The organism is Streptomyces sp. NPDC096048, assembly GCF_044763415.1.
Lineage (GTDB): Bacteria > Actinomycetota > Actinomycetes > Streptomycetales > Streptomycetaceae > Streptomyces.
Map to the genome: position 1 here is coordinate 111083 of NZ_JBIWGG010000014.1, position 55982 is coordinate 167064.

At 73.1% G+C, this 55982-nt stretch carries 52 protein-coding genes and 1 pseudogene (1 of these 53 cut by a window edge); 30 read left to right on the top strand and 23 right to left on the bottom strand.

What is annotated here, in order from left to right:
* Window positions 1-34, bottom strand: partial view of a nitric oxide-sensing transcriptional repressor NsrR gene (gene nsrR / locus ACIQ6R_RS32670; protein ID WP_404182659.1) — the 5' portion only. The gene continues 413 nt to the left of window position 1, outside the view; the window shows 34 of its 447 coding nt (coding positions 1-34); it begins with the start codon at window positions 32-34; its stop codon lies beyond the left edge, outside the window.
* A 102-nt stretch (window positions 35-136) separates the two neighbouring features.
* Here nsrR and ACIQ6R_RS32675 point away from each other — a divergent pair, with 102 nt between their 5' ends.
* From ACIQ6R_RS32675 to ACIQ6R_RS32720, 10 genes are all read left to right on the top strand, one after another.
* Entirely contained in the window at window positions 137-568 is a 432-nt protein-coding gene (locus ACIQ6R_RS32675) for a hypothetical protein (protein WP_404225311.1), read from the top strand.
* 539 nt (window positions 569-1107) lie between these two features.
* A complete protein-coding gene (locus tag ACIQ6R_RS32680; RefSeq protein WP_404225314.1) occupies window positions 1108-1800 on the top strand; it encodes an ANTAR domain-containing protein in 693 nt (230 codons plus the stop codon).
* Between the two features lie 87 nt (window positions 1801-1887).
* Window positions 1888-3201: a cation:proton antiporter gene (locus ACIQ6R_RS32685; RefSeq protein ID WP_404225316.1), complete on the top strand. Its 1314-nt coding sequence runs from the start codon at window positions 1888-1890 to the stop codon at window positions 3199-3201.
* Window positions 3202-3377: 176 nt separating this feature from the next.
* Complete coding sequence (locus tag ACIQ6R_RS32690; RefSeq protein WP_404225318.1) at window positions 3378-5114, top strand: ATP-binding protein; 1737 nt, start codon at window positions 3378-3380, stop codon at window positions 5112-5114.
* A complete protein-coding gene (locus tag ACIQ6R_RS32695) occupies window positions 5111-5518 on the top strand; it encodes a roadblock/LC7 domain-containing protein (RefSeq protein ID WP_404225320.1) in 408 nt (135 codons plus the stop codon). Before ACIQ6R_RS32690 ends, ACIQ6R_RS32695 begins: the two co-directional genes overlap by 4 nt.
* Window positions 5515-5862, top strand: a complete 348-nt coding sequence (locus ACIQ6R_RS32700; protein WP_404182677.1) for a DUF742 domain-containing protein — start codon at window positions 5515-5517, stop codon at window positions 5860-5862. Before ACIQ6R_RS32695 ends, ACIQ6R_RS32700 begins: the two co-directional genes overlap by 4 nt.
* The gene (locus ACIQ6R_RS32705; protein ID WP_404182680.1) at window positions 5843-6463 is read left to right on the top strand and encodes a GTP-binding protein; all 621 of its coding nucleotides are present in this window, start codon (window positions 5843-5845) and stop codon (window positions 6461-6463) included. Before ACIQ6R_RS32700 ends, ACIQ6R_RS32705 begins: the two co-directional genes overlap by 20 nt.
* On the top strand, window positions 6460-7692 hold the full coding sequence (locus ACIQ6R_RS32710; protein WP_404182683.1) for a cytochrome P450: 1233 nt from the start codon (window positions 6460-6462) through the stop codon (window positions 7690-7692). Before ACIQ6R_RS32705 ends, ACIQ6R_RS32710 begins: the two co-directional genes overlap by 4 nt.
* Window positions 7689-8912 (top strand): cytochrome P450, encoded by a 1224-nt coding sequence (locus ACIQ6R_RS32715; protein ID WP_404225322.1) that lies wholly within the window; start codon window positions 7689-7691, stop codon window positions 8910-8912. Before ACIQ6R_RS32710 ends, ACIQ6R_RS32715 begins: the two co-directional genes overlap by 4 nt.
* Window positions 8913-9020: 108 nt before the next feature.
* On the top strand, window positions 9021-9422 hold the full coding sequence (locus ACIQ6R_RS32720; RefSeq protein ID WP_404225324.1) for a hypothetical protein: 402 nt from the start codon (window positions 9021-9023) through the stop codon (window positions 9420-9422).
* A gap of 146 nt (window positions 9423-9568) precedes the next feature.
* Here the strand turns inward: ACIQ6R_RS32720 and ACIQ6R_RS32725 are convergent, their stop codons facing one another.
* Together ACIQ6R_RS32725 and ACIQ6R_RS32730 are read right to left on the bottom strand one after the other, a co-directional pair.
* Window positions 9569-10723, bottom strand: coding sequence for an enolase C-terminal domain-like protein (locus ACIQ6R_RS32725; RefSeq protein WP_404225325.1), 1155 nt, complete (start codon window positions 10721-10723; stop codon window positions 9569-9571).
* A gap of 39 nt (window positions 10724-10762) precedes the next feature.
* Window positions 10763-11824, bottom strand: coding sequence for a glucose 1-dehydrogenase (locus ACIQ6R_RS32730; RefSeq protein WP_404225327.1), 1062 nt, complete (start codon window positions 11822-11824; stop codon window positions 10763-10765).
* 179 nt (window positions 11825-12003) lie between these two features.
* Between ACIQ6R_RS32730 and ACIQ6R_RS32735 the strand changes: the two genes are divergently transcribed.
* Window positions 12004-12804: a ribonuclease BN gene (locus ACIQ6R_RS32735; protein ID WP_404225328.1), complete on the top strand. Its 801-nt coding sequence runs from the start codon at window positions 12004-12006 to the stop codon at window positions 12802-12804.
* Between the two features lie 278 nt (window positions 12805-13082).
* Here ACIQ6R_RS32735 and ACIQ6R_RS32740 read toward each other — a convergent pair whose 3' ends face one another.
* Both ACIQ6R_RS32740 and ACIQ6R_RS32745 read right to left on the bottom strand, forming a co-directional pair.
* A complete protein-coding gene (locus ACIQ6R_RS32740) occupies window positions 13083-14186 on the bottom strand; it encodes an SDR family oxidoreductase (RefSeq protein ID WP_404225329.1) in 1104 nt (367 codons plus the stop codon).
* On the bottom strand, window positions 14183-15985 hold the full coding sequence (locus ACIQ6R_RS32745) for a thiamine pyrophosphate-requiring protein (protein ID WP_404182702.1): 1803 nt from the start codon (window positions 15983-15985) through the stop codon (window positions 14183-14185). The genes ACIQ6R_RS32740 and ACIQ6R_RS32745 overlap by 4 nt, the downstream gene beginning before the upstream one ends.
* Window positions 15986-16741: 756 nt before the next feature.
* Here ACIQ6R_RS32745 and ACIQ6R_RS32750 point away from each other — a divergent pair.
* Both ACIQ6R_RS32750 and ACIQ6R_RS32755 read left to right on the top strand, forming a co-directional pair.
* Window positions 16742-18799, top strand: coding sequence for an RICIN domain-containing protein (locus ACIQ6R_RS32750; protein ID WP_404225330.1), 2058 nt, complete (start codon window positions 16742-16744; stop codon window positions 18797-18799).
* Window positions 18800-19082: 283 nt separating this feature from the next.
* Window positions 19083-19874 carry an SAM-dependent methyltransferase gene (locus tag ACIQ6R_RS32755; protein WP_404225332.1) on the top strand — a complete coding sequence of 264 codons (792 nt, stop codon included), beginning with the start codon at window positions 19083-19085 and terminating at the stop codon, window positions 19872-19874.
* A gap of 25 nt (window positions 19875-19899) precedes the next feature.
* Here ACIQ6R_RS32755 and ACIQ6R_RS32760 read toward each other — a convergent pair whose 3' ends face one another.
* Window positions 19900-20076, bottom strand: coding sequence for a hypothetical protein (locus ACIQ6R_RS32760; protein WP_310875043.1), 177 nt, complete (start codon window positions 20074-20076; stop codon window positions 19900-19902).
* Between the two features lie 178 nt (window positions 20077-20254).
* On the opposite strand from ACIQ6R_RS32760, the gene ACIQ6R_RS32765 reads away from it, so the two are divergent.
* The 7 genes from ACIQ6R_RS32765 to proP all read left to right on the top strand — a co-directional run bounded on the left by ACIQ6R_RS32765 (window position 20255) and on the right by proP (window position 29473).
* A complete protein-coding gene (locus ACIQ6R_RS32765) occupies window positions 20255-21436 on the top strand; it encodes a spore photoproduct lyase family protein (RefSeq protein ID WP_404225334.1) in 1182 nt (393 codons plus the stop codon).
* A 135-nt stretch (window positions 21437-21571) separates the two neighbouring features.
* Complete coding sequence (locus ACIQ6R_RS32770; RefSeq protein WP_404225335.1) at window positions 21572-22135, top strand: MSMEG_1061 family FMN-dependent PPOX-type flavoprotein; 564 nt, start codon at window positions 21572-21574, stop codon at window positions 22133-22135.
* Between the two features lie 103 nt (window positions 22136-22238).
* A complete protein-coding gene (locus ACIQ6R_RS32775) occupies window positions 22239-23099 on the top strand; it encodes an ABC transporter ATP-binding protein (protein WP_404182716.1) in 861 nt (286 codons plus the stop codon).
* Window positions 23096-24079, top strand: a complete 984-nt coding sequence (locus ACIQ6R_RS32780; protein WP_404182719.1) for an ABC transporter substrate-binding protein — start codon at window positions 23096-23098, stop codon at window positions 24077-24079. The genes ACIQ6R_RS32775 and ACIQ6R_RS32780 overlap by 4 nt, the downstream gene beginning before the upstream one ends.
* Window positions 24080-24086: 7 nt before the next feature.
* Window positions 24087-26156, top strand: coding sequence for an iron ABC transporter permease (locus ACIQ6R_RS32785; RefSeq protein ID WP_404182722.1), 2070 nt, complete (start codon window positions 24087-24089; stop codon window positions 26154-26156).
* A gap of 277 nt (window positions 26157-26433) precedes the next feature.
* Window positions 26434-27771, top strand: coding sequence for a lipase family protein (locus ACIQ6R_RS32790; protein WP_404225337.1), 1338 nt, complete (start codon window positions 26434-26436; stop codon window positions 27769-27771).
* 214 nt (window positions 27772-27985) lie between these two features.
* Entirely contained in the window at window positions 27986-29473 is a 1488-nt protein-coding gene (gene proP / locus ACIQ6R_RS32795) for a glycine betaine/L-proline transporter ProP (RefSeq protein ID WP_404225339.1), read from the top strand.
* Here the strand turns inward: proP and ACIQ6R_RS32800 are convergent.
* The gene (locus ACIQ6R_RS32800) at window positions 29437-30378 is read right to left on the bottom strand and encodes a DMT family transporter (RefSeq protein ID WP_404182728.1); all 942 of its coding nucleotides are present in this window, start codon (window positions 30376-30378) and stop codon (window positions 29437-29439) included. The genes proP and ACIQ6R_RS32800 overlap by 37 nt on opposite strands.
* Before the next feature lie 215 nt (window positions 30379-30593).
* On the opposite strand from ACIQ6R_RS32800, the gene ACIQ6R_RS32805 reads away from it, so the two are divergent.
* Window positions 30594-31343 (top strand): hypothetical protein, encoded by a 750-nt coding sequence (locus ACIQ6R_RS32805; protein WP_404182731.1) that lies wholly within the window; start codon window positions 30594-30596, stop codon window positions 31341-31343.
* 1 nt (window position 31344) lies between these two features.
* On the opposite strand, the gene ACIQ6R_RS32810 is transcribed toward ACIQ6R_RS32805, so the two are convergent.
* From ACIQ6R_RS32810 to crtI, 4 genes are read right to left on the bottom strand one after another with little or no spacing between them, the layout of a single operon-like run.
* Complete coding sequence (locus ACIQ6R_RS32810) at window positions 31345-31836, bottom strand: MSMEG_6728 family protein (protein ID WP_404182734.1); 492 nt, start codon at window positions 31834-31836, stop codon at window positions 31345-31347.
* Between the two features lie 16 nt (window positions 31837-31852).
* Complete coding sequence (locus tag ACIQ6R_RS32815) at window positions 31853-32875, bottom strand: DUF5914 domain-containing protein (RefSeq protein WP_404225341.1); 1023 nt, start codon at window positions 32873-32875, stop codon at window positions 31853-31855.
* Window positions 32872-33879: a phytoene/squalene synthase family protein gene (locus ACIQ6R_RS32820; RefSeq protein WP_404182740.1), complete on the bottom strand. Its 1008-nt coding sequence runs from the start codon at window positions 33877-33879 to the stop codon at window positions 32872-32874. The genes ACIQ6R_RS32815 and ACIQ6R_RS32820 overlap by 4 nt, the downstream gene beginning before the upstream one ends.
* Window positions 33876-35393 carry a phytoene desaturase family protein gene (gene crtI / locus ACIQ6R_RS32825; RefSeq protein ID WP_404225343.1) on the bottom strand — a complete coding sequence of 506 codons (1518 nt, stop codon included), beginning with the start codon at window positions 35391-35393 and terminating at the stop codon, window positions 33876-33878. The genes ACIQ6R_RS32820 and crtI overlap by 4 nt, the downstream gene beginning before the upstream one ends.
* A 383-nt stretch (window positions 35394-35776) precedes the next feature.
* Here crtI and ACIQ6R_RS32830 point away from each other — a divergent pair.
* Window positions 35777-36690 (top strand): annotated as a pseudogene (locus ACIQ6R_RS32830) (lycopene cyclase family protein).
* A 57-nt stretch (window positions 36691-36747) separates the two neighbouring features.
* Here the strand turns inward: ACIQ6R_RS32830 and ACIQ6R_RS32835 are convergent.
* The 3 genes from ACIQ6R_RS32835 to ACIQ6R_RS32845 all read right to left on the bottom strand — a co-directional run bounded on the left by ACIQ6R_RS32835 (window position 36748) and on the right by ACIQ6R_RS32845 (window position 39971).
* The gene (locus ACIQ6R_RS32835; RefSeq protein WP_404182746.1) at window positions 36748-37629 is read right to left on the bottom strand and encodes an SDR family oxidoreductase; all 882 of its coding nucleotides are present in this window, start codon (window positions 37627-37629) and stop codon (window positions 36748-36750) included.
* A gap of 223 nt (window positions 37630-37852) precedes the next feature.
* A complete protein-coding gene (locus ACIQ6R_RS32840; RefSeq protein WP_404225345.1) occupies window positions 37853-39472 on the bottom strand; it encodes a phytoene desaturase family protein in 1620 nt (539 codons plus the stop codon).
* Window positions 39465-39971, bottom strand: a complete 507-nt coding sequence (locus tag ACIQ6R_RS32845; RefSeq protein WP_404225347.1) for an SRPBCC family protein — start codon at window positions 39969-39971, stop codon at window positions 39465-39467. Before ACIQ6R_RS32845 ends, ACIQ6R_RS32840 begins: the two co-directional genes overlap by 8 nt.
* 611 nt (window positions 39972-40582) lie before the next feature.
* Here ACIQ6R_RS32845 and ACIQ6R_RS32850 point away from each other — a divergent pair.
* Complete coding sequence (locus tag ACIQ6R_RS32850) at window positions 40583-41746, top strand: S1 family peptidase (protein ID WP_404225349.1); 1164 nt, start codon at window positions 40583-40585, stop codon at window positions 41744-41746.
* A gap of 97 nt (window positions 41747-41843) precedes the next feature.
* On the opposite strand, the gene ACIQ6R_RS32855 is transcribed toward ACIQ6R_RS32850, so the two are convergent.
* Entirely contained in the window at window positions 41844-42287 is a 444-nt protein-coding gene (locus ACIQ6R_RS32855; RefSeq protein WP_404225351.1) for a hypothetical protein, read from the bottom strand.
* An 870-nt stretch (window positions 42288-43157) separates the two neighbouring features.
* On the opposite strand from ACIQ6R_RS32855, the gene ACIQ6R_RS32860 reads away from it, so the two are divergent.
* The gene (locus tag ACIQ6R_RS32860; RefSeq protein ID WP_404225353.1) at window positions 43158-44078 is read left to right on the top strand and encodes a hypothetical protein; all 921 of its coding nucleotides are present in this window, start codon (window positions 43158-43160) and stop codon (window positions 44076-44078) included.
* Between the two features lie 22 nt (window positions 44079-44100).
* Here ACIQ6R_RS32860 and ACIQ6R_RS32865 read toward each other — a convergent pair whose 3' ends face one another.
* The gene (locus ACIQ6R_RS32865) at window positions 44101-44712 is read right to left on the bottom strand and encodes a CAP domain-containing protein (RefSeq protein ID WP_404225355.1); all 612 of its coding nucleotides are present in this window, start codon (window positions 44710-44712) and stop codon (window positions 44101-44103) included.
* 181 nt (window positions 44713-44893) lie between these two features.
* On the opposite strand from ACIQ6R_RS32865, the gene ACIQ6R_RS32870 reads away from it, so the two are divergent.
* Window positions 44894-45133, top strand: a complete 240-nt coding sequence (locus tag ACIQ6R_RS32870; RefSeq protein WP_404225358.1) for a hypothetical protein — start codon at window positions 44894-44896, stop codon at window positions 45131-45133.
* A 50-nt stretch (window positions 45134-45183) separates the two neighbouring features.
* Here ACIQ6R_RS32870 and ACIQ6R_RS32875 read toward each other — a convergent pair whose 3' ends face one another.
* The 3 genes from ACIQ6R_RS32875 to ACIQ6R_RS32885 all read right to left on the bottom strand — a co-directional run bounded on the left by ACIQ6R_RS32875 (window position 45184) and on the right by ACIQ6R_RS32885 (window position 47947).
* A complete protein-coding gene (locus tag ACIQ6R_RS32875; RefSeq protein WP_404225360.1) occupies window positions 45184-45948 on the bottom strand; it encodes an ABC transporter permease in 765 nt (254 codons plus the stop codon).
* Entirely contained in the window at window positions 45945-46820 is an 876-nt protein-coding gene (locus tag ACIQ6R_RS32880) for an ABC transporter ATP-binding protein (protein ID WP_404225363.1), read from the bottom strand. Before ACIQ6R_RS32880 ends, ACIQ6R_RS32875 begins: the two co-directional genes overlap by 4 nt.
* Window positions 46821-46903: 83 nt before the next feature.
* Window positions 46904-47947, bottom strand: coding sequence for a polyprenyl synthetase family protein (locus ACIQ6R_RS32885; RefSeq protein WP_404225366.1), 1044 nt, complete (start codon window positions 47945-47947; stop codon window positions 46904-46906).
* Between the two features lie 695 nt (window positions 47948-48642).
* On the opposite strand from ACIQ6R_RS32885, the gene ctaD reads away from it, so the two are divergent.
* The gene (gene ctaD, locus ACIQ6R_RS32890) at window positions 48643-50364 is read left to right on the top strand and encodes a cytochrome c oxidase subunit I (protein ID WP_404225368.1); all 1722 of its coding nucleotides are present in this window, start codon (window positions 48643-48645) and stop codon (window positions 50362-50364) included.
* Window positions 50365-50465: 101 nt separating this feature from the next.
* Here the strand turns inward: ctaD and ACIQ6R_RS32895 are convergent, their stop codons facing one another.
* Both ACIQ6R_RS32895 and ACIQ6R_RS32900 read right to left on the bottom strand, forming a co-directional pair.
* On the bottom strand, window positions 50466-51083 hold the full coding sequence (locus tag ACIQ6R_RS32895; protein WP_404225371.1) for a hypothetical protein: 618 nt from the start codon (window positions 51081-51083) through the stop codon (window positions 50466-50468).
* Window positions 51084-51185: 102 nt separating this feature from the next.
* Window positions 51186-51599, bottom strand: coding sequence for an SRPBCC family protein (locus ACIQ6R_RS32900; protein WP_404225373.1), 414 nt, complete (start codon window positions 51597-51599; stop codon window positions 51186-51188).
* Between the two features lie 168 nt (window positions 51600-51767).
* On the opposite strand from ACIQ6R_RS32900, the gene ACIQ6R_RS32905 reads away from it, so the two are divergent.
* The gene (locus tag ACIQ6R_RS32905; protein WP_404225374.1) at window positions 51768-52952 is read left to right on the top strand and encodes a PP2C family protein-serine/threonine phosphatase; all 1185 of its coding nucleotides are present in this window, start codon (window positions 51768-51770) and stop codon (window positions 52950-52952) included.
* A gap of 30 nt (window positions 52953-52982) precedes the next feature.
* On the opposite strand, the gene ACIQ6R_RS32910 is transcribed toward ACIQ6R_RS32905, so the two are convergent.
* Window positions 52983-53294 (bottom strand): hypothetical protein, encoded by a 312-nt coding sequence (locus tag ACIQ6R_RS32910; RefSeq protein WP_404182779.1) that lies wholly within the window; start codon window positions 53292-53294, stop codon window positions 52983-52985.
* Between the two features lie 237 nt (window positions 53295-53531).
* Here ACIQ6R_RS32910 and ACIQ6R_RS32915 point away from each other — a divergent pair, with 237 nt between their 5' ends.
* From ACIQ6R_RS32915 to ACIQ6R_RS32925, 3 genes are read left to right on the top strand one after another with little or no spacing between them, the layout of a single operon-like run.
* Window positions 53532-54230 (top strand): nucleotidyltransferase family protein, encoded by a 699-nt coding sequence (locus ACIQ6R_RS32915; RefSeq protein WP_404182781.1) that lies wholly within the window; start codon window positions 53532-53534, stop codon window positions 54228-54230.
* Window positions 54227-54523 carry a BON domain-containing protein gene (locus ACIQ6R_RS32920; protein WP_404182784.1) on the top strand — a complete coding sequence of 99 codons (297 nt, stop codon included), beginning with the start codon at window positions 54227-54229 and terminating at the stop codon, window positions 54521-54523. Before ACIQ6R_RS32915 ends, ACIQ6R_RS32920 begins: the two co-directional genes overlap by 4 nt.
* On the top strand, window positions 54523-55248 hold the full coding sequence (locus ACIQ6R_RS32925) for a metallophosphoesterase (RefSeq protein ID WP_404182787.1): 726 nt from the start codon (window positions 54523-54525) through the stop codon (window positions 55246-55248). Before ACIQ6R_RS32920 ends, ACIQ6R_RS32925 begins: the two co-directional genes overlap by 1 nt.
* Before the next feature lie 15 nt (window positions 55249-55263).
* Here the strand turns inward: ACIQ6R_RS32925 and ACIQ6R_RS32930 are convergent, their stop codons facing one another.
* A complete protein-coding gene (locus tag ACIQ6R_RS32930) occupies window positions 55264-55902 on the bottom strand; it encodes a GNAT family N-acetyltransferase (RefSeq protein WP_404225375.1) in 639 nt (212 codons plus the stop codon).
* Between the last annotated feature and the right edge of the window lie 80 nt (window positions 55903-55982).

A 55982-nucleotide genomic window follows, 5' to 3' on the forward strand; every position in this document is an offset into this window, starting at 1 on the left:
GCAGCGCCAGGTCGGTGAACTTCGTCAGCCGCACAGCCGGGACGCTATCAAATGCGCATAATGGATTCGTGTTTACTTACGGCATTGGCTCTGTGGAGTGCGTCACCGGACTCCGTACGACGGACGGTGGCACCTGATGGCGGCGGAAGACAGCGACTCACCCCTCTCGGCGGCCGAACCTCCCCTCCCCCGGGCCCTGTGCGACATCGCGGAGCTCCTGCCCTCCGGCGGGGACACATCGGCCGGCGCCCTGTGGAAGCTCGCGGAACCGGGGCGGCAGCTCGACGCCAACGTCGTCCGCGTCCCCGCGGCGGGGCGGATCGAGACGCACACCGAACCGGACCTCGACGTCCTGCTGCTCGTCCTCGACGGTGAGGCGGCCCTCGTCCGCACCGACGGCGAACGCCGGCTGCGCGCGGGCGTCCTGACCTGGCTGCCGCACGGTTCGACCCGTGGCCTCGTCGCCGGCCCGGACGGGGTGACGTACCTGACCGTGCACCGGCGGCGTCCCGGCATGCGGATCCAGCCGCCTGACGCCGCCGACCGGCTCCGGCCCGGCGAAGCCTGAACCTGCGGACGCGCGGTCCGCGCGCCGGTGCGGGGAGTGCCAGGCGTCCCTCGTGGACCTCGGTGACACGGTCGGCCGCGGCCGGATGGGCGTGGTCGCGGGTGACCAGCACGGTGGCGGTGCCCCGCTCCCGGGCGAGGCGGGTGATCAGGTCGATGACGGTGGTGCCCCGCTCACGGTCGGGGGCGCCGGCGGGTTCGTCGGCGGGCGGCACACCGGGGTCGGTCATCAGGGCGCGGGCGATGTTGACACGCCGGCGCCGGCGCCGGAGAGCCGACTGGGCCGGCAGTCGGCCCGGACGGCGCGAACGGCCCGATCGGCCCCGACGGCCATCCCGGCCGCGTCGAGGAGGCCCGGTCAAGCCCCACCCGGCCCATGTCTGCCCCGAGCCGGGCGTGGGCCCCCGCACCGCGGCGGTCGCCGCCGCTCTCGGTCTCATCCGGCGCTGAACCGAACGCCGGACCGCGTGGGGTTCCGGATGTCCCTGTTGCATCCGGCCGCCCGAGGGGCACTCCTCCAGGGAGCGAGGAGGAAACGGTATGGAGGACTGGCGTGGCTTCGCACAGCAGATGGCTTCGTTGGCACGCGATCTGCTGGCCCAGGAGTCGGTGAACGACACGCTGAAACGGATCACCGGTTCGGCCAAGCAGCTGGTGGAAGGCTGCGACGCCGCCGGCATCCTCATCCTGCGCGGCAGGCAGGTGCAGTCGCTCGCCCCCACCGACCAGGTGGTGGTCGACAGTGACGAACTTCAGGGACGTGTCGGGGAAGGGCCGTGTTTCGACGCCGCTCGCACCTCCGAGGGGCAGCGGCAGTTCCGGATCGCGGATTTCACGGACGAGGCACGGCGCTGGCCCAAGTACCTGCCCGAGGCGCGCAAGCTGGGCCTGGGCAGCATGATGGGCTTCCTGCTGTTCACCGAGGACGAGGACCTCGGGGCGCTGAACATCTACTCGTATCGGCCCGGCGCGTTCACCGAGGCCAGCGAGACGGCCGGCTGGCTGCTGGCCTCCCACGCCGCGGTCGCCTTCTCCAGCGCCCGTACGCACGCCCAGCTGCAGGAGGCCATCGGCACCCGGCACACGATCGGCGAGGCCATGGGCATCCTCATGGGCAGGCATCGCATGACCGAGGACCAGGCCTTCGCCGCGCTGCGCAGGTACTCGCAGGACCGCAACGTGAAACTCCGTGACGTCGCCCGCCGGGTCTGCGAGCAGGGCGACCTTCCCTGAGTCCCTGGGCGCGAAGTCGTCCGGGCTTCAACCGGGCAACCGGCGTACGCCGGCGTACGCCGACGCGGCAGCGGGCACACGTCAGCGGTGACCTTGGCTGACTTCCTCTTCACCCTGCTCGGGGCGGGTGCCCTCGCGGCCGCCGTCCTCCCCCGAATGGTGGCCGGACGGCCGCTGTCCATGCCGCTCGTCTTCCTCGCCTGCGGGGTCGCGTTGCAGCTGCTGCCCACGCCGCTGCCCGAGATCGACCTGGTGCGCGACCGGGTGTGGGTGGAGCACCTCACGGAGATCTGCGTCGTCATCTCGCTGATGGGCGCCGGTCTCGCGCTGAACCGCCCCCTCGGCCTGCGCCGCTGGCGAGCCCCCTGGCGGCTGATCGGCATCACGATGCCCCTCACCATCGCGGCCACGGGGCTCCTCGCCTGGTGGCTGCTGGACTGGCCGCCGGCCGCCGCGCTGCTGCTGGCGGCCGTGCTCGCGCCCACCGACCCGGTGCTCGCCTCCGGCGTGCGGGTGGGCGCGCCCACCGATTCCGAGCACGACGAGGACGAGGTGCGCTTCGCGCTCACCAGCGAGGCCGGCCTCAACGACGGACTCGCCTTCCCCGTCGTCATGGCGGCGATCGCCCTGACCGCGGCGGCGGGCACGGGCCTGTCCGGCGGCTGGGTCGGGCACTGGCTCCTGGTCGACGTGCTGTACGCGTGCGTGATCGCGGTACTGGCCGGTCTCGCCGTCGGCAAGCTGCTCGGCTGGCTCTTCTTCCGCGCCGGCCGGGCATCGGTGCGACTGTCCGAGCACCGGGAGGGCTTCGTCGCCCTGGGCGCCACGTTCCTCTCCTACGGCGTCACCGAACTCGCCCACGGCTACGGGTTCCTGGCCGTCTTCGTCACCGCCTGCCGCATCCGCGCCGCCGAACGCGACCACGGCTACCACGCCGTGCTCCACGACTTCGTCGAGCAGGTCGAACGACTGCTCACCGCCGGGCTCCTCTTTCTCCTGGGCGTCTGCGTCGCGCAGGGCGCTCTGGAAGACCTGACCTGGCGGGGCGCTGCCGTCGGTCTACTCCTGCTGCTCGTCGCCCGGCCGCTGACCGGCTGGGTCGCGCAGTTCGGCACGGCCGCGGGACCTCGGGAGCGCCTGGTGACCGCCTTCTTCGGCATCCGCGGCATCGGCTCGCTGTTCTACCTCGCCCATGCGCTCGGCAAGGAGGGCTTTCACGTCCCGGCCGGGGAGCTCTGGGCCGTGGTGGCCTTCACCGTCCTCGCCTCCGTCGTCCTGCACGGGGTGACCGCCTCCCCCGTGATCTCCCGTCTCGACCGGCTGCGCCTGCTCAAGGCCCGTGACCGCGGGCACATCGGGCGGCCGCCCGACGAGGACGACGTGGCCGGCGAACGTCTGTGACCGTCACACCGAGAACGGTCGGAAAACATGCGGTAGTTGAGCGAGACTCTTTTCAATTGGATCACGAACTCTCGTATAGTGATCGCCTGTTGCGTGCCGCGTAAAGGCTTTCGGCACACACGCGCCCCGAAGGACGACACGAGGGCCGTTCCGGCGGCCTGGCGAGGACCCGATTGATGACCGCGCCCGCCCGCCCCGGCGACCGACCCGCTCCCCGTGTCCTCCTGGCCGTGGCCCTGCCCTGCGCGGTGGTGTCGGCGCTCGTCGTCGGCGGTGCCGTCGCCGCGGCGCCGCCCTCGGTACGCGTTCCGCTCGGCCTGGGCGCGAGCGCCGCGGCCATCCTCCTCTGCGCGGCGGTGACCGTGGCCGTGCACGCCGTCCGCCGGGAACGGGCCACCCGCCGCCTGCTGGACGCCGCCCGCGCGGACGCGGCCGGGCTCGCCCAGGACCGGGCGCGGCTGGCCGAGCGGGCGGGACGGGAACAGGAGCGCCTGCGTGCGGAGGCCGACCGGGAACGGGCCCGCGTCGTGGCGGAGTGCGACCGGGAACGGGAGCGGCTCGCGGACGGTTTCGAGCAGGAGCGGGTACGGCTCGCCGAGGAGCGGGCCCGGGAGGTCGCGCGGCTCACCGAGGAGACGACCGGGTTGCGGGCGCGGCTCGACCGGGCGACGAGTGAGCGCGCCGCCGCCGTCTCCGCGACCGCCAACGCCGCCGGCCGGATGCAGGCGCTGGCCACCGGGATGCTCGCCGACCTGCGCGCCATGGAGGAACGGCACAGCGACGAGGACGTCCTCGCCGACCTGCTCCACCTCGACCACCGCACCGCGCAGGCGGGCCGGCTCGCCGACTCCGTCGCCGTCCTCACCGGCGCCCGCTCCGGACGCCGGTGGGCGCGGCCCATCGGCATGGAGTCCATTCTGCGTGGCGCCATGGGACGTATCGCCGGCTACCAGCGAGTGCGCGTGCACTCGGCCAGCGACGCCGCGGTCGCCGGACACGCCGCCGAGGGCGTCATGCACGCCCTGGCCGAACTCCTCGACAACGCCGCGAACTTCTCCCCGCCGACCGCCGAGGTCCACGTGTACGTCGAGGAGGTGCCGGCCGGCGTCATCGTGTCCGTGGAGGACAGCGGACTGGTGATGGGCGAGGTGCAACTGCGCCGGGCCCAGCAGGCGGTGGCCGGCGAGTCGGCCGGGCTCGGCGGCCTGACCGGTACCCGGCTGGGCCTCTCCGTGGTGGGCCGGCTGTCGGCCAAGCACGGGCTCAAGGTGTCCTTCCGGCCGTCCGCGCGCGGCGGTACGGGTGTGCTGATGCTCATCCCCCAGGACATCCTGAGCGGTCCCGCCGCCACCGACGGTCCGGCGGTGCCTCCGCCGCCCGCCGCCCCGACCGACCTGCCGCGCACCTCCACACCGTCCGCTCCCGCGCCGGCCACCGCCGGGCTGTCCGCGGCCGGGACGAAGCCCGCCCTCGCACCGTCCGCGGCCGGGACGGAGCCCGCCCCCGCCGACGTGGCCCCCGAACCGCTGCCCCTCCACGAGTCCGCGGACCGCGAGCCCGACCCGTCGGACCGCGAGCGTGACCCCTCGAACCGCGAGCATGACCCGTCGGCCGACTCCACCGAGCCGTTCACGGGGCTGCCCAGGCGCCGCCGCGGCCGCACCCTCGCCGCCGCCGAACGCGCCCGGGCCACCGCCCGGTCCGCCGAGCCGCGTGCCACGCCGCCCGCCGACGACGCGAAGGCCCGTGCGGCCCGCTTCAGCAACTTCCGCCACGCCGTACGGGCCACCGGCCCCGCCGCCGCACGGGACAGTGCACCGCGGGCGGAGCCCGCCGCACCCGCACCGGCCGAGACGGCCCCCGACCACCCGTCCCACTCGCACGCGCACCCGGAAGGCGACACCACCACATGACCGGCTCGACCACCGCCGACGAGAAGCTCACCTGGCTCATCGAGGGCCTCCTGGAGCGCACGCCGGGCGCGCGGCACGCGCTCGTCCTGTCCCGCGACGGACTCAAGCTGTGCCGCACCCCGGAGCTCTCCGTCGACCAGGCCGACCAACTGGCCGCGATCGCCGCCGGCATCCAGTCGCTGTCCCACGGCGCGTCCGTGGAGTTCGGCGACGGCAGCGGCGGGGTGCGCTCGGCCATGACCGAGTTCTACGGCGGGGTCCTGTTCATCGTGGAGGCGGGTCAGGGCGCGCACCTGGCCGTCGTCACCTCCGAGGACGCGGACGCGGGGCTCGTCGGGCACAACATGAGCGAACTCATCGAGCAGCTCGGCGAGCATCTCACCGCGCCGCCCCGTACGTCATGAGCCGCCCCGGCAGGGACGACGCGCCCGACCGTCTGTACACCGTCACCCAGGGACGCAGCCGGTCGAGCCCCGGCAACCCCTTCGACCTGGTCACCCTCGTCGTCGCCGAATGCGAGCCGACGCCCGGCATGCAGTCGGAGCACACGGCGATCCTCAGGATGACCGAGGCTCCCACCGCCGTCGTGGAGATCGCCGCCGAACTGCGGCTTCCGGTGAGCATCACCAAGGTCCTGCTCTCCGATCTCCACGCGGCCGGCCGGGTGAGCGCACGCCACCCGTACACGGCAGCCGTTCCCGATCCCGACATCCTGGAGCAGGTGCTCGTTGGACTCCGCAATCTCTGACGCCCGTACCCCAGCACGCGTCCCCCTGGGCGCGTCCGCCGACAACGGCCTGAAGATCGTGGTCGTGGGCGGGTTCGGCGTCGGCAAGACGACCATGGTCCGCTCGGTCAGCGAGATACGCCCCCTCAACACCGAGGAGACGATGACGCAGGCCGGCGAGGTGGTCGACGACATCAGCGAGGTACGCGGCAAGACCGCGACGACCGTGGCCTTCGACTTCGGGCGCATCAGCCTCGACGCGCGCAACGTGCTGTACCTGTTCGGCGCGCCCGGGCAGGAACGCTTCTGGTTCCTGTGGGACCGGCTGTTCTCCGGCACGCTCGGCGCGGTGGTCCTGGTGGACACCCGCCGCATCGACGACTCCTGGTACGCCATCGACCGCCTGGAGCACCACGGCACGCCGTTCATCGTCGCCTGCAACGACTTCGGCGGGCCCCGGCATTCGCCCGAGACCGTGCGCGAGGCGCTCGACCTGGACCCGCGGGTGCCGCTGGTCTTCTGCGACGCCCGGTCCCGCGAGTCCGGCAAGCAGGTGCTGATCACGCTGGTCGAGCATCTCCGGGCCCGCTACGCCGCCCAGCCCCGACAGGAGTTCGTGTGAGCACCGACGCCACCGACGCCGTACCGCTCAGCGGCCCCCGCTTCCAGACGGAACCCGCCCTGCTGTACCGGCAGATGCGGCGCGAGCACGGTGCCGTCACCCCGGTGCTGCTGGACGGGGACGTCCCGGCCTGGCTGGTGCTCGGCTACCGCGAACTGCACCAGGTGACCGGCGATCCGGTGCTGTTCAGCCGGGACTCCGACCTCTGGAACCAGTGGGAGAACATCCCCGGTGACTGGCCGCTGCTGCCGATGATCGGCCGCAGGCAGCCGTCGATCCTCTACACGGTCGGCGAACGGCACCGCGAACGCGCCGCCATGATCAGCAACGCGCTGGAGGCGGTCGACCCGCACGTCCTGCGCGGCCACGCCGAGCGGTTCGCCGACGAACTCGTGGACCGGTTGTGCGCCAAGGGCGAGGCCGACCTCGTCGGCGACTACGCCATGCTGCTGCCGGTGCGGGTCCTGGCCCGCCTGTACGGCTTCTCCGACGAGCAGGGCCCGGCGCTCGTCACCGCCCTCAACGACATGATCGACGGCAGGGAGCGGGCCATCGCCGGCCAGACGCACCTCGCCACGTCGATGGCGCGGCTCCTCGCCGAACGGGAGGCGGCGCCCGCCGACGACGTCGCCTCCCGGATGCTCGCCGACGACAGCGGCTTCACCGGGGAGGAGGTCGCCCAGGACCTGATGGTGATGCTGGCCGCGGGCCACCAGCCGACCGCGGACTGGATCGGCAACTCGCTGCGCCTGATGCTGACCGACGACCGTTTCGCCGCCTCCCTCTTCGGCGGCCGCAACAGTGTCGCCGAGGCCATGAACGAGGTGCTGTGGGAGGACACGCCCACGCAGAACGTGGCCGGCCGCTGGGCCTCCCGCGACACCCGGCTCGGCGGGCGCCACATCCGCGCCGGCGACCTGGTGCTGCTCGGTCTGCAGGGCGCCAACTCCGACCCGCAGGTCCGCACCGACGGCTCCGCGCTCACCGGCGGCAACAACGCGCACTTCTCCTTCGGCCACGGCGAGCACCGCTGCCCCTTCCCCGCGCAGGAGGTCGCCGAGGTCATCGCGCGCACCGGCATCGAGGTCGTCCTCGACCGGCTGCCGGACATCGACCTGGCCGTACCCGCCGAGTCCCTCACCCGCCGCCCCTCGCCCTGGCTGCGGGGGCTGACCGAGTTGCCCGTGCGGTTCACCCCGACCACTGCCCTGGGAGGCACGTCAGCATGACGACCGGAACCGAAGAAGCCCGCATTCCGCTGGACCCGTTCGTCACCGACCTGGACGGCGAGAGCGCCCGGCTGCGCGCGGCCGGACCGCTCGCCGCCGTGGAGCTGCCGGGCGGCGTCCCCGTCTGGGCGGTCACGCACCACGCGGAGGCCAAGGCCCTGCTCACCGACGCCCGCCTGGTCAAGGACATCAACGTGTGGGGGGCGTGGCGGCGCGGTGAGATACCCGCCGACTGGCCGCTGATCGGGCTGGCCAACCCGGGCCGCTCGATGCTCACCGTGGACGGCGCGGAGCACCGCCGGCTGCGTACGCTCGTGGCGCAGGCGCTCACGGTGCGCCGGGTGGAGCACATGCGCAAGCGGATCACCGAGCTCACCGACCGGCTGCTCGACGAGCTGCCCGGGGACGGCGGCGTCGTCGACCTCAAGGCGGCCTTCGCCTACCCGCTGCCGATGTACGTCGTCGCGGACCTGATGGGGATCGAGGAGGCTCGGCTGCCGCGGCTGAAGGTGCTGTTCGAGAAGTTCTTCTCGACCCAGACGCCGCCCGAGGAGGTCGTCGCGACCCTCACCGAGCTGGCCGGGATCATGGCCGACACGGTCGCCGCGAAGCGCGCCGCGCCCGGCGACGACCTGACCAGCGCGCTGATCCAGGCGTCCGAGAACGGCGACCACCTCACGGACGCGGAGATCGTCTCCACCCTCCAGCTGATGGTGGCCGCAGGTCACGAGACCACGATCTCGCTCATCGTGAACTCCGTGGTCAACCTCGCCACGCATCCCGAGCAGCGGGACCTGGTGCTGTCCGGGGAGGCGGACTGGTCCGCGGTGATCGAGGAGACGCTGCGCTACTCGACCCCGACCTCGCACGTCCTGATCCGCTTCGCGACCGAGGACGTCCCGGTCGGCGAGAAGGTGATACCCGCCGGGGACGCGCTGATCGTGTCGTACGGCGCGCTGGGCCGGGACGAGGGGGCGCACGGCCCGACGGCGGGCGAGTTCGACATCACCCGAGTCTCGCGGACCCGGCACATCTCCTTCGGTCACGGCCCGCACGTGTGCCCGGGCGCGGCACTGTCCCGGCTGGAGGCCGGCGTGGCGCTGCCCGCGCTCTACGCCCGTTTCCCGCGCCTGGACCTGGCGGTGCCGGCCTCGGAGCTGCGCAACAAGCCGGTGGTCACGCAGAACGACCTGTTCGAGCTGCCGGTGAGACTGGCGTAACGGCGCACGGAGCCGCCGGGACGACGGCGGTCTCCTCACCCGCGGGGCGTTTGCTCCCCGCCCTGCGGGTAACTCCGGCATTCCGGACGCCGACCCCCGGGAGTCGCCATGTGGAAGCGCAAGGCCAGAAAGGGCCGTCGGACCGCCAAGCCGGTCCCCATGGAGCTGTGCGACCTGTGCGCCAGGGTCTTCCCCGAGGACGAAGCCGTGAGCGGCTACGTGCCGGACTCCTCCGCGGCCCACCTCACCAACGAATGGTTCGACGGGCTGCGGCTCATCACCGCGTGCTGCGACGACCACTTCGACGTGATCAAGGGCGGTTACGCGCACCGGCCCTTCGTGGACGAGGAACTGTGGGCGGCGAAGCTCACCCGCGCGCTGACCACGGGCCCGCCGGCGCTCTCCATGGACCAGCTCGGCTGCCGGACCGGCCTCCAGGAGCCGCAGATACGCGCCGCCATCGCCTGGCACAACGAGCGCATGCGTGAGCAGCAGCGCATGGACCCCTGAGACCGTCCGCTGAGGCGGCCCGAGGCCGTCCGCCGAGGCGGCCCGAGGCCGTCCGCCGAGGCGGCCCGAGGCCGTCCGCCGAGGCGGCCCGAGGCCGTCCGCTGAGGTGATCCCACGCCGTCGCCAGCCCTGTTTCCCGGCCGTGGTCAGGACGGGCGGGTACCGGACACGCGGTACGGCTCCGCGTCGGCCCACTTGACCTCCAGACCGAGCCCCGGTCGGCCCGTGTCGGGGCGCAGGGCTCCGCCGTCGGGCGAGAGAACGCCGTCGAACAGCAGCCGCTCGACGCGTACGTGGTCGTGGAAGTACTCCAGGTGCCGCAGCCGGCGCACGGCGCAGAAGGCGTGGGCGGACACCGCCGGGGCGCAGTGCGCGGACAGGTCGAGGTGGCGGCCGGCCGACAGACCGGCGACCTCCAGCACGCCGGTGATGCCACCGCAGCGGGTGACGTCGGCCTGGAGGCAGTCCACGGCCGGCCCGTCGACGAGGTTGGCGAAGTCCTGGGCGGTGAAGGCGTACTCCCCCGCCGTGATCTCCAGTCGGGCCGGGCCCCGGTCGCGCAGCATCCGCAGCCCCGCAAGGTCCGCGGAGCTCACGGGTTCCTCGAACCAGCGCACGTCCCACTCGTCGTGGAACCGGTGCGCCCAGTACAGCGCCTCCTTGCGGCCGAGCGCCCCGTTGGCGTCGGTGAACAGCTCCGGACCGTCGCCCACCGCCCGGCGCACGGCGGTCAGGCGCCGCGCGTCGGCCTCCGGTTCCCGCGAGGTCTTCAGTTTCACGCGCGGGATGCCCTGCTCGACCCATCCGGTGACCTGGTCGGTGAGGCGGTCCTCGGAGTAGTTGGTGAAGCCGCCGCTGCCGTAGACCGGCACCCGGTCGTGGTGGGCGGGGAGGAGGTGGACCAAGGGGAGGCCGAGCAGTCTCGCCTTGAGGTCCCACAGCGCCACGTCGACGGCTGACCGGGCCATGGCCCCGACGCCGGGGCGGCCGGCGTTGCGCATCCGCGCCCCCATCCGCTCCCACAGCGCCGGTGGCGAGGCGACCGGCCCGCCCTCGACCACCGGCGCCAGCACGGAGCGCGCGAAGGCCGCGACGGACACGTCCCCGTAGGTGTAGCCGAGGCCGGTTGCGCCGCCTGCGTGCACCCGCACCAGAACCATGGTCGTGGAGTCCCACTCCAGGGTGCCGTCCTGCTCCCGGCCGTCCGGGCCGTCGGTGGGGACCTCGAAGGCGTGGATGTCGACCGCGTCGATCGTGCACCCGTCCAGCGCCCTCGCGTCGAAGCCGGTGGCCGGCGTCATCTCGTACTCCCTCGGATCGTCACGTACGCGGGCGAGCGGTCAGTCCGCGCCGCCCTCCAGCGTGATCACCGTCTTGATGTCGTCGGCGCTCGGCTCGAACGCCCGTGTCGCGTGTTCCAGCGGCACCCGGCGGTTGAGCAACCGGTGGAGCCACTCCCGGTCCGCTCGTGCCAGGGCGTCGGCGGCCTGCCGGAAGTGGCGGAGGTTGGCGTTGACGGAGCCCACCACGCAGTCGTTCTCCAGCACGATGTCGCGGTTCACCGTGCCCGCGTCCACGGTCAGGCTCCGCCCGGCGGGCGAGACGCCGGTGAGGCAGACGATGCCGTACGCCGCCGTCCCGCGCATCGCGTCGAACACCAGCCGTCCGGCGCCGGTGGCCTCCACCACGACGTCCGGGCGTACGGCGGCGAACACGTCGTCGGCCGCACCGCTGTGGTACGTGGCTCCGAGGGCGCGCACGAGGTCCGGCTTGGGCCCGTCCGTGACCCGGTCAAGGACGTGTACGTCGAGGCCGCGCTGCCGGCCGAGCAGCGCGGCGAGGAGACCGATGGGACCGGCGCCGGTCACCAGTACGCTGCGGGGCTCGAACCAGGCCCTGGCGCCCACCCGCTCGATCTGTTCCCAGGCCTTGGCGACCACACTGGTCGGCTCCATGAGCACGCCCGCGAGGCCCAGCCCCGCGTCCACGCGCACGGCGTAGTCGGTCTCCAGGCACCACAGCTCGGCGCCGTACCCGTCGAGTTCCTTGATGCCGCGTTCGCGGTAGCGGCCGTTGCGGCACATGTCGAACTCACCGTGCGCGCAGGCTCCGCAGGGCTCGGGGTCGGGGCGCCGCACCACGCCGGCCACCAGGTCGCCGACGGCGAATCCGCTGCCGTGCGGCGCCTCGGCCACGCGGCCGAGGGACTCGTGGCCGAGGATCAGGCGGTCGCGATCCGGCGGTGCCTGGCCGTACGCGCCGGAAGCGATCTCCCGGTCCGTGCCGCAGACACCCAGGGCCACCCCTCGGACCAACAGCTCACCGGCGGCCGGCTTCGGCTCCCCCACCTCCTCCACCCCGAGCGAGCCGTCGCCGCCGGGGCGGACGGTCAGTGCACGCATGATCCTCATCCTCTCGGCTCACCTACCCGGAGCCGGTTCCCCGCATCGTCGGGCCCATGCGGGGCCGTCCGGTCGGCGCGCGGCGGGCGTACGGGTGGCGGCACGTTTGTCCGGCCCGCCGACGGGTCACTCAGTTCCCCATCCGCGAGCCATCGAGGGGACCGCCCGAGGAGCATCCCGTGAACCGCTTCCGGCAGCCGTTCCACCGTGCGTGGGACCGGCTGGCCGCGTCCGCCCTCGTCCGGCGCGGCAGGGACCTGGAACTGATGCACCGGGCCCTGGGGTTCGCCACGCTCGCCCTGGTCACGCTGGCGCCGCTGCTGATCGTGGTGGCCGCCTTCGACCCCCTGGGGGCACGCGGCGGGTTCGCCTCCTGGCTGGCCGACGGTATGGGCCTGTCCGGCCGGTCCGCCCGTGTGCTGACCGACATCATCAGTCCGCCGACCGAGATCGTCGGCACCACCAGTGTGTGGGGCGGTATCGCGCTCGCCGTGTTCGGCGTGTCCTTCGCGGCGAGCGTCCAGAACGGCTACGAACGCATCTGGGAACTGCCCTCCGGCCCGTGGCACCGTGTCTGGCGCCAGGCGACCTGGGTGGTCATGCTGACCGCCTATCTCTACCAGGAGGTGCAGACCCGGACCGCGCTGCACGGGTCGGTGCGGATCGCGCTGTCCACGGCGACGGGCATGCTGTTCTTCTGGTGGGGCCAGCATTTCCTGCTGGGCAGCCAGGTCCGCTGGCGTGACCTGCTGCCGGGGGCGATCGCGACCATGGTGGGCCTGATCGGCCTGCGCGGCTTCTCGTACCTCGTGTTCACGCCGCTCATCCTCGACAACGCGATCAGTTACGGCACGGTCGGCATCGTGCTGGTGGTGGAGTCCTGGCTGATCGGGGTCGGGTTCGTGGTCTTCGGCGGCGCGATGGTCGGCCACTGGTTCTGCGAGCACCACTGGTGGACACGGAACATCGACCGTGAATGACCCGTTCCGCGACCCCGTTCTCCGCCGACGCTGCCGTCCGTGCTCGACCGGCGGACGGCTTCGCCGTCGGCCTGACCGGGTCGCGGTACCCCTTGCCCGGGCGGCCGTCACCGCCCTCTGTGCCGTGCCGTGCCGCGCCGCGACGGCGCCCCGCGACCGCCGGCCGGGCTCCCGGCACCCGGCACCCGGCACCCGGCACCCGGCACCCGGCGCCCGGCACCCGGCACCCGGCACCCGGCCCGAGCGTCAGGTCAGCGGCGCGGCAGTGCGTTCCGGGACTACGTCCACGGCCCTCGGGCGGAGCGCGCGGCGCGCCGCAACGACGCCGTCGCCCCGCCGCGCCGAGCGCGTCGGCGGATGCCGTCGGCCAGGGCCGCGGCGACCGTTCCGGTCACGGCGGCGCCCAGCGCGAGCGACCGGCGGTGACGGGAGAGCCAGAACTGAAGGCTGCGGGCGTGGGACTCGTCGTCGAAGATCCCGTGCGCGCCGTAGTCGGCCGGTGCGGTGCCGTCCGGCGGCTTCCAGAGGTTGACCGGACGGGACGGGTCGACGGGCTCGTCCGTCTGCTGCCCGTCGTAACCGGTGCGGGCCAGGTAACGGTCCAGCAGCCCGGGGGCGAGCTTCTGGCCGATCAGCGTGGCGACGGTGGAGCCGCCGACCCAGTACTCGCGCCGCTCGGGGTGGTCCGCGGCGTACAGAACCGCCTCGGCGGCGACCTCGGGCTGGTAGACCGGGGCCACCGGGCGCGGATGCCGGGGCAGCCGGCTGAGGACCCAGCTGAACTGGGGCGTGTTGAGCCCGGGCATCTGGACCATGGTCACCCGGACCCCGCTGCGGTCGTGCAGCAGTTCGCAGCGCAGGGAGTCGGTGAAGCCCTGGATGGCGTGCTTGGCCCCGCAGTACACCGACTGGAGCGGGACGCTGCGCTGGGCCAGGGCCGAACCCACCTGGACGATGGTGCCGCGATCGCGCGGCGTCATGTGCCGCAGGGCGGCCTGGGTGCCGTGGACGAAGCCGAAGTAGGTCACCTCGGTCGCCCGCTTGAGTTCTGCCGGTTCGATCTCCGCCACCGGGGCGAAGACGGTCGAGAACGCGGCGTTCACCCAGACGTCGATCGGGCCGAGCTCCTCCTCGACCCGGGCGGCCGCCGCGTCCACGGCCCCCGGGTCCGCGACGTCCACCACCAGGGGCAGTGCGCGTCCGCCCGCCTGCCGGACCTCCTCCGCCGCCTGCTCCAGGGCGTACTCACCGCGCGCCAGGAGGGCCACGGAACTCCCACGGGCGCCGAAGGCCCGTGCGGTGGCCCGGCCGACGCCGCCGGTCGCCCCGGTGACGACCACGACTTCCGTGCCGCCCGCCCGGCGGTGCCGCCCGCCGCTCACTTCTTGCCCCGGCCGGGGAGGTGCTCGGCGTACTCGGTGAGCTTCTGGCGTACGCCCTTGGTGGCGATGCCGGTGGCCTGCGGGTCGTGCAGCGCCGCCTTGACCGCCTTCTTGCCCTGCTCCTTCATGATGTGCGGCGGGATCGGCGCGATCTCCGGGTCGACCTTGAACTCCAGGACCACGGGCCGGTCGGCGGCGAGCGCCTCGTCCCAGGCCGACCCGACCTTCTTCGGGTCGGCGCAGACGATGCCCTTGAGGCCGAGGAGCTCGGCGTAGGCGGCGTAGGGGACGTCGGGGATGTCCTGCGAGCCCGGATACTTGGGGTCACCGGCCATGGCGCGCTGTTCCCAGGTGACCTGGTTGAGGTCCTGGTTGTTGAAGACGCAGAAGACGAGCGGCGCCGTACCGGTCAGACGGTCCAGGTAGCGCTTGACGGTGATCATCTCGTTCATGCCGTTCATCTGGAACGCGCCGTCCCCGATGAACGCGATCACCGGCCGGTCGGGGTACGCGAACCGCGCCGCGATGGCGTACGGAGTCCCCGGCCCCATCGTCGCCAGCGTGCCGGACAGCGAGGCCCGCATGCCCTCGCGCAGCTTGAGGTGCCGGGCCCACCAGTTGGTGCCGGAGCCGGAATCGGCCGTGAGGATGGCTCCGTCGGGCAGGCGGGGCGACAGTTCGGCGGCTACGGCCTGGGGGTTGATCGTCTTGCCGAAGTGCTCTCCCGCCCAGCGGTCGCACAGGTCGTGCCATTCCCGTACGTCCTTCTCGATCTTCTCCCGCCAGCCGCGGTCCTTCTTGCGCTGGAGCATCGGGATCAGGGCACGCAGGGTTTCCCTGGAGTCGCCGACGAGGTGGGCGTCCATGGGATAGCGGATGCCGATCATGCGGCCGTCGATGTCGATCTCGACGCCCCTGGCCTGCCCCTCCTCCGGCAGCCACTCCGAGTACGGGAAGCTGCTGCCGACCATCAGCAGGGTGTCGCAGCCCTGGATCATGTTGTCGCTGGCCTTGCTGCCCAGGAGGCCGATGGGCCCGGTGACGTACGGCAGGTCGTCGGGCAGGACCTCGCGGCCGAGCAGGGCCTTGGCGACACCGGCGCCGAGCAGTTCGGCCACCTCCTTCACCTCGGCCTCCGCCTTCGCCGCGCCCTGGCCCACCAGCATGGCGACCTTGTCGCCCGCGTTGAGGACGTCGGCGGCCTTGCGGAGCTCGTCCAGGTCGGGCAGCACCCGGGGCCGGCTCCAGCCCACGCTGGAGAAGACCGAGCCGTGCTCCCTGGGCGGGGAGGGCTGGGCCTCCTCCTCCTGCACGTCGTTGGGGATGATGATCGTGGCGACGCCCCGGGTGGTCAGGGCGGTCTTGAACGCCCGGTCGATCACATGCCGGGCCTGGCCCGGGTGCACGACCATCTGGCAGTACTCGGACACGTCCGCGAACAGCTGGTCGAGGGCGATCTCCTGCTGGTAGTGGGTGCCGAGCGACAGCCGCTTCTGCTGGCCCACCACCGCCACCACGGGCTGGTGGTCGAGCTTGGCGTCGTAGAGGCCGTTGAGCAGGTGCACCGCGCCCGGTCCCGACGTGGCGACGCAGCACCCCACCTCGCCGGTGAACTTGGCGTGGGCGCAGGCCATGAACGCGGCCATCTCCTCGTGCCGTGCCTGGATGAACTCCGGGTCGCCGTCGGCCCGGTCGAAGGCGCCGAGCAGGCCGTTGATGCCGTCACCCGGATAGCCGTACACACGCTGGACGCCCCACTCGGACAGGCGCTGGAGGACATAGTCGGCGACTTGGGTCATGAGGCTCTCCTGGGCGTGGGGGGACGACGGTCGGCTTGTGGAGTTGCCTTCCCCGGCAGCCCGTAAACCGGGCGGTACTCACCCGTTCGGCCACGAACCGACCGACCTTGGCACAAGGCCGAGGAAGGTGAGCACCCGTTCGCCGTGCGGCCGCACGGGCTCCAAGAGCGCACGGGCGCCATGAGCGCACGGGCTCCATAAGCGCACGGGCTCCATAAGCGCACGGGCTCCCGCGCCGCACACCATGGACGGGCAAGTGGATGCGCATGTCTGTCACCAGCACACCCCGTACGCCGCAGTCCGCAGTCCTCCGCCGGGGTGGCGCGGGAGCCGGACGGGGCGGATGGCCGGACGGGGCAGGTGGCCGGCCGGGGCAGGTGGCCGGCCGGGGCAGGTGGCCGGCCGGGGCAGGTGGCCGGGCGCCCGAGGAGGGACTCGTGCGCCGGATGGCCGCCTGTCCCGCCGGCCCGGGCCGGGCGGCCCTGCGCGAGGCGGCGGTCACGGCCGTCTCACGTCTACTGGACCGGCCCCGCGCCTTTCCGCGGCGCGGCCTCCTCGGGGGCCGACTGGCCACCGCCCCGGCGCGCGGTCGAGCCCCGACGGACCCTTGACCGCCGCCCTCGGGGCAGGGTAGACATGCGGCCATTGATGTTTACGTAAACATGAACCACACCCCTGACCGTGAGAGCCCCTTCGCGGCGCTCGATGTTTGCGCAAACAGAATGAGTGACCACACCTTCCAGTCGGGAGCACACGATGGCACGCCGTACGCGCAGCAGACGCCTCCTCGGGGCCGCCGCCCTGACCGCCCTGGCCACGGGCGCCGCCCTGATCAGCGTTCCCGCCCAGGCCGAACCGGCCGCGGCCGCCGCCTCCGTCACCGTGCGGCCCGACCCGTCGTACCAGCAGGAGGAGTTCGAGGGCTGGGGCACCAGCCTGGTCTGGTTCGCCAACGCCACCGGCGACTACCCTCCCGAGATCCGCGAGAAGCTGGCGCGGCTCCTCTTCGGCGACGACGGCCTGGGCCTGAACATCGCCCGCTACAACATCGGCGGCGGCAACGCGCCGGACGTCAAGGACTACCTGCGCGCCGGCGGCGCCGTCGAGGGCTGGTGGAAGGCGCCCGCGGGCACCACCCGTGAGGACACCGACTGGTGGAGCGCCGACGACCCGGCCGACTGGAACGAGGACGCCGACGCCACCCAGCGCTGGTGGGTCGAGCGCATCAAGGACGACATCGACCACTGGGAGACGTTCAGCAACTCCCCGCCCTGGTTCATGACCGTCAGCGGCTACGTCTCCGGCGGCTTCGACTCCTTGGCCGACCAGCTCAGGACCGAGTCGGTCGACGACTTCGCCGCCTACATGGCCGGTGCGACCAAGCGGCTGGAGAAGGCCGAGGGCATCGAGGTCGACACCGTCGACCCGTTCAACGAGCCCAACACCCCCTACTGGGGCACGCGGCTGGGCGCGGACGGCGAACCCGTCGGCGGCCGGCAGGAAGGGGCCCACATGGGCCCCGGCCTCCAGCGCGAGGTCCTGCGGGCCCTCGCCCCCGCGCTGAGGAAGGCGAAGGTCGAGGCGGACATCTCGGCGATGGACGAGACCAACCCCGGTACCTTCGCGACGAACTGGAACGCCTACTCCCCGGCCGACCGCGACCTCGTCGACCAGATGAACGTGCACACCTACGGCACCGGGCAGCGCACCACCGTGCGGGACCTGTCCAAGGCCGCGGACAAGCCGCTGTGGATGAGCGAGGTCGGCGGCGACTGGGGCGACGGCCAGGACTTCGAGGACATGCGGCCAGGACTCGGCCTCGCCCAGCAGATCGTCGACGATCTGCGTGAACTGGAGCCCCGGGCCTGGGTGTTCTGGCAGCCCGTCGAGGACTACGACAACATGAGGCCCGGCGGCGAGTCGGCCAAGGGCGGCAACTGGGGCAGCATCCAGCTCCCGTTCAGCTGCACCGCCGAGGACACCCTCGAAACCTGCCCGATCCGGACCAACACCAAGTTCGACACCGCCCGCAACTTCACCCACTTCATCCGGCCCGGCGACCGGCTGATCAAGACGGACGACACCTCCAGTGCCGCCGCCGTCACCCGCGACGGCAAGGGCGCCTCGCTCGTCCACGTCAACCGCACCGCCGAGGCCCGCACGGTCACCGTCGACCTGTCGAACTTCCGCCACGTGCGCCGGGACGCCACCGTCACCCCCGTCGTGACCAGTGCCGACGGCAAGCTCGCACGACAGGCGCCGATCAGGGTGAGTGACCGCGCGGCCACCTTCACCGTGCCCGCGCGGTCCGTGACCTCCTTCGCGATCAAGGGCGTCTCCGGCGTCGCGAAGGACGCCGCCCTGCTCCGCGAGGGCCACACCTACACGCTGACCGGCGTACAGAGCGGCAAGGCCGTCACCGTCGCGGCGGGCGGCACCGACCTGGTCCTCGGCACCGGGGCCGGCACCGGCGCCGAGCGGTGGCGGCTCAGCGCGGTGCGCCACGACAGCGGCGTGCGCGACCGCTACGTCTTCACCGACCCGGACGCCGGCACGCGGCTGGCCGTACGCGACGACGTCCCGGTGGCCGAACCCGACACCGGCAGGCGTGACAAGGCCGCCCAGTGGCTCATGTCGACCACCGGCGACGGCACCTGGACCCTGGTCAACGCGGCCACCGGGCGCCTGCTCGAAGTCGGCGGCCAGGCGACGCATGAGGGCGCGGCCGTCACGACGTGGCCGCCCAACTCCGGCGCCAACCAGCGCTGGACGGTGACGGACGTGTCCGCCGGCCGACACTCCCCCGCCTCCTGACCGAACGGCCCCGCCCGCGTCCACCCGCGGTGCGGGCGGGGCCTCGGACCCGTACAGACACCCGCACGGGTGATACGCGAGATCACCGACGCGGACCGGGAGTGGACCTACCGTCCGCCCGGCACCCAGGGCCGAAGTTCCGAGTGAGCGCGGGAGGGCCGCCGGGCGAGTCCGCGGTGCCCGGCAACTCCCGCCGTCCGCCCGGCACATGGCAGGGGACGCGGAGCAGTACGATGATCGGGATTCGCGGCGGAGCGCCACTTCCCGGACCACGGAGCCCGGCATGACCACGGACCATTCCCAGCCACCCCACATCGACACCAGCCGGGCCCACCCCGCGCGTGTCTACGACTGGCTGCTGGGCGGCAAGGACAACTACCCCGTCGACGAGGCGGTGGGCGAGACACTGCCCCCCGAGGCGCGGAACGCGGCGCGGCAGAACCGCGCGTTCATGAACCGCGCGGTGGCCCACCTCGCCGCGCGGGGCATCGACCAGTTCCTGGACATCGGCACCGGCATCCCGACCGAGCCCAACCTCCACCAGATCGTCCAGCGGACGGTGCCGACGGCCAGGGTCGTCTACGCCGACAACGACCCGATCGTCCTGCGGCACGCGGAGGCCCTGCTGGTCAGCAGTCCCGAGGGGGCCACGGACTACATCCAGGCCGACGTCCGCGAGCCGGACGAGATCGTGCGGCACGCACGCGAGATCCTCGACTTCGACCGGCCCGTCGCGCTGTCGCTGATCGCCCTGATGCACTTCGTTCCGGACGACGAGGACGCCCACGGCATCGTCCGCGGCCTGGTCGAGACCCTCCCGCCGGGCAGTCACCTGGTCCTGTCGCACGCCGCGATCGACCTCTTCCCGGAGCTCGCCGAGCAGGTGACCGCCCAGTACGCCAAGGGCGGCATCCGTCTCGGCTTCCGTACCCGGGCGGAGGTGGCCCGCTTCTTCGACGGCCTGGAGCTGCTGCCGCCCGGCCTGGTCACGGCCACCGAGTGGTACGGCGCGGGCCAGGAACCGCCCGCGCCGGAGGAGAGCGGCATCTACACGGGCGTCGCGCGGATCCCCTGACGACGGGGGGACTCGCCGCGGGGGCTCAGCGGCGCCGCCCGCGCGTCGCCCAGCCGCTGCCGATCCCGGCGACGTGCAGGGCCAGCAGGGCGAGGCCGATGAGCATGACGTTGGTAGCGGTGAAGATGTCGTTGGTCGAGATCTCCGCCGCGTTGATCAGCCAGGCGATGAGGAACAGAACCGCCGCGATGATGGCGAGCACGGTGTACACCCCTTCGGATCGGCGGCACCGGAGCGGTGCCGTGTCACGCGTATGCCCCCGACCGGTCGCGTGACACGGCGGAAGGCACCGCGCGCTTCGTACAGTGGAGGGAACGGGACCGTCCGCGGCGCACCGAGGCCGGGTACGGTCCGTCCCGCACCCGCCCACCGGAGCACCCATGCACGACCCGTCCACCGCACCGGACGACGGCTCCGGCACGCTGTTCGGCCTCGACGCCCTGACGCCCGGTCCGCCGGACGCCGCGCCCGCCGCCGGACCGTTCTTCCGGGACTCCGCGGCCGCTCGCCGACTGCTGCCCGTACGGGAGATCCACGCCGAGCCGGCGGCGGCCGCCTCTCCGCGCGGCCGGGAGGTGATCGCCCGGTTCCCCGAGGCCCGTGTGGTCGAGGTGGATTCCCACTGGCGCGTCCCCGGCCTGCACGGCAACGAGGGCAACGTGGAGCGCTGGGTGCGCGTCAAGGGAGAGACGCTGGTCCTGGGTGAGAGGAAGACGCTGTCCACCCGCCCCAACGGCCGCTCCGCCGACTGGATCGCCCCCGGCGCCTCCAACGGCTGCGCCATGGCCTGCGCCTACTGCTACGTGCCGCGCCGCAAGGGATACGCCAACCCGGTCACCGTCTTCACCAACATCGACCGGATCATCGCCCACCTCGGCCGGCACATCGCCCGGCAGGGACCCAAGCCCGAGCCGAACCAGTGCGACCCCGAGGCCTGGGTCTACGACGTCGGCGAGAACGGCGACTGCTCGGTGGACGCCCTGATCTGCGACAACACCGCGGACCTGGTGCACGCCTTCCGGCAGTGGCCGACGGCCAAGGCGTCCTTCGCCACCAAGTTCGTCAATCCCGACCTGCTCTCCCTCGACCCTCGCGGCCGAACGCGGATCCGCTTCTCCCTGATGCCGCCGGACGACTCCCGCCTGCTGGACGTGCGCACCTCACCGGTGGCCGAGCGCATCGCCGCGGCGGGCGACTTCCTGGACGCCGGCTACGAGGTGCACTTCAACCTCTCCCCCGTGGTGGTGCGGCCGGGCTGGGAGGATGCCTGGGCGGATCTGCTGCGGCACCTCGACGACGTCCTGCCGGACCGGGTCAAGCGGCAGGCCGCCGCCGAGGTGATCATGCTGACCCACAACCGGGGACTGCACGAGGTCAACCTCGGCTGGCACCCGCGCGCCGAGGAGGTGCTGTGGCGGCCCGAGCTCCAGCAGGCCAAGCGCTCGGAGAACGGCGCGCTGAACGTGCGCTACCGCAACGGCGTCAAGGGCGCGGCGGTGGAGCGGCTCCGCGCGCTCGTCGCCGCCCGTGCGCCCTGGCTGCGCGTCCGGTACGCCTTCTGAGGGGCGCACCGCCCGCCCGCGCTCCGCGTCGCTCCGGGCGACGGGTAAGGCGGACCTAACATCAGATAACGTGCCGGGTGCAACCATCCGCCGGAAGGCCACACGTCCGGCAAGCACACACCTGGGGAGCCGGCCTTGCCGCACACGATCGACGCGACCGGAGAACGACCGGACGCCGTCACCGAGGAGGGCTGGGTCGAGCTCGGCTCGCGCGCGGAACTGCGCGAGCTGCTGGGCGAGCCCTGGCCCCTCGTCATAGACAAGGTCCACGACCGGCTCACGGACGAGGACCGGGACATACTGGCCCGCTCCCCGTTCTGCCTGCTCGCCACCTCGGACGCCGAGGGCAACTGCGACGTCTCGCCGCGCGGTGACACCCCGGGCTTCACGCACGTCCTCTCACCCGGCACCCTCGCCCTGCCGGACCGGCCGGGGAACCGGCGGGGGGACAGCTTCCACAACATCCTCGACAATCCGCACGCCGGGCTGCTCTACCTGGTCCCCGGCGGCAAGGAGGTGCTGCGCGTCAACGGCCGGGCCCGCCTCCTCACCGACGCGCCCTTCTTCGACGCGATGGCCCGGGACGGGCGGCGACCTGACCTCGCCCTGCTCCTGGAGATCGACGAGATCTATCTTCACTGCCCGCAGTCCCTGAACCGGGCGGGACTGTGGAAACCCCAGTCGTGGAAAGCGAGTTGAGCCCGTCGCCCGACCGGCGGCGAACGGGGCGCCAGGGTCGCCGCCGGGGCGGTGTGAGCCCCGCCTCTACCAGCGGTTTTTAGGTTAGGCTAACCTTCGCCACGTGAGATCTGGTGAAGACGCAGCCGGTACCCCGCGCTTGCGCGGTCATGAACTGTCGGCGACCGGTGTGACCGTGTCGTACGACGGTGTCGATGTCGTGCACGACGCGGCGGTCGGGCTCAGGCCCGGTGAAGTGACCGTCCTGGTGGGGCCGAACGGCAGCGGCAAATCGACCCTGCTGCGGACCATCGCCCGGCTGCAGCGTGCCCGCAGTGCCACGCTCAGGATCGACGGCGGCACCGACGGCCTGGCGCTGACGTCCCGTGAGTTCTCGCGTTACGTCGCCCTGCTCACGCAGGGGCGTCCGACACCCGGCGGGCTGACCGTGCGGGACGTCGTCGAGTTCGGCCGCTACCCGTACCGGGGCCGCTGGGGGCGGCCGGATCCGGACGGCCCGGCCGCCGTCGACCGGGCGCTCGCGCTCACCGGCGTCGACGGCCTCGCCGACCGCGGCGCGGACCACCTGTCCGGCGGGCAGTTGCAGCGGGTGTGGCTCGCGAGCTGCCTCGCCCAGGAGACCGGGGTCCTGCTCCTGGACGAACCGACGACGTACCTCGACCTGCGCTACCAGATCGAACTCCTCGACCTCATCCGCGACCTGGCGGACGACCACGGCATCGCCGTCGGAGTCGTCCTGCACGACCTCGACCAGGCCGCGGCCGTCGCCGACCGGATCACGCTTCTCGAAGCGGGCCGGATCGTCGCCGACGGCCTGCCCGAGGACGTGCTGACGCCGGAACGCCTCAGTGCCGTCTACGGCATCCGCATCGACGTCGACACCGACCCCATGACCGGCCGACTGCGCACCCGCCCGATCGGCCGCCACCACATACGAACCGAAAGGCTCGGCACCACCTCATGAGACGCCTCCTGCTCACCGCGGCCGCCACCACCGCCGCGGCGCTCACCCTCGCCGCCTGCGGCACCACCGAGCCCGCCGCCGACAAGACCGAGAAGAAGGCCTCCGAGGCCATCACGCTCAAGGACGGCAAGGGCACCGAGGTGAAGCTCGACGGCCCGGCCACCAAGGTCGTCGCCACCGAGTGGAACGCCGTCGAGAGCCTCGTCTCACTGGGTGTCGACCCGGTCGGCGTCGCGGACGTCAAGGGCTACAAGACGTGGGACACCTCGGTCCCGCTGAAGAACGAGCCCAAGGACATCGGCACGCGCGGCGAGCCGAGCATGGACACCGTCGCCTCGCTCGCTCCCGACCTCATCGTCGCCACCACCGACCTGCCGCCCGCCGCCGTGAAGCAGCTGCGCGAGGTCGCCCCGGTGCTGGAGCTGAAGTCCGCCGACGGCACCGACCAGATCGGGCAGATGCTCGACAACGTCGACCTCGTCGCCAAGGCCACCGGCACCACGGACAAGGCGAAGACGATCCGCGCCGCCTTCGAGGCGAAGGTCGCCGAGGGCAAGAAGGCCCTGACCGACGCCGAGATGGCCGGCCAGGAGATCGCCTTCGCCGACGGCTACGTGACCTCCAACCAGGTCTCGATCCGCCCCTACACCGCGACCTCCCTCATCGGTGAGGTGAACGAGGCCATCGGCCTGAAGAACGCCTGGAAGATGAAGGGCGACGAGGCCTACGGTCTCGCCTCCACCGACGTCGAGGGCCTGACCGCCCTGCCGAAGGACACCCACTTCGCCTACATCGGCAACGACGAGGACCCGAACGCCACCCCGTTCACCGGCGCGCTGGCCGAGAACTCGGTGTGGAAGTCGCTGCCGTTCGTGAAGGCCGGCGACGTGCACCGGCTGAACGACGGCATCTGGATGTTCGGTGGCCCCGGGTCGATGGAGGCGTACATCGACGCCGTCGTCGGCGCGCTGACGAAGTAGCGAGGCCATGGCCGTCACCGCAACCAAGCCCGCTGCCCGTCCGTCGACGGCTCCCACGTCCCGGTCGGGTGCGGCCGCGGTGACGGCCGGACTCGTCCTGCTGGTCGCCGTCCTGGCCGTCGTCGACATCACCCAGGGCACCGCGGCCGTGGGACCCGCCGAGGTGCTCAAGGCCCTGACCGGGCAGGCCGATCCGGACGACGCCTCCGTCGTGATCGCGTCCCGGCTGCCCCGGATGGCCGCGGGGCTCCTGGTCGGCGCCGTCCTCGGCACGGCCGGCGCCGTGCTCCAGGCGGTCAGCCGCAATGTGCTGGCATCCCCCGACACCCTGGCCGTGAACGCCGGTTCCTACCTGGCGCTCGGGCTGGTCGGCGCCACCGGCGTCTCGCTGCCGATGATCGCCTCCTCCGGCGTCGCCTTCGCCGGCGGTCTGGCGGCGGCGGCCGTCGTGCTCGGTCTGTCCGGGCTCGGCACGGGCACCGTCCGGCTGGTGCTCGCCGGCACCGCGCTGATGCTGGGCCTGAACTCCATGACGGAGGGACTGCTCCTGCTCTTCCCCGAGCAGACGGACGGCCTCTACCAGTGGAACCAGGGCAGCATCGGCCAGAACGGCTTCGACGGCGTCCTGCAGATGCTGCCGATCGCCCTGATCGGGCTCGTCGGGCTGATGCTGGCGGCCCGTCGGGTGGACGCGCTCGCCCTCGGCGACGATGCCGCGCGTGGACTGGGCGTCCCGGTGCGGGCCACCCGGGTCACGGTCGTCGTCCTGGCGGCGCTGCTGTCGGCCGCCGCGGTCACGCTCGCCGGGCCGATCGGTTTCGTCGGCCTGTGCGCGCCCGCCCTCGTCCGCCCGCTCGCCCGCCGGTTCCGCGGCTTCGCGCGATCCCGTACGACCATGCTCGGGGCGGCGCTCACCGGCGCGGCCCTGGTCCTCGGTTCCGACGTGCTGCTGCGGACCCTCGTCGCGGACGACCTCTCGGTGGCCGTCCCCACGGGTGTCGTCACCAGCCTGGTCGGCGCCGTGTTCCTGGTCGTCATGGCGCTGCGGCTGAAGGACACGGCCGGGGCCGGCGCGCCCGACCGGTTGCGCATCCCGAGCCGGACGGTGTTCCTGGCCACCGTGGCGGTTCTGGCCGCCGTCCTGGTCGGTCTCGTGATCGCCGCCGTGCTGGTCGGCGACAGCAAGCTGCTGCTCGGTGACGTCGTCAACTGGGCGCAGGGGCGGGCCGGACGGACCGTCTCCTTCGTCCTGGACACGCGGGTGCCCCGGGTGCTCGCCGCGCTCTGCGCGGGTGCGGCGCTCGCGCTGGCCGGCACGCTGGTGCAGGCGGTGACCCGCAACCCGCTCGCGGAACCCAGCGTCCTGGGCGTCTCCGGCGGAGGCGCGCTGGGCGCCGTGGTCCTGGTGACCACCGCGCCGGTCGCGGGGACGTGGGGAGTCGCCGGTGCCGCCTTCGCGGGGTCCGCCGTCACCGCGGTCCTCGTCTTCGGGCTCGCCGCCCGGGGCGGCTTCCAGCAGAACCGGCTGGTCCTCGTCGGTATCGGTGTCGCCGCGGCGACGACCGCGCTGATCAGCCTGCTGATCGTGCTCACCGACCCGTTCAACGCGACGAAGGCGCTGACCTGGCTGTCCGGTTCCACCTACGGGCGGACCATGCCGGACATCGTGCCGGTCGCGCTGGCCCTGGTCGTCGGCATCGGTGTGGCGGTCGCCCGGCGCACCGAGCTGGACCTGATCTCGCTGGACGAGGACACGCCCCGGCTGCTGGGCCTTCCGCTGGGCCCGGGACGCCTCGGGTTCCTCGTGCTCAGCGTCGTACTCAGCTCGACGGCCGTGGCCTGCGCGGGCACCATCGGGTTCGTCGGACTCGTGGCCCCGCACGCCGCCCGCGCCCTCGTGGGCCGGCGGCACGTACGGGTCGTGCCCGTCGCGCTTCTCCTCGGCGCCACGCTCGTCTGCGCGGCCGACCTCATCGGGCGCACGGTGATCGCCCCGGCACAGCTCGGTGCGGGGCTCATGACGGCGGTCATCGGTACGCCGTACTTCATGTATCTCCTGGTGCGCAGCCGCCGGTAGGCGCCCCTGCCCGCGCCCCGGCCGACCGCCGCCCGGCCCGCTGCCCCGACGGGGCGGCGGGCCCTTTCCGTGCCCACCGACGAGTCGGGCACGGCCTGGTTCGCGGCGTGACCGTTGTTGGACAACCCGTCAAGTTACTGAACCGTAATAAGCAGGGTGCTACCCGGGGTAACTCCTGGCCGGTTACGGTCCCGTCACCCCCCAGGAGCAGCGCGACCACGGCCTGACCCCACCGGGCCGCGGACGACCGGTTCCGGCCCTTCCCCAGGAGTTCGCCATGCCCCCACGCCCACGCACGCTCGCCGCGGCCGTCACGGTCGCGCTCGCCCTCGGTGCCCAGGCCGTACCGGCCGCCGCCGCCGGCGGGGCGGCCGCCGACGCGGCCACGGAGGTGTCCCGCGGCGTCGAGATACCCGCCTTCTACACCCCGCCGTCCACGCTGCCCGACGCCGACGGCGCGCTGGTCCGCAGCGAACCGCTGCGCCTCGCGCTGAGTCTGCCCAGCCTCGACGGCCCCCTTCCGGGGCGGGCGACCCGGCTGATGTACAAGTCCACCGACGCGAACGGCGAACCGGTCGCCGTGACCGGCGCCTACATCGAGCCGGCCGCGAAGTGGCGCGGCGACGGACCCCGCCCCCTGGTCGCCGTGGCGCCCGGCACCATGGGCCAGGGTGACCAGTGCGCCGCCTCGATGGCTCTGGAGCACCCGCTGCTGCTCAACGGCGAGACGGTGTCGGTGGGTTACGAGGACCTGTCGATCTACCGGCTGCTGCTGCGCGGCGTCGCGGTCGTCGTCACCGACTACGTCGGCCTCGGCACCACCGACCGGCTGCACACCTACGTCAACCGCGTCGACGGAGCCCACGCCGTGCTGGACGCCGTACGCGCCGCGCGCTCCCTCGAATCGGCGTCGGTCACCCCCGAGTCCAGGGTCGGCCTCTTCGGGTACAGCCAGGGCGGCGGGGCGACGGCCGCCGCGGCCGAACTCCAGCCGTCCTACGCCCCGGACGTCGAACTGGCGGGCACCTACGCCGGCGCTCCGCCCGCCGACCTGACCGAGGTGACCGAGGCCATCGACGGCGGAGACCTGGCGGGCGCGCTGGGCTGGTCGCTCAACGGCTTCCTGCAGAGCGAGCCGGCCCTGCGGCCCATCGCCGACCGGTACATCAACGCGGCGGGCGAGGAGGCGCTCAAGGACCTGTCGACCATGTGCGTCGGCGACGCGCTCTTCGGCTACGGCGGCGACAGCAGCACCGACTGGACGGAGACCGGGCAGTCGATCGGCGACATCATCCGGGCGGAGCCGACGCTGCGGGCTTTCCTGGCCGAACAGCGCATCGGCTCGCTCGAGCCCGACAGCCCGGTGCGCGTGGCCACGGGCGTCAGCGACGACCTGGTCCCCCACGCGCAGTCCCGCCGACTGGCCGTCGACTGGTGCCGCAAGGGCGCGAAGGTCACCTACGACGCGGTCCGGCTGCCCGGTGTCGGCAGCGGCCTGCTCAACCACTTCGCCCCGCTCCTCGCCGACCAGGGCAAGGCCATCTCCTGGCTCACCGACCGGCTCTCGGGGAAGCCCGCCGGCTCCAACTGCTGGAGCATGCCCGTACAGCCCTGAGCCGTACCGGACACAGACGCGAGGCCCCCGGCGGACGTCCGCCGGGGGCTCCTGTGTGTGCCCCGGGGTGAACCCGGGCGGCAGCCCCGGCATGCGCCGAACGATCATCGCGGCGCAGAATTCGCTCAGGCGAAGTGTGGTGAAGCAACAGAAAGGCGGCAGCGTGACGAACGCGAAGCCTGACCGCGGTTCCGGGCCCCTGGGCCGGGTGAGGATGCCGAGTACGGTCGCGAACATGCCGCGGCAGGTGCGCGAGGAGCTGACCCGCCGGCTCCGCCGGAACAAGCGCGCCTTCCGCGAGGACGACGTCCAGGTGGTCGAGGGACCGCTGCTCAAGCGCGCGGTCGGGGCCTCGGCGCTCGGCAACTGCATGGAGTGGTTCGACTTCGGGGTCTACAGCTACCTGGCCGCCACCATCGGCAAGGTGTTCTTCCCCGGCGCCTCCCCGACCGCCCAGGTCATCTCCTCCTTCGCCACCTTCGCCGCGGCCTTCGTCGTGCGCCCGCTCGGCGGCCTCGTGTTCGGCCCGCTCGGCGACCGTGTCGGCCGGCAGAAGGTGCTCGCCACCACCATGATCCTGATGGCGATCGGCACCTTCTCCATCGGTCTCATCCCGAGCTACGCCAGCATCGGCATCGCCGCGCCGATCCTGCTGCTGCTCGCCCGCATGCTCCAGGGCTTCTCCACCGGCGGCGAGTACGGCGGCGCCACCACCTTCGTCGCCGAGTACTCACCCGACCGGCGGCGCGGCTTCCTCGCCAGCTGGCTCGACTTCGGCACCTTCGTCGGCTACGCGCTCGGCTCGGCGCTGGTCACCGCGCTGAACCTGATGCTCAGCGACGGCCAGATGCTCGACTGGGGGTGGCGCGTCCCGTTCCTGATCGCCGGTCCGCTGGGTCTCATCGGCCTGTACATGCGGCTCAAGCTGGAGGAGTCCCCCGCCTTCCAGCAACAGCTCGACGAGCACGAGAAGAGCCTCGCCCAGGAGTCGGCGGGCAGCGAGTTCAAGACCATCGTCCGGAGGCACTGGCGGCCGCTGCTGATCTGCATGGGCCTGGTGCTGCTCTACAACGTCACCAACTACATGGTCACCGGCTACCTGCCCACGTACCAGACGGAGACCCTGGGCCGCTCCAGCGGCTTCGCCGACGTGCTGGTGCTGATCGGCATGGTATGGATCGTGCTGCTGATCACCTTCCTCGGCCGGCTCAGTGACCACGTCGGCCGCCGCCCGCTGTACGCCGTCGGCGCCATCGCGATGATCGTCCTCGCCGTGCCCGCCTTCCTGCTGCTGAAGGCGGACGGCACCTGGGCGCCGGTCGCCGGGGTGCTGCTCCTCGCCACCCTGCTGGCCTGCTTCGCCGCGCCGAGCGCCGCCACGCTGCCGGCGCTGTTCCCCACCGCCGTGCGCTACGCGGCGATGGGCATCGGCTTCAACTTCGCCGTGGCGGCCTTCGGCGGCACCACGCCGCTGCTCACCGAGGCGCTGGTGAGCGTCACCGGCAACGACCTGATGCCCGCCTACTACCTGATGGTGGCCGGTGTCATCGGCCTGGTGACCGTGAGGTTCCTGCCGGAGAGTGCCCAGGTGCCGCTCAGCGGTTCGCAGCCCATGGTCGGCTCCCGGCAGGAGCGGCGGGAGTTCATCAGCACCTCGAAGGACCTCTACAGCTTCTCCAAGGAGCGCTCCGAGGTCCGCTGACGCGTCCCCGGCACGCGGCCCGGGCGCGTGAACCTCGGCGACGCGGCGCCCGACCCCACGGCGACCCCGGCGCAGACCAGGGCGCTGCCCACGGCTTGCGCGGCGCCGTAGGAGCCCGTGCCGACGAGCGGTGCCGTGCAGGCGGCGGCGACGGGGATCAGGCCGGAGAACAGCGTGGCGCGCTCCGCCCCGATCCGCTGCATGCCCATGTACCAGCACACGAACCCGACGACGGTGACCACCGCCGCCTGCCACAGCAGCGCGCCGGTCTCGACCGCGTCCGGCCGCCGCAGCCATCCGCCCCCGTCGGCCAGGACACCCACCGCCGCCGACTCGACGGCCGCCACACCGCACACCACGGTGGACAGCAGCCGAGGGCCCAGGGGCCGCAGTACGGGCACCGCGAGGACGGCGAAACCGACCTCGCCGACCAGGGCGCACACGGAGAAGGCGATGCCCGCGCCGTCCGTGCGCCCCCACCCCTGGACCGTGAACGCGCCCACGGCCACGAACAAGGCCCCGTAGAGCACCACGCGTTGCGGCCGGCGCCCGTCCAGGAGGGGGACGAGGACGGCGACCACCACGGGCGCGCAGCCCACGAAGACGCCGGGGACCGCCGGTTCCGCCGTGCGCTCCGCGGCGAGGACGGCCAGGTTGAAGCCGACCATGCCGACGGCGGCGAGCAGTGCGAGGCGCAGCCAGCGGCCCGCTCCCAGCGTGCGCAGCCGGGTCGTCGCGCCGGGGCCGGCGAACGGGACGAGCAGCAGGAAGGCCAGGGCGTAGCGCAGGAACTGGCCGCCGGCGTACGGGTAGTCGCCGAGCAGGCTGTTGGCGGTGAAGGACCCTCCGACGAGGACACAGGCGAGCGCGGCGAGCAGGGCTCCGCGCGTGGTGGTGGCGTTCATGCCCACGACGCTAGAAAGCGCGGCGGCCCGTGACGGGGTCCACTTCAGGGGCGCCATCGGGGACCAATCGGCGGCCACCGCGCGCACCCGAGCATCACGGCTTCCGCATCACGTGCTTGTCGCGGGAATCCGGGGTAGTCGGAACGTCCCGGTGCCAACACGTCGGGAAAGCAAGTGATTTGACGGTCATGAACAGATATGGGAAGGGACTTCCAGTGCGTACCTTCAAAGTGGCGACCGCTGTGGCGACCGCGAGCGTCTCGGTCGCCTTACTGGCCGGCTGCGGCGGCGATTCCGGTGACGAGAGCAAGCCGTTCGAGGGGCAGAGCGCCGACGACATCGCCGCGAAGGCGGTCGAGGCCACGCGGCAGGCCAAGTCCATGCATGTCAAGGGCGACAACCGGCTGGAGGACGGCAGTACCGTCACCATCGACGTCTCGGTCGACCAGGAGAAGAACTGCCAGGGCACCCTCGGCACCGGCGAGGCCAAGGCGGACGTGCGGCACACCGACGCGGCCCTCTACCTGCGCGGCGACGAGCAGTACTGGCAGGACGCCCTGAAGCAGCAGCCCGACGCGGCGCGGAAGATGGCGCCGAAGCTGCGGGGCAAGTGGGTGAAGATGCCGGCGAACGACGCCGCGACCGCCGGTGTCTGCGACAAGCAGGGCCTCATCGCCGCCATGGACGAGGACAAGTCCGAGCGCCAGGGCATGAAGCGCGGCGACACGACAGAGGTGGGCGGCGAGGAGGCCCTGAAGCTCACGAAGAAGGGCTCGGCCGGGGAGACCCTCGCCCTGTACGTCGCCACGGAGGGCGAGCCGTACATCCTGAAGACCACGACCGAGGGCGGCAAGAACCCGGGCAGCGTCACCTTCAGTGACTACAACAAGCCGGTGAGCCCCGAGCAGCCTCCTGCCGACCAGACCGTCGACATGGAGGAACTGGCCGGCGAGCAGCAGACCTGACCTACGGGGTGCCGCTCCCCGCCTCCCCGCGCTCCCGGTCCGAGGCCGGCCACACATAGGGCAGGTCGTCCGGGATTCCGGGGAACAGCTCGGCGTAGACCTCCGGCTCCTTGCGCACCAGCGCCGACCGATGGCTGCGATGGAAGGCGTCGTCCCCCAGCCAGGGCGGCAGTTCCCCGGCGCGCGCCAGTTCCGGCTGGTCCCGCACCGGTTCGTGCGGGCGGCTCACGGCGAGCCCGGCGACGAGCGAGGCGGCGCAGCTGTCCTGGTGGCCCTGCTCGCGCCAGACCCGGCAGACCTCCAGGCCGTACCGGACGAGCGCCTCCTCGTAGCCCGTCCACATCCGCACCGCCGGATGCCGGCGCCAGCCGTAGCCGGGCACGGTCAGGCCGCGCAGCACCTGGAGCGCCTCGACGCGCTGTTTGCCCAGCCGGCGGCGGTCCAGGGCCAGCGCCGACTCCCGGAAGCCGGGGTGGGGGAGGAAGGTCTGCATGCCGGTCCTGCTCCGTTCAGCCGGGGAACTGGCCGCGCTCGCGCAGGTGTCTGCGGCGTTCGGCGTAGGCGAGGTCGTCGCGCCACAGGCGGCCCGCGGCGGCGCGCATCAGCGGGCGCAGGGCCGGTGCCAGGCGCCTGGCCACGGGGAAACCCGGCCGGTCCGAGGCGGCCAGCACCGCCTCGACGACCGCGGTGCGCGGACGGCCGCCCTCGTCGGGGCCGAGCGGCGTGGCATGGCTCTCCACGACGGACCCGGTGCCCTCGCCGTCGGTGATGCGCATGACGACGGTGCGGGGCTCCGGCGCGGTGAACTCGGCCCGTACGGGCACGACGAGCCGGCCGGCGAGCCGGAAGGACACGTCCACGACGAAGCGGTCGTCGTCCTCACCGGCGTCGGGGGGCTCGACCGGCGTCTCGACGACGGTGAGGTCCACGAAGGAGTACGGGTGGAACCAGGCGCCGTGCCACGGGTCGAGCCGGTTGGCGACGACGTCCTCCGGTTCGCAGACCCCGACCCCGCGCCATACGGACGTCAGGGCCGACGTCAGCGGTGGCCTGGCGGGTACGACGGGCGCGGGCGTCGGCGTCTCCTTCCCCACCGCGTCCAGCCGCACCCACACCAGTACGCCGTCGTCGTGCACCGGCAGCGGCTGCCAGCCGGCGAACGCCGCGCCGTCCAGGGCGAGTCCGTGCCAGTGGCACACGAGCGTGCCGCACCGCACCGGGCTGTCGGCCAGCGGGGCGCCGAGGTGGGGGCACACGCCGGGTCCGCCCACCAGGCGCCCGTGCGCGTCACGCCAGACGACGACCTCGACGCCGGCGACCGTGCCGGACAGCGGACGGGTGGCCCGTACCTCCGTACTCGCGCCGAGGACGTACCAGTTGCCCGAGGGGCGTGCCCGGGCCCGCTCGAGCGCTTCGGCGATGAGGGCGGGGCGTGCCTCGCGCCAGGTCGGCCGCTGGTTCTGCCAGGGGACGGGGCGGCGGCGCAGCCGCAGGGGATACCGGCCGCGGCGGGGGCTGGGGTCGGGCCTCATCCGGTCTCCTTCACCGAGCAGACGTCGTTCCGGCACGGCACCGGCGGCGTCCCTCCGGCGCCCCCGCCCCGCGCCCTCAGCCGGGCGGACAGCACTCGTACGAGCCCGTCGGCGGCCACGGCCGCGCGCCGGCGGCGGCGCACCACCGCGCGCCGGTGCAGTACCGCGTACCCGCTGTCCGCGATGGCGTCGAGGATGCCGCGGTAGAGGACATAGGCGGTACGGATGCAGGGGCGCGCGACCGGGTCCAGCATCGCCAGCCCGGGTGCGGCCTCGCGGTAGACGGCGCGGGTGAGATCCTCGGCGGCCCGCAGCGCGGCGGTGATGCGGGGATCGTGGCGGCCCGTGCGCCTGCTCCACAGCAGCAGGTCCCGCTGGACGCCGTGCGCGGCCAGCAGGTCCGCCGGGAGGTAGATCCGTCCCCGGTCCAGGTCCTCGCCCACGTCCCGCAGGAAGTTGGTCAGCTGGAAGGCGACGCCCAGCGCGGCGGCGTGCGGCGCGGCCCGGGCGCGGGCGGTCACGGTGCCGAGCACGGGGAGCATCTGCAGGCCGATGACGGCGGCCGAGCCGTGCATGTAGGCGCGCAGGTCGTCGTAGGTGGCGTAGTCGGTGACCGTGAGGTCGCTGCGCATGGAGGCCATGAAGTCGGTGAAGTGCGCCGGGTCGATGGCGTACCGCTCGGCGGTGTCGGCGAGGGCGACCACCACGGGTTCACCGGCCGGCCGGTCCCCGGTCAGCGCCTGCCGCAACTGCCCGTCGAGCCGGGAGAGGGTCGCCGCGCGTTCGGCGGTCGTCGCCTCGGCCCCCATGTCGTCGACGATGTCGTCCGCCCACCGCGCGAATCCGTACAGGGCGTGCACGGCCGGCCTGCGGTCGGCGGGCAGGAGGCGGGTCGCCAGGAAGTAGGTGCGTCCGTGCCGGGCGTTGAGGAGCCGGCACCGCGTGTAGGCCGCGCGCAGGGCCGGGTCGGTGATGCCCGCGGCGTCCAGTTCACGTCGGGTCATCGGCGCCCGCCCGCCGTCGCCGCACGCCGTGCCGGCGTGCCGGTGATCCGGGCGGCGGCCAGCTTCCCCGAGATCAGCACCGTCGGCACGCCCACCCCCGGGGTGGTCCCGCAGCCCGCGAGGACCGCGTTGTCCGTGCCGCGCACCAGATTGCGGGGGCGGAAGGGGCCCGTCTGGGCGAAGGTGTGGGCGACGGAGAACGGCGTGCCCGCGGCGTGCCCCTGGGCGGTCCAGTCGGCGGGTGTCACCAGGCATTCCTCCTCGATGGCGGCGGCGATGCCGGTCAGCCCCCGGTGTTCCAGGGTGGTGAGCAGACGGTCGCGGTAACGCGGCGCCAGGTCGGTCCAGGCCCGGGCGTCCGGCCCGATGTCGGTGTTGGGGCAGGGCGCGAGGACGTAGTGGAGATGGCGTCCCTCGGGAGCCAGGGTGGGGTCCCCGGCGGTGGGCCGGGTGATCAGCAGCGACGGGTCGGTCATCAGGGTGCCGGTCCGGGTCAGTTCGTCGAAGGTCCGGCGCCACGCGGCGCCGAAGGAGAGCGTGTGATGGGCGAGGTGCGGCCAGGTACGGGTGGTGCCGGCGTGCAGGACGACGGCGGAGGGCGCGTGCCGCAGCCCGACCGGACGGCGCGGGCGGCGGCCCAGCAGCCGGTGGACGACGGGCAGGTCGGGGGTGAGGACGACGGCGTCGCAGGGGATGCGCTCGTGGGCGGTGACGACGGCGGTGACCCGGTCGCCCGACCGTTCCAGACGAGTGACGTCCTGTCCGAACCGCAGGTCGGCGCCGGCGTCGGCGGCGGCGTCCGCCATGGCGCGGGGCAGGGCGTGCATGCCGCCGCGAGGGAAGTACACGCCGGCCACGGTGTCCATGTAGGCGATGACGGCGTAGGCGGCCAGCGCGCGGGCCGGTGCGACACCGGCGTACAGGGCCTGGAAGGAGAAGACCCGCTTCAGCCGTTCGTCCGTCAGGAAGCGTCCGATGCGCGCGTCCAGCCGGCCGAAGCCGCCGAGGGCGGCGAGTCTGGCCAGGTCGGGCGTGAGCATGCCGAGCGGGGAGTCGAAGTTGGCGTCGATGAACCGGCGCATCTGCACCGCGTACAACTGCCGGAGCCAGACGCGCAGCCGCCGGTACCCGGCCGCCTCCCGCGCCCCGGCGAACCGCTCCACCTCCGCCTCCATGGCGGCGGCGTCGGTGTGGACGTCCAGGGTGCCGCCGTCGGCGAAGCAGGCCCGGTAGGCGGGGTGCAGGGGAAGGAGTTCGACGCGGTCGGCAAGCCGGTCTCCGACGGCGGCGAACGCCTCGTCGGCCAGATGGGGCATCGTCAGTACGGTCGGGCCGGTGTCGAGGCGGTAGCCGCCGGTCTCACGCCGTCCGGCACGGCCGCCGGGCAGCGGGTCGCGTTCCACGACCGTCACCCGCCGCCCGGAGCCCAGCAGGTGCAGGGCGGCCGACAGCCCTGCGAGCCCCGCACCGACGACCACGACGTGGTCGGTGCGACCGGTCACCGTCCGCGTCATCGCGGGCCCTCCGCCGCGTGCGGCAGCTCCCGCGGCTCTTCCCGGCCGTCGTCGGCGGTGCTGGGGCGCATCCCGGGTCCTCTCGTCGTCGGTTGCGGCGCCGGTCCGTGTCGGATACGTCGGCCGCTGCGGCTACTTCGGCCGGACGGCGCGCGGTGGATGCACCGTCCGGCACCGGCCGCGGTGGGGTGACTCGGCCTCATGCCTTCCCCCTTCACTTCCGGCATGACGCCGCCCGGGCCCGTTCCCGCCCGGCAGTCACCCGCACGGCGGGCAGCCACCGCGGACCGACCAGCGCGCCGTGCGTCCACGGGCGGCACGGGGACGGAGTACTCCGCCGGAACCGAGCCGTCGCACCCTCGTACAGGCGGAAGGAGGCGGCCGTGGACGAGGCGGACATCGTCGTCGTCGGTGCCGGGGCGGCAGGTCTCTCCCTGGCGCACCGGTTCCCGGCCCACTCACCGCACGGCACGGCGCCCTCCGTCGTGCTGATCGATCCGCCGCCCGGTCCGCCGCGGGCACCGCGGCGGACCTGGTGCTTCTGGGAGTCGGCCCCGGCCACTTCGACCCGGCGACGACGGCGTCGTGGGAGTGGCTGCGGGTGCGGAGCCGGGACGGGACGATGGTCCTGCGGCACATCGCGCCGGCCCGCTACGAGATGATCCGCTCGGACGACTTCGAGGCGATGGTGGACCGTGGCCTGAAGGAACGGGCCGGGCTCCGGCGCCTGGAGGCCACCGTCGGCACGATGACCGGCCTGCCGGACGGGACCGCCTGGGTGCCGGCCACGGACGCCGCCGGGGCCGGCGTCGGCCTGCCGGGCGGGGCGACGCGCGCGTCCACCGGCTACACGTTCGCCGCCGTGCGGCGGCAGTCCGCCGCCGTCGCCCGCGCCGTGCGCGCGGGCCGCCGCCCGGTGCCACCGCCCCCGCACCCGGTGCGGGCCCGGCTGATGGACGCGGTGCTGCCGCGCGCGCTGGACACCGGCCGGGTGGACGGCCCCGGCCTCTTCTTCCGGCTGTTCGACCGCGTACCCGCCGGGCGGCTGCCGCGCTTCCTCGACGGACGGTCCCGGCTGTACGAGGACCTCGCGGTCGGGGTGCGCACCCCCGCCCTGCCGATGCTGCGCACGGCGGCCGGACTGCCGTGGCTGCCGCGCCGCCCCGTCTCCGTCCGTGGAGCAGGGCCCGTCCGTGAGCCCCCTGTCCTTCAGGAGCCCCGATGCCGCCCGAAAGGGCACACCACCGGCCGGCCCGGAGGACGGCAGCGCGTAGGCCCGGAGGGTGGCAGCGCGTAGGCCCGGAAGACGGCAGCACGGAGGCCCGGAAGACGGCAGCGCGTAGGCCCTACGGCGCTACGCCCCCGTTTCCTCCGCCGCGCGGTCGGCCAGCCCGCCCGCGCCGAGCGGGCCGGTGGGGCCCATGGCGCCCTCGGCCTCCAGCCGTGGCAGTTCACGGCGGGACAGCCGCAGCACCAGTGGCGGCAGGGTCGTGCGCCCCACCTGTGCCAGGCGCAGCCAGCCGGGCACGTACACCGCGGTGCGGCGGCGCTCCACGGCGCGCACCAGGCGGTCGGCGGCGTAGTCCGCCGGGAAGGTGCGGCGGGCCGGAGCCGGCATGTGTGCCCGCAACTCGCGCAGGACCGCGTGCCGGTCGGCGTCACGGATCATGTCGGTGTCCAGCCAGTTGAGGTAGGCGATGCCCACGGCGACCCCGTGGTGGGCCACCTCGGCGCGCAGTGAGTGGATGAAGGCCTCCACGCCCGCCTTGGAGGCGCAGTAGGCGCTCATCATGGGGGCGGCGCCGAGCGAGGCCAGCGAGGCGACCTGCAAGTGGTATCCGGCGGTGCGGAGCAGGTCGGGCAGGAAGGCGCGGGCCGTGTGGGCGCTGCCGGTCAGGTTCACGTCGACGACGCGGCGCCACTCGGCCGGGTCCGACGTGGCGAACGGGCCGCCTTCCGCGATGCCCGCGTTCGCCACCACGACCGACGGCGGCCCCAGGCGCCTACGGACCTCGCCGGCCGCGTCGTCCAGCGCGGCGGGGTCGGTCACGTCGGCCTCGACTGCGAACGCCTCGGTCGGCAGGTCTGCCGCCACGGCGTCCAGCAGCGCCTTCTCGTGGCCGAGCAGCGCCAGCCGGGCGCCTCGGCGGGCGCACGCGCGGGCCAGGGCGGCGCCCAGCCCGCGCGCGGCGCCGGTCACCACGACGGTGCGGTTCTGGAGGGGGCTGTCTGTCACCGGTCGGCCCTTTCTCGAAGAACACCTGGACGGTCGATCGCGGCCGGTGGCAAGTGGCCGGTCGCACGCGGCCGTCGCACACTGCCGGTCACACACGGCGGTCCCGCGCGGCCGGTCACATGCGGCCGTCCCGCGCGGCCGGTCACACGCGGCCGTCCCGCGCGGCCGGTCACACGCGGCCGTCGCAGACAGCCGGTCGCACGCGGCCGTCGCGTGCAGCCAGTCATCGCTTGTCGCCGGTGCGGTCGCGGCGGGTGAGGGTGCGCTGCACCCGTGTGAGTCCGGCGAACCGGTGCTGACGCAGCGCGGCGCGCGCGGCGTTGGCGCCCGGTGCGCCGTGCACCCCGCCTCCCGGGTGGGCGCCCGCGGAGGCGAGGAAGAGGCCGGTCACCGGGGTCTCCGGCCGCCCGGTGCCGGGCACGGGCCGGAAGACGAGCTGCTGGTGCATGGCCGTGGTGCCGCCGTTGATGGCGCCGCCCTCCAGGTTGGCGTTCATGGCCTGGAGCGTCGGCGGGGCCAGTACGCGCCGGGCCCGGATCAGTGACCGGAAGCCGGGCGCGAACCGTTCCACCTGGCGCTCGACGCGGTCGGCCATCAACTCCTGCTCCCTGGTGTCCCAGCTCCCGGTGATGCCCTCGTCGCCCGCGTCGGCCCCGATGTCGTGGGGGACGTGGGTGTACGCCCAGGCGGACTCCGTGCCGCGCGGTGAGCGGGTCGGGTCCGTGGTCGTCATCTGGCCGAACAGCGCGAAGGGACGGTCGGGGACCTGCCGCATGGCGATCTGGGCGGCGAACCGGGTCAGCTCGTCGAGACCGTCGGCCAGGTGCACGGTCCCGGCCCGGGCCGCGTCCTCGCACCGCCAGGGCACGGGACCGTCCAGCGCCCAGTCCACCTTGAAGGTGGCGAAGTCCCACTGGAAGCGCCGCAGATCGGCGAGAACCTGGTCCGGCAGGTCCTCGGGGGCGACGAGGTCGCCGTAGAGGGCGGGCACGGACACGTCCGCGAGGACGGCGCGCCGGGCGGCGACGGTCTCCCCGCCGGCCGTGCGGACGCCCACCGCGCGCCGGTCACGTACCAGGACGTGCTCGACGCGCTGCCCGCAGCGCAGGGTGCCGCCGCGGGCCCGCAACCGGTGGACCAGGGCCGCGGTGAGGGCGCCGGAGCCGCCGACCGGCACCGGAAAGCCGTAGGTCTGTCCGAGCATGGACATCAGCCAGCCGAACCCGCCGCTCCCGGCGGCCTCCGGCGCGAGGTCGGCGTGCAGGGCGTTGCCGGCCAGGATCAGCTTGCCGCCCTCACCGCGGAACTCCTCCTCGCCCATGCGCCGCACCGGCAGTACAAGGGTGCGCGCCAGCCGCAGTCCGCCCCCGCCGCGCAGCCGCAGGGCCAGCCGGGCGCCGGCCCGTACCGGGGGGAAGGGGGTGAAGAGGGCGTCCAAGATGTCGGCCCGGTACCGGTCCCAGACGTCGTGCAGGCGGTCCCAGGCGGCGCCGTCCCCGGGCGCGAAGGCGTCGAGGGAGGCGGCGGTGGTGCCGACGTCGCGGTCGAGGACGGCGCACGTGCCGTCGGTCAGGGGGTGGGCCAGCACATGAGGGGCGTGCGCCCAGCGCAGCCCGTGGTCCTCCAACCGCAGTCCGGCGAGGACCGGGGAAGCGGCGGCGAGCGGGTAGAAGGAGCTGAACAGGTCGTTGACGAAGCCGGGGGCGACCTCGCTGTCGTGGCGCACCGCCCCGCCCGGCTCGGGCTGCTCCTCCAGAACCTCCACGCTCCAGCCGGCGTCCGCCAGCAGGTTCGCCGCCACCAGCCCGTTGGGACCGGCCCCGATCACGACGGCGTCAGGCACGGTCGGCTCCGGGTCCGAAGTCCACGGATCCGGTCGACTGCGCCGGGTTCGGCCGGCACAGTTCACCGGCCTCGGACTCGCACAGCTTGGCGAGCCGGGCGAGCATCGCACGGTGCCGCACCTGGATCAGCGCCTCGACACCCACGTTGTGCAGCAGGCCGCCGGGGCCGCGCAGCGGGTGTTCGTCCACGATCACCAGGCACTGCTCGCCCCAGGGGCGCAGCTCGATGGCGATCCGGGCCGTGCCGAGCCGGCCCGCCTTGGCCTCCAGCTCCAGTTCGGAGCCCGCCACGCAGCGCCGGACCACCGACTCGTTGTTCAGCCGCACCGGCCCGAGCCGCACCTCGTAGGCGATCGTCGCGCCGACCTGCGGCCACTGCCCGGCCTTGGGGGTGACCTCCGACGGGCCCACCACCCACTCCACGTACTGGTCGCCGTCCGCGAGCACGTCCCACACCGCCGCCGGGCTCGCCTGGATCAACCGATGCCGAACCGCCACGCGTGCCTCCCACATCCAGAAGCCGTCACTGCAAGGACGCAGCACTGAGTGCCCCGTCCGGGACCGGCCAACCGGGGCAGACGAGGCATCGCCCCGCGACGGCACGACCGGAACCCTTCACCTCACCGTCGCCGGAACGTCCCGGTCGGCTCTTCCACCCCTCTGCTCCTTCGCCTCTCTGCTCCTCCGCGCCTCCGCTCATCCGCCCCTCCGCGCCGTCTCCCGGCCCGAAGTCACCTCGTCCCCGTCGGCGGGCACCGAGGAGTACCCGCGCACGCCGGGCAGCGCCGACCTGCCGCTCGGCGCGCCGGTGTTCTAGCGGACCGCGCGAAAGGGGTTCCCGGCCGAACCCGCGCGGCGGGACGCTCGCGTTCGGGCGGGCGGGCGGGCGGGCGGGCGGGCGGGCGGAGCAGCCGAACACGCGGTGGGCCACGAACCCGGCGGGCCTGCCCGGGTGATCCCTCGCCGGCGGGCGGACTCCCCGGAAAGCCCCTGCATTGGCATGGACCTGACGTCGAACCCTGACTAAGCTCGAAACCAACCCGATGAGAGCGCTCTCAGACCGCGGTTGTTCCACCCCCACCTTGCTGGAACGACGAAGGGCAACTCCCGTGAGACGCAGCAGACTCAGGCACCTCGGCCTGGCCACCCTCCTCGTGCTCGGCAGCCTCACCGCGGTCGGCACGCTGCCGGCCTCGGCGGCCGACTCCCCCTCCGACTCCGCCAAGGACCCGGCCGCTTCCGCGGGCCTTCTGGACGCCATGCAGCGGGACTTCGGTCTCACCCGGACCGAGGCCGAGGACCGGCTCGCGGCCGAACGCCGCGCCACCGACCTCGCACCCACGGCACGCAGGGCCGCCGGGGACGCCTTCGGCGGCTCCTGGTTCGACGCCGACCGCGGGCAACTGACCGTGGCCGTCACCTCGGAGGCGTCGCCCGCGACGCTCCGGGCCGTCCGCGCCACCGGTGCGCACGTCCGCACCGTCGAGCACAGCGCACGGCGGCTCGACGCCGCCAAGACGCGCATCGACCGCCTGGACGCCCCCGCCGGCGTCAGCAGCTGGCACGTCGACCCGGCCGCCAACGCGGTGGTCGTCGACGTGGTCGCGGGCGAACGGACTGACAACGATGTCCAGCGCTTCGTCACCCGAGCCCGCGAGGCCGGGCCGGTCACGGTGCGCACGGTGTCGTCGGCCCCGCAGACCTTCGCGGCGGGCACGGTCGGCGGCGACCCCTACTACACCGGCAACGTCCGCTGCTCCATCGGCTTCTCGGTGCACGGCGGGTTCGTCACCGCCGGGCACTGCGGCGGCGTGGGAGGCGCGGTCCGCGGCTGGGACGGCTCGCACATCGGAACGTTCCAGGGCTCGTCCTTCCCGGGCAACGACTACGCGTGGGTCAGCGTGGGCAGCGGCTGGTGGACGGTGCCGGTGGTCCTCGGCTGGGGCACGGTCTCCGACCAGCTGGTGCGCGGCTCGAACGAGGCTCCCGTGGGCGCGTCGATCTGCCGTTCCGGCTCCACCACGCACTGGCACTGCGGCAGGGTGCTGGCCAAGAACGAGACGGTCAACTACAGCCAGGGCGCGGTGCACCAGATGACCAAGACCAGCGTGTGCGCCGAGGGCGGCGACTCGGGTGGCTCCTTCATCAGCGGTGACCAGGCGCAGGGCGTCACCTCGGGCGGCTGGGGCAACTGCTCCAGCGGCGGGGAGACCTGGTTCCAGCCCGTCAACGAGATCCTGAACCGCTACGGGCTGACCCTGCACACGGCCTGACCCGGGGGCGGCGGGGAGGACTTCGCCGGGTGACCGGCGGGGTCCTCCTCCCCCAGCCGTCGGCCGGGACTCCGCCCCGTCCGTCGGCCGCGCGCGGTCAGATCACGCCCGGTCCGGCGTCCGGCTCCGGCGCGTCGGGTCCGGTCCCCGTGGTCAGTCGGCGGTAGGCGGCCCGGGCATGGACCAGGCGGGCCAGTGCCGTGCCGACGAGGGCCGCGACGAGCAGACAGCCCAGCCAGACAGCGTCCCGCCGGCCGGCCCAGGTAAGGGTGCCGGCCGGCGGGAGGGCGAAGCCGTTGAGGGACAGCCAGCACAGGACGGCGATTCCGGGGGCGGCCGTGAACCGGGCGCGGAGCCCAAGCAGGGCCGCCAACAGGGAGAGAACGGCCAGAGCGAGTCCGGGGCGGCCGTACCCCACCGTGCCGTTGATGAGCGCCACCAGGGCGAGGGCGCCGCCGAAGGCCCCCGCCCACACGAGCGGAGCCGCGACCGGCCGGGGGACGGGTCTGGCACCGCCGCCCAGGGGAACCCACTCGATCACGCAACGGCTCCTTCCGGTCCCGGACGGCTCCGACCACGCCGCCGGACACCGACCCTGCGGGCAGATTGTCCCACCGGGGTGCCCGGTGGCGTACCGGCCGGGGGGGTGGTGGCCGGGCTCACCGGGCACCGCCGCGACCGTTCCCACGTGCCCCGGCCTCGAAGCCCTGCGCACCCGCGATGACCGGCTGCAGGGCGACCGGGTACAGCGCGAGGAAGGGCGGGACGGGGCTCCCCCGCAACGTCCTCCGGCCCCCGAGAAGCCCCCCGGGCGCGGCGTCACTCCACGGTCGCACGCCGGACCGGGGCCGGGCCGTCGAGGGCGGCACCCACAAGTTCCGGGTGTCGACGCCCGTCATCGGCCGTCGACACCCATCCCCGGCCCGGGTCGCGCGTCACCCCGCGGCCGAGGAGGTCACGCACCGCGGGGGTGCGCCGCGACCGGTTCGGGGATCCCGGCCGCGGCACACCCCGCCGCCCCGGTGCGGGAGGAATGCGCACCGGGGCATGACCTGCGGCTTCCCCGGGTCGGCGCCACGACACTGCGCCAGGCGAGTGATGTGGTGACGGCCGGTCAACCGGCGCGGCGCCCCAACCCTTTCGGCTGACAGCCACCACCCGGCGGGCATGGCCTGCCACCATTCGATCGGCCGGTTCTCCATGATCGTGAGCGTATCCCCGACCCCTTATCCGGAAGGTGCGTGTTGCCATGGGATCCCCCGCGCCCCGCGTATCCGGCGTGGAATTGCCGCCGGTCTTCTGTCCTTTCGAGTCCGCCATTCACCCCCGCGTCCGGCAGGTCGAGAAACGAGCGGTTCAGTGGATCGGCGACAGCGGCATGTGTGCCACTGAACGGGAACGGGCCTGGGCCGTGGCGACGCACAGCGCCGACTTCTTCGCCCGGTTCGCCCCGGTCGCGGACGACGACCGTCTGCTGGCGGCGGCCCTGTGGGTGTACTGGGGTTTCGCGTTCGACGACGCCCGTTGCGACAGCGGACCGCTCAGCAGCCGGCCCGCGCAGTTCAACGCGCTGGCCGGCCAGGTGCAGCGGGCCTGCGAGACGGATTCGGCCGCGGGCACGGACCGGTTCGTCGGTGCCCTCCAGGACATCATGCGCCGTTTCCGCGGCTTCGCCCCGCCCACGCAGGTGGCCCGGTTCGTGCACGCCCACCGTGCCTGGCTGTCCGGCGTGGCCTGGCAGATCGGCAACCAGGCGGCCGGCCGCATGCCGGACCTGGACGACTTCCTGGCGATGCGGCTGCTGTCGTCGGGCGGCGAGCCGACCTTCGCCCTGCTGGAACTGGCGACGGGTGTCGAGGTCCCCGACCGTGAACTGCATCGGCCGGCCGTCCGCGCGCTGACCGAGATGGCCATCCTCGTGGCCGCCCTGGACAACGACCGGCACTCGTTGCACAAGGAGTTGGCGGGCGGTCAGGCCGACCAGAACCTCTACACGGTGCTGATGCAGGAGCGTGCCTGCTCGCTCCAGGACGCGGTGACGGCCGGCACCGGGCTGCGGGACCGGGTCCTGCTGCGGTTCGTGCGGCTCCACGACCGGGTCCGGCCGACGGCGAGCGGCGAACTCACCGGCTATCTCCAGGGGCTGCGGTACGGCATCCGCGGCAACAACGAGTGGGGGCTGCGGGTGCCGCGCTACCTGAGCGGCGGGCACTGGCCGGACGAGATGGACGACACGCTGCTGTCCTGGGCCGACGAGCCGTCCGACGTCCGTCCGGGGCCGGTGGAAGGCGCCCCGTCCGTCGCCTGGTGGTGGGACCCGGACCTCGCCTGACGTCTCGGCACGTGCGGGCGCCTCACCGGCCCGAGGCCAGGTCGAGGGTCCACCAGGGGCCGCCGGAGCCCTTCGCCCTGCCGACGCCCGCGTGGGTGTAGCGGCAGGTGAGGAGGATCTCGCGATGCGGGGCGCTGCGCATCCACGCGGTGACCGCGGCCTCCGCGGTGTCGGACCCGGCGGTGACGTTCTCGCCGGCGGAGCCGACCCGGTAGCCGGCGGCCCGCATCCGGTCGGCGGGGCTGCTGCCATCGGCCCCGGTGTGGGTCAGCCGATGGCTGCGCGCCATCTCGGCACTGTGTTTCCGGGCGGCCCTGCCGAGCGCCGCGTGCGGCCGCACGGGAGAGCAGCCGGCCTTCTTCCGCTGCCGGTTGACGGCGGCGACCATGCGGTCGTCCACCGCGCCGGGGCGGCCCGCCTGCGGGCGGGACCCCTCGGAGGCGGCCGGGCCGGACGCCGCCGGCCCGGGCGCGGGCTGCCATCGGCCCGGCTCGGGCACCGGCCACAGGGGCGCCCGGTAGGGGGCGGGCGGGGTCGGTGCGGGGGGCGGCCCGGCCCAGGCGGGCACCGCGGCGGCGTGCAGGGCGGTGAGGGCCGCACAGAGGACGAGCGCCGTGCGCCGCATCCCGGTCATATAGATTTCACCTTTCTTTTCCGACTACTTCTTCAGTGACGTTCATCGCGTTTTCTGTTGGTGTATCCACCACCTCATTCGGGGGAATTCAGCCTTTCACTGACGGCGCAGAGAAGCCGTATTGGCTAGGCTTGCAATTGTCCACTCCACCCCTTTCTGTGAATCATTTCGGAGGGTTTTCATGTCGTTTTCGCTGCGCCGCGCCACCGTGGTGTCCTTGGCCGCTCTGGCCCTGACGATGGGCGGGGCCGTGTCGGCCGCCAGTGCCGCTCCGGTGTCGGCTCCGGCCGTCGCCTCGCCCGGCCCCGGCGGTGGCGGCGGGTTCAACGGCGGCCATGAGCCGCCGATGCACTTCGGCCCGTTCGAGATCCCGAAGTTCGGCAGTGTCTCCGGCGGCTTCTCCTGGGGTCTGGCGCGCTAGCCGGACCGGACAGCAGGAGCACGCGGATGAGGGCCGTCGGTGGACGGCCCTCATCGTCGTTTGAGCGTCGCCGCGCTGGCCACGAGCACCACGACCACGCATACGAGGATCAGCGCCGCGTCCCGGACGAACAGCCCGGTCACGCCGTCGTGCGTGGCCGCCTCGCCCGCGGCCTGCACCGCGTACGTCATCGGCATCGCCCGGGCCACCGCCGCCAGCGCGCCGTGCATCTCCTCGCGGGGCACGAACAGCCCGCACACCAGGAACTGGGGCAGGACTCCGGCCGGCAGGAACTGCACCGCCTGGAACTCGTTGCGGGCGAAGGCGCTGACCAACAGGCCGAGGGCCAGGCCCAGTAGGGCACCGAGCATGGCGATGACCATCAGCAGATAGGCGGGGCCCTTGATGTCCAGGCCCAGCGGCCCCACCGCGAGCAGCGTGGACAGCACCGCCTGGAGGAGCGCCAGGAACGCGAACGCGAGGCTGTAGCCGAGGACGATGTCCAGCCGCCGTACCGGCATGGTGAGCAGCCGCTCCGCGGTGCCGGAGGTGCGTTCCCTGAGCGTCGACACGGAGGCCACCAGGTACATCACGATGACCGGGAAGATGCCGAAGACCTGGGGCCCGACCCGTTCGAAGGTCTCCTCCGAGTCATGGAACATCAGCTTGAGCAGCACCATGAGCATGCAGGGGATGCCCAGCAGCAGGGCGGTGCTGCCGCGGTCCCGGGAGATCTGCTGCAGCACCCGTACCGCGGTCGCGGAGGTGATGCCGGGTGAGAACGGCAGCCGATCGGTCAGGTGGGTGGCAGTCATGTGAGGGTGTCCGCAGCGAAGAAGGTGCGTTCGGCGTCGGGCGCGCCGGGCTGGTCGAGCAGGTGGGGCGAGAGGCCGTCGACGGCGTCGTGCCGCCGGGCCCGCGCCTCGGCCGCCGCGGCGGCCCTGACGAGGTGCAGGAACGCCTCCTCCACCTCGTCGCAGCCGGTGTGGTTCAGCAGGCTCTCCCGGTCGGCGCTGGCCAGGAGCCGGCCCGAGCGCATCAGCAGCAGCCGGTCGCAGCGGTCGGCCTCGTCCATGACGTGGCTGGAGACCAGGAGGGTGGTGCCCTCCTCGGCGAGCCGCTGGAAGACCAGCCACAGCTCCCGGCGCACCATCGGGTCGAGGCCGACCGTCGGTTCGTCCATCACGAGCAGGTCGGGGCGGTTCAGCAGGGCCACGGCCAGGGAGACCCGCGAGTACTGACCGCCCGACAGCCGGGCGACCGGCTGGTCCGCGTACGCCACGAGGTCCACCTCCTTCACGACGCGGACCACGGCGTCCTCCCGGTGCCAGCCCCGCATGCCGAGGGCGGCGGCGAAGTACCGCAAATTCTCCAGGACCGTCAGGTCCGCGTACACGGAGGGTGCCTGGGTGACGTAGCCGACGCGGGTGCGCAACGGCCAGGAACCTGCCGCGTGGCCGAGCACCTGCACGTGGCCGGCGCCGGGCCGCTGGACGCCGACCACGCAGCGCAGCAGGGTGGTCTTGCCGCAGCCGCTCGGGCCCAGCAGGCCGACGATGCGGCCGCGGGGGATGGTGAAACTGACGTTGCGCAGCACCGGTTGGGTCCCCCGGGCCACCTGCAGCCCGTAAGCGGCCACGGCCGGAAGGTCACCCGGAGGCGTTGCGCTGTGCTCGGTGTGCTGCACGGCTCCACTGTGTTTCGTCGGATCGGGGCCTCGGCGGTCAGCCTCGGCGCGGCCACGCGGGGTGGCGGGGGGGGTGGTCCGGGTCAGGCTTCGCGGTGGGTCATCGCCCACGCGATGTCGTGCAGTTGGCGGTAGGCGTCGGCGGTCGGCCGGGCCAGTGAAAGGGACCGCAGCGCGGCCGCCATCTGGCGGCGGGCCTCCTCCTCGGCCGCCTGCCGTCCGCCGGCCCGCTCCACGAGGTGACGCGCCAGGTCGATGTCGTCCTCGTCCAGTGGGCGCGGTGCGCGGTACAACTCGCGCAACCGCTCGGCCTCCGCGCCCGGAGCCGCGAGAGCCACCGCCACCGGCAGCGACTTCTTGCGTGCGGCGAGGTCCGCGCCGACCGGCTTGCCGCTGCGCGCGGTGCGGCCCCAGATGCCGAGGATGTCGTCCGCGCACTGGAACGCCACTCCGAGTCGCCGGCCGAACTCCCGCAGGCCGCCGACCCGGGCGTCGTCCGCGCCGGCCAGTACGCCGCCCAGCGCGCAGGCGCAGCCGATCAGGGCGCCCGTCTTGCCCGCGGCCATGTCCAGGTAGTCCGCGACCGACACCTCGTGGGCCTTCTCGAACGCGACGTCGTTGCTCTGCCCCTCCACCAGTTCCAGGAGGGCGCCCACGAGTTCCCGCACGGCCGCCCCGGCCCGCCTCGACGGCGCCTCGGCCAGTGCGCGCAACGCCGCGACCAGCAGCGCGTCTCCGGTGAGTACGGCCGCCGGGGTCCCGAACAACGACCAGGCGGCGGGCCGGTGGCGGCGCAGCGCGTCACCGTCGATGACGTCGTCGTGCAGCAGGGTGAAGTCGTGCACCAGCTCGACCGCGACGGCGCCGGGCACCGCGGCCGACGGGTTCCCTCCGACGGCCACCGCCGACAGCAGGGTGAGTGCCGGACGCACCGCCTTGCCACCGCCGGACTCGGCCGCGCGAGGTGCGCCGTCGGCCTCGCACCAGCCCCGGTGGTACCGGGCCACCAGGCTCTCCGCGGCGGGCAGCGCCTCGACCGCGGCCAGCAGGGCGGGCGAGAGCACGTCGTCGACCCAGTCCAGACGCGGAAAGGCACCTACCGGGGCCGAGTCGGTGATCTGCGACACGTACTGCTCCTCACGTTGGCAGGGCACGTTGACGGAAAGCGGAAACCGACGGCGCTCGCACCACGTCGCCTCGGCCGCACCGCCAGTCAATCGGCTGTCGCACCGCGCAGAGAGTCCGCGGCGCACCGCCCGGCGAAAGATCACCGGAGCAGCCCAGCTCTATGACCATGCACCCAGCCGACAATCAGTCGACCGCCCGCCACGGCTCCCGCCGACCGCCCTACGCGGACGGCCGTCCGCCCCGCCGCGAGAGCGACGGGGCGGACGGTTGCGGACGGTCCGTCAGCACGGTGTGACCGCCATCAACTTCTCGAAGGAAGCCATGCAGTCCGGGCAGTGACGTGCCCGTTCACCGTCGGATGCCTCGATACGTTCACGGAGTCGCTGTCCGCACAGGGTGGCCGCGGCCTGTTTGGCCATCACGTGCCACACCAACGCTCCGCCCGCCTTCTCCGGGCCCACGCACATTTCGTACATGATCGGCCTCCCAGCCTGGACGCCGCTGACACTCTCCAGGAGACACCGGATCGGACGTCAGCAGTACTGTGCGGGGGCCATTCGGGTGACGGCCGCCTCGTCGCTCCGAGGTGACGACGCACCCGGACGGATAGAAACGATCAGCCAATCGGCCCTACATGAGTGGTCGCGTGACGTGGCGTCGACGCAGGCCGCCGGGGGTCGGCTGCTCTGGTCGGATGGCGACACAGACCGAACCGATCGCGCCGGTCCCGGCGGCGGAACACCGCGCCAGGGGCCGGGTGGTGGTCTCCTGGCTGACCACGACCGATCACAAGCGGATCGGCCATCTCTACCTCATCACGTCGTTCGCGTTCTTCCTGATCGCCGGGGTACTGGCGATGCTGATCCGGATGGAGTTGGCCCGGCCGGGTCTGCAGCTGCTCTCCAACGAGCAGTACAACCAGGCGTTCACGATGCACGGCACGATCATGCTGCTGCTGTTCGCCACCCCGACCTTCGCCGGATTCGCCAACGCCGTCATGCCGTTGCAGATCGGTGCCCCGGACGTGGCCTTCCCTCGGCTGAACATGCTGGCGTACTGGCTGTTCCTCTTCGGCGGTCTGATCGTGCTCGGCGGCTTCCTCACCCCGCAGGGCGCCGCGGACTTCGGCTGGACCGCGTACACACCGCTCAGTGGACCGATCCGGTCCCCGTACCTCGGCGGCGACCTCTGGATCATGGGGCTGGCGCTGTCCGGGTTCGGCACCATCCTGGGGTCGGTCAACTTCATCACCACGATCATCTGCATGCGCGCGCCCGGCCTGACGATCTTCCGTATGCCGATCTTCGTCTGGAACGTGCTGCTGACCTCGGTCCTGGTGCTGTTGGCGTTCCCGGTGCTGGCGGCGGCGCTGCTGGTGCTGGAGGCGGACCGGCACTTCGGCGCGCACGTGTTCGACGCCGAGACCGGCGGGGCGATCCTGTGGCAGCACCTGTTCTGGTTCTTCGGCCATCCCGAGGTGTACATCCTCGCGCTGCCGTTCTTCGGGGTGATCACCGAGATCATCCCGGTCTTCGCCCGTAAGCCGATCTTCGGTTACATGGGCCTGGTGGGTGCCACCATCGCCATCGCCGGGCTGTCGGCCACCGTCTGGGCGCACCACATGTTCGCCACCGGTGCCGTGCTGCTGCCGTTCTTCTCCTTCCTGACGTATCTCATCGCCGTCCCCACCGGGGTGAAGTTCTTCAACTGGATCGGCACGATGTGGAAGGGGTCCCTGTCCTTCGAGCCGCCGATGCTGTGGGCGGCCGGCTTCCTGGTGACGTTTCTCTTCGGGGGCCTGACCGGAGTGATCCTCGGCTCACCGCCGCTGGACTGGCACGTCACCGACTCGTACTTCGTCGTGGCGCACTTCCACTACGTCCTGTTCGGCACGATCGTGTTCGCGATGTTCGGCGGATTCAGCTTCTGGTGGCCGAAGATGACGGGCCGCATGCTCGACCACCGTTTGGAGAAGGTGCACTTCTGGACGCTGTTCGCCGGCTTCCACACCACGTTCCTGGTGCAGCACTGGCTCGGCGTCGAGGGCATGCCGCGCCGGTACGCCGACTATCTGGCCGTCGACGGATTCACGGCCCTCAACACCCTCTCCTCCATCGGCGCGTTCCTGCTGGGCCTGTCCACGCTGCCGTTCCTGTACAACGTGTGGAGGACCGCCAAGTACGGCCGGCGGATCGAGGTCGACGACCCCTGGGGCTACGGGCGCTCACTGGAGTGGGCCACGTCCTGCCCCCCGCCCCGCCACAACTTCCGCGCACTGCCGCGCGTGCGCTCCGAGTCGCCGGCCTTCGACCTGCATCATCCCGGCCTCGCCCGGCTCGACCAGGCGGAGCGGACCGGTCGGCGCGACGCGGTGGAGCCGGGCGAGGGCCACAAGGGCGACGACCGTACGTCCTGACGCGCGCCAGGGAACCCGGCAGGCCCACGGTGACGCGCTCGGCGCGCCGTCCTCGGGCCGGGCGGCGGGCCGCCCGCCGTGACCCAGCGGGCGGCGACCGTTCAGTTCAGCTTGTCGACGGCAGCGACCGTGGCGGCCTTGAAGTCGGCCACCTGGGCGTACGCGAAGGTGCCCATCCGACCCCACTGCACGACGGTCACCGTCCTGCCGTCCCGGCCCACCGAGAACAGGCCGATGTCGGAGGCACCCCACTCGGCGACCGTGTGCACTCCGTAGACGTGGGCGCCCTCCTCCACGTTCAGCCGGCCGTAGTACTTCTGCGCGGCGGTGATGTCGGGGTACCGCTCCATCACCCTCCGCGCGCAGTCGGCGAGGTTCCCGCGCAACAGGGCGGCGAACTCCCTGGCCTGCCGCGTGTCGCGTTCGACGACCGTGACCTGGAGGGCGCCGGTGTCGTACTCGGTCCAGTACCGGCGGTGGGAGGCGGTGGACGGCAGCGCCTCGCCGACGCACATGGGCAGCGGGTCCGGCTGCCCGGCGGTGACCGGTCCGGCGTACCAGTCGGAGGTGGGATGCGGCGGCAGTTCGGCCGGCTCCAGGAAGGCGGGCGGATCGGTCCGCGGCGTCGCCGCGGTCGCCGGGACGGCGGTCACGGCGACGGCGACACCGGCCGCGAGCGCGGTCAGGGCGGCGCGGACCCCTCGGTCACGGACGTACATGTCTCCCCCATGTCGGTTCGTCGGTATCGGTCGTCCTTTTCCCCGTACGACCCGTACGACCCGACATGACGGTGAAGGGTTGCCCTTGTCCCTCCCACGAATTCACCCGGCCGCGTCGTCGGTGCGCGTCCGCACCCGCTCCTCCAGACGCCGCAGGCTGCTGTCGAGGGCGTCGGCCACCGCGTGCTCCCCGGGGTCGTGGCCCTCGTCGAAGAACGACAGGTGCACCGTCACCTCGCTGGCCCCGCTGTCGAGCCCGGCGACCTGGAGCCAGCCGGCGTAGCTGCCCTGGTCGCGGGTGCCCCATTCGAGCCGCATCTGCTCGGGCCGGGCGCTCAGCAGCGCGGAGGTGTCCTGGTCGGTGCGGTCCTCGTGCACGGTGACCGCCGGCGGGTCCTCGGGCTCCACGTGCAGGTCCCGGGGCAGCCAGGTGTCCAGCTGCCCGACATCCGCGGCCTGGTCGAAGACCTGCTCGGCCTGGGCGGGCATGGTGCGGGAACGCTCGTACTCGGTCATGTGGCACCACTCCTCGGCGTTCGGGGCGTACGACCTGACGCGTGCCCGGTCTGCCCGGACCGAAGCGCTCCACGGGTGATCCGCTCGACGGGCGGGGCGGGGCACGCGGTGCCAGACTGCTGCGCAGTGTGCCCCGCCACGACGGGTTTCTCGACGAGGGGAGACGAGGTGTCGACGCCAGAGGCGAGCGATGCGCTGCTGCAGGACTTCCTCGCCGATCCGGCCCATCTGACCCTGGACCTGACCGCCGCGGTGGCCCAGTGCACGAAGGCGCTGGATCTCCAGCACGCGGTGGTCTACCTCGTCGACCTGCAGCAACGTCACCTCGTGCCGCAGACCGACGTGGCGTCGGCCATTCCCGTCGACGGCTCCCTCGCGGGCTGGGCCTACCGCACGCAGGCGCTGCGGGTGGAGGAGTCGGGCACGGGCGGCGTCACGGCGTGGCTGCCCCTGGTGGACGGCGCCGAGCGGCTCGGCGTGCTGGCGGTCTACTCGTCGGCGCTCACCTCCGCCACGCTGACCCGGGGCCGGGCGCTGGCCTCGCTCCTGGCCATGATGATCACCTCGAAGCGGGCCTTCGAGGACTCCTTCGTGCGGCACACCCGTACCAGGCCGATGCACCTCCCGTCGGAGATGCTGCGCGCGTTCCTGCCGCCGCGCACGATCGGCAACTCGCACGTCGTGTCGACGGCCGTCCTCGAACCGGCCTACGAGCTGGGCGGCGACGCCTTCGACCACTCGCTCACCCGGACGACGCTGCACGTCTCGGTCATCGACTCCATGGGGCACGACCTGGCTTCCGGGCTGACCAGCGCGGTGGCGCTGGCCGCCTGCCGCAACGCCCGGCGCAACGGCGCCGATCTGCCCGCGCTCGTGGAGTGCGTCGACGACGCGCTGGCCCGCTGGCTGCCGGAGCAGTACTGCACCGCGGTCCTCGCCCAGCTGGAGTTCGAGACCGGTGTGCTGCGCTGGACCAACTGCGGTCACCCGGCGCCCCTCCTGATCCGGGGTGAGCAGTTGATCGTCGACGCCCTGGAGCGGGACGCCGACCCGCCGATGGGCGCGCCGGCCTCCCTGTCCGCCCAGCCGCGCCGGACGCACGAGATGAGACTCGAACCCGGTGACCGGGTGCTGATGTACACCGACGGGGTCACGGAGGCGCGCACCCGGGAGGAGAAGCTCTTCGGGCTCGAACGGTTCGCGGACTACGTCATCCGGGCCACGGCGGGCGGCGAGCTGGCACCCGAGTCGCTGCGGCGGCTGATCCACTCGATCCTCGACTCGCAGACCGGCGGACGGCTGCGGGACGACGCGACGATCCTGATGTTCGAATGGCGGCCGCCGGCCTGCTGACGCCGCCACGGCGGCACCGGCCCCGACAGGTCAGACCGGGTGCCCTCGCGCACGCAGCCAGTCGTGCACGGTGTCCTTGTCCGACGGGGTGATCCGGACGGGCCCTTCCACATAGGGGCCCTCGTCCTCGGTGAAACCGGTGTCCGTGACCCTCGCGGTGACCCAGGTGGCCAGGTCCTGGGCGGCCCGCTCGGACAGGGCGCCGCGTTCCCAGCCGGTGCGGGCCTCGTGGGCCGCGGCGCGGTCGTGGTGTTCGGTCTCCGCCAGCCACGCGGCCACCAGCCGTTCCACCGTCCGGCGGTCCTCGGGCCCGGTCCGCTGCTGCGCCTGCTTGTCGTTCATGCCGCCCGAGTGCCCGGATTCCTCCCCGGGCCTCACCTTCGGGACGGGTTCGTGTCGGCGTTACCGCGCCGGGTACCCGGAACCCCAGCGGAGGACCGGCTCGACCCAGTCCGATCGATTCTCGCCTCAGTCCCGTTCGGACTGATCGGGCGGGGTTCTGACTGATTCGATCCGACAGAGCGCGACAGCCCGGAGATTCGTTCCGGCAGAACGCGACGGCCCGGAAAGGGGACAGTGATGACGCAGCCCGCCGACGACCACGCTCTCGACCAGCGCGCCGGCGTTTCCGAGCTTCGTCTGGCAGCGGGGGACGCCGAACTCGTCCCCCGGAACGACGCACGCCACGAAGACCTCCCGCTCGACCGCAATCAGGCGATCCTGCAGGCGGCCAAGCAGGTGGGCTCGATCCTGAAGAAGAAGGAGCACCCGTTCGCGCTGGCCGGCAGCGTGGCCGTGTACGCGCACGGCGGCACCCAGAACCTCCAGCACGACGTCGACTTCTGCATCCGGCCCGACGACGCGGAGGCCGTCGCCGCGACGCTGCGGGAAGCGGGTCTGGCGGTGTACACGCCGCCCGAGGACTGGCTGCTGAAGGCGAACTGCCTGGGACAGCAGGTCGACCTCATCTTCGAGCTGGCGCACGAGCCCGTCACGACGGAGCTGCTGGCGCGGGCCCAGGACCTCTCCGTCGACTCGGTGCTCATGCCGGTCCTGTCGCCGACCGACCTGCTGCACGGTCTGCTGGCGGCCTTCTCGGAGCACCACTGCGACTTCGGGGCGGTGCTGCCGATCGCCCGCACGCTGCGGGAGAAGATCGACTGGGAAGAGCTGCGCCGCGACTGCGGGGACGCCCCGATGCCCGCCGCGTTCTTCTTCATCCTCGAACGGCTGGAGATCATCTCCCCGGCCCATTCCGCGAAGGAGGAGCGGCGATGAGCGACCCCGTCGCACACCAGGGCCCCGCGGCGAGCGGCACCGCTGGCGCGGCCGAGAACGTCGAGTACCGCGTGGCCCACCTGCACGACCGGCTCGCGGCGGAGGAGCTCGGCGAGCTGGGCGTACGGGCCGAGATCCGGGCCGGCGCGATCGTACTCAGCGGCACGGTGCCTTCCGCCCAGTGCCGCGAGACCGTGCTGCGCGTCGCCCACGAGGAGCTGGCCGGGCTCACCGTGCACACCGACGTCGTGGTGGCGGAGACGGCCGGCCCCGACCATGCGGAGGAGCTGTGATGATCCGCGTCGCCGCCGTCGGAGACATCCACATGGGGCCGGACAGCCAGGGACTGCTGCGGCCGGCCTTCGAGACTCTGCCCGACTGTGCCGACCTGCTGCTGCTCGCCGGGGACCTCACCCGGCACGGCACGCCGGAGGAGGCGCGGGTGGTGGCCCAGGAGGTACGCGACCTGCCAGTACCGGTGGTGGCCGTACTCGGCAACCACGACCACCACGACGAGCAGCCCGAGAAGGTCACCGCCCTCCTCCAGGACGCCGGCGTGCGAGTCCTGGAGGGCGAGGGGACCGTCGTGGAGTGCGCCGGGACCCGGGTGGGGATCGCCGGGACCAAGGGGTTCGGGGGCGGTTTCGTCGGGCGCAGCGCGGGAGAGTTCGGTGAGCCGATCATGAAGGAGTTCGTCCGCACCACACGCCGCTCGGCGGACAGCCTGCACGCCGCGCTGAAGGAGTTGGACGACGGGGGCTGCGCGGCCCGGGTGGCGCTGACCCACTTCTCCCCCGTCGCCGACACGCTCGCCGGGGAGCCACCGGAGATCCACCCGTTCCTCGGCAGCTATCTGCTGGCCGAGGCGATCGACACGGCCGGCGCGGACCTCGCCGTCCACGGCCACGCCCACCTGGGCTCGGAGCACGGGATGACGGCGGGCGGAGTGCGGGTGCGCAACGTGGCCCAGCCCGTCATCCGCCGGGCCTTCAACGTCTACCGCCTGGGCGCCGCCTGACCATCGCCCCGTGCGTCAGGTCCGGCCGGCGTCCTCCGTCGTACGCCCGAGGCAGGTGACGTCCGCGGGGTCCAGGCCCGCCGCCTCGATCACGTGGAAGCCCATACGGTCGTAGAAGGCCCTGGCCGGCGTGTTGGCCGTCGCCATGACCAGGTGGACGGCCGGTACGCCGCGCTCCCGCAGGGCCCGCCAGAACGTGCGCATCAGCTCCCGGCCGTGTCCGCGGCCCTGCCAGTCGGGCAGCAGGTCGATGTGCAGATGGGCCGGGTACGCGGCCAGTTCGGGGACGATCATCCGCTCCGGGTCGTGCAGCAGTCGGGCCATGACCTCGTCCGGGGAGCCGGGTGTGGCGTCCGGCGCCGGATAGCGGTCCGCGACCCGGGGCAGCCACTTGGCGCGGAACTCCTCCGCGAAACGCGGGGTGTCCGCCGTACCGAGGATGTAGCCGACCGCCCGGCCCTGCCCGTCGTCCAGCACGAAGGCCAGGTCGGGGTCCAGGTGGACGTAGGGGGCGGCGAAGACGGCGGGCAGCACGGCGGGGTCGGCGTACACGGGCCGGCTGTCCCGGCCGTTGTGCGCGGTGCGGACGCAGATGTCGTCGAGAGCCTGGGCGTCGGCGGGGCGGTACGGGCGTACGGCGGCTGTCGGGGTCACCGCAGCATCCTGCCCGCCTGGGAGCGCTCCCACAAGTGGCTCGCTTCGATCGGTGGCGCCCGGGTACCCGGCGGCCGGCA

What these genes read in the sequence shown, in the direction of transcription:
- ACIQ6R_RS32675 (WP_404225311.1), top strand. Translation starts at nt 137, where the DNA reads ATGGCGGCGGAAGACAGCGACTCACCCCTCTCGGCGGCCGAACCTCCC.
- ACIQ6R_RS32680 (WP_404225314.1), top strand. Translation starts at nt 1,108, where the DNA reads ATGGAGGACTGGCGTGGCTTCGCACAGCAGATGGCTTCGTTGGCACGC.
- ACIQ6R_RS32690 (WP_404225318.1), top strand. Translation starts at nt 3,378, where the DNA reads ATGACCGCGCCCGCCCGCCCCGGCGACCGACCCGCTCCCCGTGTCCTC.
- ACIQ6R_RS32695 (WP_404225320.1), top strand. Translation starts at nt 5,111, where the DNA reads ATGACCGGCTCGACCACCGCCGACGAGAAGCTCACCTGGCTCATCGAG.
- ACIQ6R_RS32700 (WP_404182677.1), top strand. Translation starts at nt 5,515, where the DNA reads ATGAGCCGCCCCGGCAGGGACGACGCGCCCGACCGTCTGTACACCGTC.
- ACIQ6R_RS32715 (WP_404225322.1), top strand. Translation starts at nt 7,689, where the DNA reads ATGACGACCGGAACCGAAGAAGCCCGCATTCCGCTGGACCCGTTCGTC.
- ACIQ6R_RS32720 (WP_404225324.1), top strand. Translation starts at nt 9,021, where the DNA reads ATGTGGAAGCGCAAGGCCAGAAAGGGCCGTCGGACCGCCAAGCCGGTC.
- ACIQ6R_RS32725 (WP_404225325.1), bottom strand. Translation starts at nt 10,723, where the DNA reads ATGACGCCGGCCACCGGCTTCGACGCGAGGGCGCTGGACGGGTGCACG.
- ACIQ6R_RS32730 (WP_404225327.1), bottom strand. Translation starts at nt 11,824, where the DNA reads ATGCGTGCACTGACCGTCCGCCCCGGCGGCGACGGCTCGCTCGGGGTG.
- ACIQ6R_RS32745 (WP_404182702.1), bottom strand. Translation starts at nt 15,985, where the DNA reads ATGACCCAAGTCGCCGACTATGTCCTCCAGCGCCTGTCCGAGTGGGGC.
- ACIQ6R_RS32750 (WP_404225330.1), top strand. Translation starts at nt 16,742, where the DNA reads ATGGCACGCCGTACGCGCAGCAGACGCCTCCTCGGGGCCGCCGCCCTG.
- ACIQ6R_RS32755 (WP_404225332.1), top strand. Translation starts at nt 19,083, where the DNA reads ATGACCACGGACCATTCCCAGCCACCCCACATCGACACCAGCCGGGCC.
- ACIQ6R_RS32765 (WP_404225334.1), top strand. Translation starts at nt 20,255, where the DNA reads ATGCACGACCCGTCCACCGCACCGGACGACGGCTCCGGCACGCTGTTC.
- ACIQ6R_RS32780 (WP_404182719.1), top strand. Translation starts at nt 23,096, where the DNA reads ATGAGACGCCTCCTGCTCACCGCGGCCGCCACCACCGCCGCGGCGCTC.
- ACIQ6R_RS32785 (WP_404182722.1), top strand. Translation starts at nt 24,087, where the DNA reads ATGGCCGTCACCGCAACCAAGCCCGCTGCCCGTCCGTCGACGGCTCCC.
- ACIQ6R_RS32790 (WP_404225337.1), top strand. Translation starts at nt 26,434, where the DNA reads ATGCCCCCACGCCCACGCACGCTCGCCGCGGCCGTCACGGTCGCGCTC.
- proP (WP_404225339.1), top strand. Translation starts at nt 27,986, where the DNA reads ATGCCGAGTACGGTCGCGAACATGCCGCGGCAGGTGCGCGAGGAGCTG.
- ACIQ6R_RS32800 (WP_404182728.1), bottom strand. Translation starts at nt 30,378, where the DNA reads ATGAACGCCACCACCACGCGCGGAGCCCTGCTCGCCGCGCTCGCCTGT.
- ACIQ6R_RS32810 (WP_404182734.1), bottom strand. Translation starts at nt 31,836, where the DNA reads ATGCAGACCTTCCTCCCCCACCCCGGCTTCCGGGAGTCGGCGCTGGCC.
- ACIQ6R_RS32815 (WP_404225341.1), bottom strand. Translation starts at nt 32,875, where the DNA reads ATGAGGCCCGACCCCAGCCCCCGCCGCGGCCGGTATCCCCTGCGGCTG.
- ACIQ6R_RS32820 (WP_404182740.1), bottom strand. Translation starts at nt 33,879, where the DNA reads ATGACCCGACGTGAACTGGACGCCGCGGGCATCACCGACCCGGCCCTG.
- crtI (WP_404225343.1), bottom strand. Translation starts at nt 35,393, where the DNA reads ATGACGCGGACGGTGACCGGTCGCACCGACCACGTCGTGGTCGTCGGT.
- ACIQ6R_RS32865 (WP_404225355.1), bottom strand. Translation starts at nt 44,712, where the DNA reads ATGACCGGGATGCGGCGCACGGCGCTCGTCCTCTGTGCGGCCCTCACC.
- ACIQ6R_RS32870 (WP_404225358.1), top strand. Translation starts at nt 44,894, where the DNA reads ATGTCGTTTTCGCTGCGCCGCGCCACCGTGGTGTCCTTGGCCGCTCTG.
- ACIQ6R_RS32875 (WP_404225360.1), bottom strand. Translation starts at nt 45,948, where the DNA reads ATGACTGCCACCCACCTGACCGATCGGCTGCCGTTCTCACCCGGCATC.
- ctaD (WP_404225368.1), top strand. Translation starts at nt 48,643, where the DNA reads ATGGCGACACAGACCGAACCGATCGCGCCGGTCCCGGCGGCGGAACAC.
- ACIQ6R_RS32895 (WP_404225371.1), bottom strand. Translation starts at nt 51,083, where the DNA reads ATGTACGTCCGTGACCGAGGGGTCCGCGCCGCCCTGACCGCGCTCGCG.
- ACIQ6R_RS32900 (WP_404225373.1), bottom strand. Translation starts at nt 51,599, where the DNA reads ATGACCGAGTACGAGCGTTCCCGCACCATGCCCGCCCAGGCCGAGCAG.
- ACIQ6R_RS32910 (WP_404182779.1), bottom strand. Translation starts at nt 53,294, where the DNA reads ATGAACGACAAGCAGGCGCAGCAGCGGACCGGGCCCGAGGACCGCCGG.
- ACIQ6R_RS32915 (WP_404182781.1), top strand. Translation starts at nt 53,532, where the DNA reads ATGACGCAGCCCGCCGACGACCACGCTCTCGACCAGCGCGCCGGCGTT.
- ACIQ6R_RS32920 (WP_404182784.1), top strand. Translation starts at nt 54,227, where the DNA reads ATGAGCGACCCCGTCGCACACCAGGGCCCCGCGGCGAGCGGCACCGCT.
- ACIQ6R_RS32925 (WP_404182787.1), top strand. Translation starts at nt 54,523, where the DNA reads ATGATCCGCGTCGCCGCCGTCGGAGACATCCACATGGGGCCGGACAGC.